This window comes from Priestia sp. JSM ZJ58, assembly GCF_044383985.1.
In the GTDB taxonomy this organism is placed as follows: Bacteria; Bacillota; Bacilli; order Bacillales; family Bacillaceae_H; genus Priestia; species Priestia zanthoxyli.
Genome location: NZ_JBISEM010000003.1, coordinates 114,379 through 158,567 on the forward strand (window position 1 = coordinate 114,379; position 44,189 = coordinate 158,567).

The window sequence follows — 44,189 nt, forward strand, 5'->3', positions numbered from 1 at the left end:
CTGCTCCCGCCATGCCTTGAATAAATCGTAAAACGATAAAAATCCAAATAGAAGGCGCAAACACGCATAACACAGAGGCAGCTGCATAGGTGATTAATGCTGCTACAAGCGGCTTTTTCCTTCCCCGGATATCACTGAATGGCCCCATTACCACTTGCCCAAATGCCAAGCCTAATAAGCAAGCTGTCAGACTGACCTGGGCTAAAGAAGCTGACGTATGCAGTTCTTTAGCAAGCGTCGGCAGCGCTGGCAAATACATATCGATTGATAACGGTCCAAATGCGCTTAGTGAACCCAAAATTAAAATAAATAAAATGCGATTTCCTCGGCTTAAAGACATTCCTTGGGAAATACTTTGCTGATTCATCTATTGTTGTCTCTCCCTTCAGCAGTTTTACAATAGTCTCATCTTAAACCCTCCAGCAACTGGATAGTCAAGACGTAATTCGAATTTGAATTTCCGTCAGCCGCTCTTCTTCATGATGAGAAATAAATGAATCTACAATTCGCCGAATTAAAAAAGGCCCTTCTGCTTTGTATCCTTCGGCTTTAATAAAGTTCAGTAACGTATCGTAATAGACTCCTGTGGTATCTCTCTTTTCTCTCATATAAATAGATGCGTAATCGCCTTCAGGTATTAACGTAACGAGTTCATGCTTAAAAGAAACATCGCTTTCGACCAATAAAAAAATGCCATCGTAATCTGTAAATTGTTGTTTTTTTGTGTTTTCTACAGATAGTATAAACCCTACTTTCCCAATCATAATCGGGGTAATATGACTGATTTTCTTTTTTAAATCACGCAGAACACTTTCAGTTCCGTCTAACGTACCTACCTCTGCTTTTACTTGCACAACCTCACGAGAAGGAAGGTGTTTGATGAACGGGGCTCCTATTTGGTTAATATGTCTCGTCTGTTCTAATTCCTTCATTCGAGTTGTTAACTGCGCATTCACTCTTTGAAGGTGACGAATTTTTTCTTTTGTTACCTTCTGATATTCCGCTAAGGTTTCAATAAATTCGTCCAAGCTGCTGTGCTCCATTTTTCTTTTAATTTCTTTTAACGGAACTCCCATCAGCTTTAAATAGACAATGATATCTAATTTCTTAAATTGTTCTAACGTATAATAACGATATCCAGTTTGCGGATCAACTTCATAAGGCTCGAACAGACCAATTTCATCATAATAGCGAAGTGTTTTAATCGGAATATCGTGCAGTCTGGCCATTTGCCCAATCGTAAATTTGTTTTGCACTATAAGTTCACCTTCTTTATGTAAAGCTGCTTGCACTTAAAGCAAGCAACACCGTAATTCTCATCATTCATTTAGTTCTTGTACAAGCTCTTCCACAATAAGATGTGCAGGCAGTTCTTTTGCCAGCGTAAATCCAGTTCCTGCCCACAAAGAAGTGTACTCTGGATTATTCATTTGTGTAGCTTTTGTTCGAATAGGCTTTGTCATGTAATGAATATGAGGGTAAGCGGATGGTGCTGATTTATCATAGGAAATAAAAAAGGCATTCACAAATCCTCTAGCACGTTTCCCTGTAAAAGCTCTTGTAACACCTGTTTCATTAAAACGCTTTTGAAGAATGCTTTCTTTATGAAGAGCACTCGCTCCGCTTTCTGGACAACAAATAAAAGCCGTACCTAACTGAGCGGCAGAAGCTCCTTCTTGTAATACACGTTTGATGTCAGACCCCGTCATCAAGCCTCCCGCAGCAATTAATGGCTTTTTAGTGATTAGACGGACTTCTTTCAGCAAATTTATAAGCGAAAAGTCCACCGAACTCTCTAAAAAAGTAGACCGATGGCCGCCGGCTTCAATTCCTTGCAAGCACAGCGCATCTGCTCCTGCTCTCAAAGCCACTTCGGCTTCTTGAGGTGTTGTAATCGTAACGAAAATATGACTTCCAATTCCCTTTAAGCTTGCTACAATCTCTCGATCCGGGCACCCAAATGTAAAGCTCACAGCAGGTACTCGATGTTTTTGAATGATGTCGAGCTTGGCACCCCATTCATCATCATCATTCTTTGGTATGCCAACTTGACACTCCAAATATCCAGCGGCTTTTGACAATTCTTTTTGATAACAATCAAGTGCATCAACTGCTACTTTTTCATTTGTCGGAACAAACAGATTTACTCCAAAAGGTTTTTTCGTAAGTGAGTGCATCTCTATAATTTCCTGCTCCAATTCACGCGCACTTTTATATCCCGCGGCTAAAAACCCTAGCCCTCCGCTATTAGATACAGCTGCAGCTAGTTTAGGCGTCGAAACTCCTCCTGCCATAGGAGCTTGTACAATTGGATACTCACATATATTTTCCACACTTATCACCTCAGCCCTTCATGCGTTCTCTCTTCATTCTACTACAACCCCAGAAAAAAAAGCCCTCCAAAAGGGCTTTTCTTCCATATATAGATTATGCTCATTTCAAAAATTGGGATCATAAATGACGCTTAGGAATGCGCACTACCTGACTATTCCCTCAAAGGTTCACCTATGCGGATGGCACTAACCCCGAAAGGGGAGTGACAGCCGCTCAGGTTTAGAAAGCCAGACCTGATTGTTTTTGGATCAGGTCTGGCTTTCTACATCAATTACTTATAGTGGAGGAATTTTACGCATACAGCTTCTGGAACCGTAACGTTAGATTGAAGAAGCGTTAGCTTTCCACTTTCTTGGTCTCTTTCAAACAGCACCAAGTTTCCTGTTTCTTGATTAGACGCCACAATAAATTGTTCGGTTGGATCTAAAACAAAATCGCGCGGCCAGTCGCCTTCAGTGCCTGTCCATTCTACGAATGTTAACTGTCCAGAATCCTGGTCTACTTTGAATGTTGCAATCGAGTTATGTCCGCGATTTCCTGCATAGACAAAGCGGCCGTCTGAAGAAATGTGGATCGCACTCCCTTGATTATTTTCTGTAAAATCAGCCGGAATTGCTAAAGTAGCTTGTTGTTGAGTAAAGCTTCCTGTGCTTTCGTCATACGTTAAAAATAAAACTTCGGAGCTGAATTCTGTCATTGCATACGCATAGCGGCCATTTGGATGGAACGTTAAATGTCTAGGGCCCGAACCAACAGATGTAGAAAGGCTGTTGACTTCCTTCAATTTATTCTCTTCCACTTCATATGTCACAATTTCATCAATACCTAGGTCCACAACGGCCACGTGCTTTTCTCCAGGAGTAAAATCGGCATAGTGTACGTGTGGTTTTCCTTTTTGTCCTTTTTTGAGGTCTGAATGAGGATGTTCCACTACGGATGCTACATATTCAATTTCTCCTGTTTCTTCATTAACAGAATACGTCTCAACGCTCCCTTTATGAAAGTTAGCAGATAAAACAAGCGTATTATCTTCATTCACTGAAACATAGCAAGGAGGCGCGCCGTCTAGCAGCTGTTTGTTTACAAACTTTAGTTGACCCGTGTTTGGATCAACCTTAAAAGCAGCTACTCCGCCTTTTTCTCCTTCTTTAATAACTGTATAAAGATGTTCGTTGTCTTTGCTTGCATTTAAGTATGTAGGGTTTTCAATTTTAGCCACGGCTTTTACTTCTACAATCTTTTTAGCCTTCGTATCTAACGTAAATGTATAGACACCTTCACTGCCTGCTTTTGTATATGTACCTGCAAATCCAATAAATTTTCCATGTTCACTCATTTTCCTATACCCCTCCTAAAGAATTGTTTCGTTTCATTTATTTTACTATATCATACCGCATTTGTTATAGAGAATGCTCCAATTCAACGTTCATTTATCAGTTTTCCCTACATGCCTATCGTCAAACCCTTCCTTTTTAAGCCTGCATCTTGCATTTTCCTACCATTGGGCGTTATGATTAAGGATGATTTTATATCGCCCCATAGCAGACGGTTCCTGTATTTCTTAGATTTTTAAATAAAGAAGAATCGACTGATGAATAGTCGACTTTCATCGCTATAACTGCTGCTCAACTTTTTTCGTAAAGTTACATCAAAAAAGGAGTGAACAACAATGATCACATTAAAAAGTGAACGCGAAATTAATTTAATGCACGAAGCAGGTAAACTATTAGCTTCTTGTCATAAAGAAATCGCTAAAATGATCAAACCAGGCATAACAACAATGCAAATTGATAAATTTGTTGAAGAGTACTTAGCAAAGCACGGAGCAACGCCGGAACAAAAAGGATACAAAGGATATCAATATGCAACGTGCGCTTCTTTAAATGATGAAATTTGCCACGGTTTCCCAACAACTAAACCGTTAAAAGACGGGGATATTGTAACCATTGATATGGTTGTAAATTTAAACGGAGGCTTAGCAGATTCCGCATGGACTCATACCGTTGGAGACATTTCAGACGAAGCACAGCGTCTAGTAGATGTTACATACGAAGCGCTTTTAAAAGGAATCGAGCAAGCACAGCCAGGAAACCGTACAGGTGACATCGGCCACGCTATTCAAAGCTATGTAGAAGGCGAAAAGTTCTCTGTCGTACGCGACTTCACAGGACATGGAATTGGAAATACCATGCACGAAGCGCCTACAATTCTTCACTACGGAAAAGCCGGCAAAGGTACACGTTTAAAAGAAGGTATGGTTATTACGATTGAGCCAATGGTAAACGCTGGTACATGGCATTCTAAAATGGATAAAAACGGTTGGACTGCTCGTACAACAGACGGTAAATTATCCGCTCAATTTGAACATACGCTTGCGATTACGAAAAACGGTCCTCTTATTTTAACAGCACATTAAAAAACAGCCCTTTTGAGGCTGTTTTCTTAATGTAGAGGAAATTTAATAACAAAAACTGTGCCGCGGGAAGAAGTAGATAATAATTTAATCTGTCCTCCGTGGCTTTCTAGAATACGTTGAGCAATGGGCAGGCCAAGACCTGTGCCACTATCCTTCGAAGTGGAAAAAGGCTGGTACAGCGACTGCTGCATATGAACCGGAATACCTTTTCCAGTATCTTCAATGTATAGACAGTAGCTATCTTCATGAACCTGCGAGTAGATTGTAATGACTCCTTCTCCATCCATGGCTTCCATACTGTTTCGAATTAAATTATGAAGAACTTGTTTGATTTGTTTTTCATCTACCTTTAATACATGCGGCTGCAATTTCACATCGAAAATAAGCTTATCTTTTTCTGTAAATTTGCTTGAGTGAGTAATCAAAGGCAATAACTCATTAATAATATCCTGCATGCTGACTTTTTTCATCACCGGAGTCCCAGGCTTTGATAACAACAGCATTTCTTCAATGATGTAATTAATCCTCTCTAGTTCTTTCATAAGCAGAGGCAGGTAAAAACGCTTTTTCTCCTCATCAGAAAGAGACTGATTCATAAGAGATATAAATCCATGAATCACGGCAAGAGGATTACGAATCTCATGAGCAGCTCCGGCTGCCACTTCTCCAACCAAGGCAAGTTTCTCAGACTGATGCATTCGCTTTTCTAATTCTTCGGTATCCGATATATCAATGAAATAAAAAATCCTTCCAATGCTTTCGTTCTTCTCATTAAACAGCTGCGTTTGAGAGGCTAAAAAGCAATAGCACGTCTCTTTCGTTCCAAATAATACTTTTTTATTTTCGTGAATTTCTCCCGAATTCAACATGCTCCAAAATTCAGTATTATATTCAGGACATTCCTTCATATACCGGCAAATATCCTTTTCATCGAGATCTAAAAACTGTTTTGCTGAGGTATTAGCAAATATACTATTTGTCTCATCTTCTATTGTGATAATTCCAACAGGCAGTGAATTTAAGATCTGCTGGCGATATGCTTTATCTTTAATGATTTTCCAAAATGAATCTTCTAAACTAACCGACATTTGATTGATAGAAGCCGAAAGCTGCTTCAGCTCGATTTGCTTTGTGTCTTGAAGAACAAGACCGTATTCTCCGTCTGCAATGTCATTCACTTTTTCAATCATTTGTTCAATTGGTTTCGTAAGGCTTGCACTCATACGATAAGAAACATAAAGAGAAGCCACAATAGCACTTACTGTTAAAATTAATAGTAAAATTAATGAATCTTTAATAATGACAGACAGTGTATCTGATAGTGTATCAAGTGAATCAACCGTCTCTTCTTTTGAACTATTAATATCTTTTTTTATCTGATGCAGATCCGGCAAATAATTTCTCTTAAGATACTCTTTTGCTCCCTCTATATCTCCGTACTTCAGCAGTCCCTGCACGTTATTAGAAATCTTGAAATCAAGCAGCTCAATTTTTTCCTTCAGTGGAATCAACGATTTTGGCACAGGCTGCTTATACTTTTCATTGTCTTCAATAACTCGTGTATCATATGATTGATATTCTTCTATCAAAGAGACAGTGGGGTTCTTTAGATTATTTTTCACAATGTATTCTTTTATGTTCAGCTGCTCTTCCCAATAAGAAAGCCACACCATTTGAGGAACATCTTCATCTTTAATTTCGTTGCTTACATGATTCATTTTATCAATGGCATGCACTAAAACTAAAGAGAACCCGCTTAACATGAATGTAATCAAAAGAAGAATCGTTAATATTTGGCTACGGAATGACATGTTGCGAAATAATTGATTCATAATCATCTCTTTCTTTTTCATAGTTACTTCGGCTGTGTAGACATTCTAACTTTCGAATATAATATTTGTTTTTCTTGTTTACTGTACATTGGTCCAAAAGGCGCAAGCTTATAAACACCATCCCGGGCATCAAGTTTGACTTCTCTAGATCGAAGGCCCTTTTTACTAAAATAGTCTTTCATAATCGCGTTGTAAGCTTGAGGAACATCATTTATCACACTTGTTAAAATAACAGGCCTCCCCATATACGCCTGATCATCTAAATATCCTATTACGTACATTTTTTGTTTTTTCGCTTCTTGAATCACTTCTTGATTATATGAATTTCCTTTAGCATAGACGATATCGACGCCTTCATCTTTTAACTCACGGAGCAGCTTTACTGCTTTTGCTCCATCGTCTCGGCTGTTTACCACTCGATAATAAAAAGCAATTGAGGAATCAGACGCTTTTAGGCCTTTTTCAAACCCTGGATTTTTTTCGCGTGCTTCAAATGCATCAATTAATCCAATTTTTTTCGTTCGTGTCTTCATGGCAGCTGCCGTGCCTGCCAGATACTCTATTTTTGTTTGATCAAATGTATATACAGTTTGGTTTTTATAACGTGAAGTACCGTGAATGGTGACGAAATGAACATGAGGATACTTAGGAGCGAGTTCTGTAAAAACGGTAGAAAATTCTCTTCCATGTCCAATTACGACTTTTGTTCCATTTTGAATAACTTTTTCAGCAGCTTCCTTCATTTTTTGGTTCGTATTTACTTCGCTAATAACTTGAGCCGAAACGGGGTACTTCTGCTCGATGTTGATTTTTCCTTTATAAGCTAGACTGCCCCAGCTTTGATCTGTCAGTACATCAGAGGTGAGAATTGCAACGCTTGTGTTTTCTACTTTTTTTGTCGTTTGCTGACTTATAATCCCTTGTGTTTTCGAAACAATAATAATTAAAAACGAAGCGACAACAATCAGGGCAAGCAATAAAATCAGCCTTAACTGTCTTGATCGTTGCATAGACCTTCTCCTTTTTGTTTAGCATACTTTCATTATATAAAAAAAGCATCTAAAAAGACTACATCTTTAACGAAATTCCAACTTTTTTCGACATTTCTTTCATATCTTACCTTTTTTAACACTTTCACTCCAAAAGAAAAAGCAGAAAACATCTGTTTTCTGCTTCGGCCTTCAATCTTCATCTTTTACGTCCATATCTTCAGGGATTGGCTCATTTAGGTATTCTTCAATTTGTTTTTTATACTTTTCCATTTGCTCTAAATGAGTGTTAAACTGCTCTTTATTTAATAAGTAGTTTTCACCATCAAATATAGCCCTTACTTTTCCTTCTTGAATCAATTTCTGTACATATTCTTCAGGAAAAGATAGATACTCTGCTGCTTCTTTTATCGTTAAATACATCCTGCTCCACCTTTTAGACGTTATAGTGTACTTCTTCTGTAGCTTTAACCATTAACTCATACTGACGCAAGCGAAGCTGGAATAATGTTAACGGATCATAGTAAGCTTCAGGATTGGCTTTCATATGACTTAATACGTCTTGATTTTCATTAATATGCGCCTGTGTTTCTTCAATCGTTTCTTTTAGAACCTCTTTTGGCTTTTCAAAGAATAGTTCAATATCAACTTCTAAATTTTTCTCAAATAAATTAAATTGCATAAAAAACTTTGCCAGCATAGATTCTGTGATATCTTGATAGTCTTGACTTTCAATGTACTTTTTATATTGATTATAAAGTAGCGTTTGATTTTGAAGAATGGAAGAAAACAGTTTTCCTGCTCCTTTTAACAAAAGCTGCGTTGGATTAACGCGAAGTAAAATATTTTCTTCATCCAGCTGAACCCGATTAGCCATACGATTAACGTCGCGGCGCCAGTCGTCCAGCACTTTAAAATCGCAGGCTAACGTTAATTTTTGCTCATTGTACATCTTATTTAATGACTCTGCTACTTCTTCAATATCTACTTGACTCGCAATCAGCTCTTCATTTGATGTAGCAATCCAGTCCTTTAAAGAAATGCGGAACTTAGGTAGAACATCTTGCTGCAAGTGCTCTTCCACGCGCATATTCATTTGTTTATTCAGTTCAATATGAACTGTACTAAAATCACTGTCTTCCTTCACTAATTCTGAAGACTTTTTGAGTAAACGAGGAATTTTATTTTTTAGCTTTTTGCTGATATCCTCTTTGATGCCATGATAAGCTGAAACAATACTACTCGCTTTTTCTTGTTCTAAGTCATCCACTCGATGCAAGAAGCCATTTAATCGCACAAGCATATCTTCGTTCCATTTAATACTTTCAATCAAATGATTTTCTGTGTGATTTCTCTTTTCCACTAAGCTCTTTAGCATATTTTGAATGAAGAACAGCAGTCTGCGCGCACGCTCTTCTACTCCAACGTCGTTTGGATCGTAATAGAAATTAGCTTTAATAAACTGAGCCAAGTCTCCGTGGTGCTGACTCGATACGTAGTGAGGCGTATAGGCTAATACATGAGCCTGCGGGAAATCCGCTCCAATGCTTGCTTCAAATTCTTTTGTAATTCGCTCAATCGTTGCTTGATTATAAAGACTGTCCATATTGTTGATGACAAAATGAACTGGCGTATTTGGCGCATATTCTTTAATCTCCAGCAATAATTCTCTTTCTTCATCAAGCAGCGATTCTTTTGCATCAAGCACAAACAGTAAACCATCTGCTAAAGGAGCATATTTAAATGCATCCTGCTCACGCGCCTCTTGTTCTGTAAAGCTTGGCGTAACAATGCATGAACAATTATGCTTATCAAGGAACGCAAAAGGTTTTTTCACTTCTACAAGCGCCTGGTGAGAAGATTGCTCCGCTCCGTCAATCGTTTCCATCGGAATGATTTCTTGATCAGCGATTTGCTGGATAGATTCTTCTTCATCATGAATGAACACAAAGGTTGTTTCATGATTTTGCGGTACCTTTTCTTCTGTAATCGATCCCACAAATGAAGACGTTGCAGCATTTGTTCCTGTAATTAATAAGTGTGTCGTATGAGCATCTAATAAAAAGTCTACCCACCATTTAAAGGTGTGCCCCACTTCTAAACCATTTTCATTAGCCCATTTAATAATGCCATGGCAAAGCTTGTAGTGATATTCAAGACCATCAATGTCGTTACGCGCCTCAAAAATTAATCTGCCTGCATTTTCGATTGTAATGGTATCAATAGTTGACGGAAACTTTTCATTCCATGAAAGCACGGCCGCAGACGGAAATAACGCACGTGACTTATTAGTAATTTTAAGCCAGTTTGTTAATACGTTCGGAATGACTTCATGTAATTCCTTTACAGAATGATCACTTTCCATTAAGTCAGTGTACGTCTCTTGATAAAGAGTTGAAATCTCTTGCCAATAATCATAGAGACCCACTTCAATATTCAAGAAAATATCATTGATGGTTTTAATCCAAGCAAGATAAGGAGGCTGACTCTTATATTGTTTCCATAAAGCTGAGACAAGCTGTTTGAAATATACTTGGTCCACTTTGTAAAATGAAATCATCACTTGATAAAAATAGTTAGGGATAAAGTTTGCTGTATATCCTTTATCTACGTAAGTCTTTAATACCGCAAACCAATTCAGCGATTCTGTTCGAATACACTCATCTACTGCAAGCTCCACTGCGCTATTAAAATCTTCTTGCTCTTCATAAAATCTTCGCGCAATCGCCGTGACGTTTGGATAATCCGGCTGAGAAGCAACCAGCTCGTTAATAACTTCATAAGCTCGTTCAATATTGTTATGGTCCGTATAAAGCGAAAACAGCTTTAGCGCTATTTCAGCTTTTAATACTTTTGAATCCGTTTCGATAGATAGGTAAAGCTCTTCAGCGAGCGTAGACAACCCCAATTCATAATGTGCGTCGGCTGTATTTTTCTTCGCCCACAGCTTAAACTCGCCATTTACATTCTCCCACTTAAAAATCGCGGATTCAAAATCTTGATTGTGGAAGTACACTTCTCCCTGAGCTAAGCGAATGAGCGATAAGTCGTACCACTCTTTTTGCTGCTCTTCGTAATAAGCGTGTCCAAGGACTTTTACAGGCGGCTGATTTTCATTTTCTTGCATAAACGTTTCGTAATATTTCTTTTTCGTTAACTGATATTCTACCGTCATATAGTCTCTCCTTTTTGATGTCAATATTTTATGTACTCTATCAAATTCCCTTTTTTATACTTTTCATACACGATATTTTCTTACTCATATTTTACGCAAAAAAAGCCTCAAGAACTACTCTTAAGGCTTTTTTTATAACTTTTATACTATAAAAATGGCTATTTATCATAAATCGGCGCTGAAATAACAAATATATTAATAGGCATCCCGTCGAAACAGCCCCATTACTTCTACCGTTTCCGTAATATTTACGAAAGCTTCAGGATCCACAGATTGAATTAACTGCTTGAGGTTTGCAAGCTCATAGCGTGAAATCACCGTCATTAATATTTTACGGTCTTCTCTTGAATAAGCTCCTTCACCGTTCATTAACGTCACACCGCGCACCAAATTCGTAAGAAGCTGCTGCTTCATTTCTTCGCCTTTTCTCGTAATAATGGTTAACGTGAGCTTAATGTGGCGAGTATGAATCGCATCCACTACTTTTCCTGTGACGAAAATCGAAAGCATCGTATATAAAGCCGCGTCCCAATTCACAAAGAAACCTGAAACAAATACGACCACGGCATTCATCGCTGATAATATAGCGCCAAGCGGAAATTCTTTTTTATGCGTAAGAAGCATCGCAATAATATCAAATCCACCTGTCGAAGCTGACTGACGAAAAACAAACCCTACGCCAATTCCAGTTAAAACTCCTCCAAAAACAGCTGACAGAATAGGATCTGTACTAACAGCTCTCAAGGGAATCACGTATAAAGCAATTGATAAAGCCACAACGGACAGCAGCGTATGTAAAACAAACCGCTTTCCTAACTTCATAAAACCAATAATTAAAAGGGGTAAATTCAACAAAAAATTCATTGTTCCCGTGCTTGCAGGCGTTAAAATTCCTATAATCATAGCAATACCGCTAATTCCGCTGCTTAGCACTTTATGGGGGATTAAAAACCAATTGTATGCAAATCCAATTAACACAGAACCCGCTATAATAGCAATTGCTCTATACATGATGTCCCTTCACCTCTTACCACAAATATAATGTTTTCATTTATTGCTTCTTTATTATAATTCCTAAAATATTGAAAACCTTAAAAAAAGTATATTCAGAAATTTGCTGTGTTGGTGGGGTGGACAAACTGCAAAATAAAACGGACATACAAGCGGATAATGCTTTTATATCAAGCTTTTGCTGCTTTTGTTATAGAAATGCTACCTTTACCTTTTCCGTACTTATTTAACCTAAAAGAGGTTGAGACATCATAATGAAATGAATGTATTTTAAAGGCGAACAACTAGTATAGATGAGCTTGTATGGAACCGCAGTTGATTTCCGTGCAAGACTTCGCTTTCCGCGGGCGGCCGCTGAGCCTCCTCGTCGCTTGCGCTCCTGCGGGGTCTCACCTATTCCGCTTTTCCCGCAGGAGTCTTCGCCTTGCCCTCCAATCAACTGCTAAAAGGAACGAAACAGACGACACTTATTTGCCCTAACAAAAAAATAAACCACGAATCAAACATGTTGATTAATGGTTCGTTTTTTACTTGGGTTAAAATACTTTTGTCCCAGTCTCTTGGTGGAAAGTTATTTTAATTTTATTCTTCTTCATATAGACCATTAATAAATTCTTCAAATGAATGGGCGACGAAAAACATACCGCTTTCAGGATTCTCGTATGCTAGTTCATGATCTATAAAAACGATAAGAGGCCGCTGAGAGTTAGAACGGTAGTCAAAACATACATGATTATCCGCTATGTCATCTCCAAATGGGCAAATACCATCAACTAGCTGGTATTTAATATCATGATACACGTTTAAAATGTAATCCTTTTTCTCCTGATTAAAACTTAGTAAGTGGTAAAAAGAACATTCTCTCTTTCCAACATTAAATCCATCAGCTGAAGGTTCTCCACCATGATACTTTGTTACACATTCAATAAAGTGGATTGGAAACAATACATCCTATACTTTTTCTACATTCAAAATGGTTTCTAAACTTACCTCTTTTTCATCCGTTTCCCACGTAATCAATTTGCTTCCTCCATTTTGCCTTATGTATATTTAGGAATCTTTTTACTCCCATTTATAATTGCTTTTATTTGTTTCTCTATAAATCTTTTAGTATATTCCGTACTGTATTAAAAATAAAAGCCAATATAAAACACCACTACCATTCCTAATGATAGTGGTGTTTCAAACAATTTTCTTATTTTAATGTAAGCACCGCCACATTCTCCACATGCGTCGTATGCGGGAACATATCAACAGGCTGAACTTCAACCGTCTCATAGCCGCCTTTTTCTAGAATAGCTAGATCACGCGCAAGAGTTGCTGGTCCGCATGAAACATAGACAACTTTTTTCGGCTTCATCTCGATGATGGTATTTAAAAGGGCTTCGTCGCATCCTTTTCGCGGCGGATCTACGACGATGACGTCCGCTTTGATGCCTTGTTTGTACCAGTTTGGAATGACGACCTCTGCTTCGCCTACTTCGAATTCAGCATTGTGAATACCGTTTAGCTCAGCGTTGCGCTTTGCATCTTCAATCGCTTCAGGGACGATTTCAACGCCATATACTTTTTTCGCTTTTTGAGCGAGAAATAACGAGATTGTTCCGATTCCACAGTAGGCGTCAATGACCGTTTCTTCTCCTGTTAAATCTGCATACTCAAGCGCTTTGTCATACAGCACTTTCGTTTGCTCAGGGTTTACTTGGTAGAATGATTTTGCTGAAATGGCAAATTTAACATCGCCGATATAGTCGTAAATATATTCTTCTCCCCAAAGTACGTTCGTTTGGTTCCCTAAAATGACGTTAGTACGCTTGCTGTTTACGTTTTGAACAATTGATTTCACGTTCGGCACGGCTTCGATAATGTCTTCTATAATACGCTTTTTGTTTGGCAACTCAGCTGTACGAGTAACAATTACAACCATAATTTCACCCGTTACAAGTCCGTAGCGCGCCATGATATGACGAAGCGAGCCTTTATGCTTTTGTTCCTGGTAAGCAGAAACCCCATGCTTTTCACAGATTGATTTGACAGCTTGAACAACATCATCATTTGCCTGCTGCTGAATCAAACAGGCATCCATGTTAATGATGTCGTGGCTTCGCTGCTGGTAAAACCCAGCGACCAAACCGCCTTCTCGCTCTGCTACGGGAACTTGAGCTTTGTTTCGATAGCGCCAAGGATCGTTCATTCCTAGCGTCGAATGTACCGGAACGTCAGGTAAATGGCCAATTCGCGCCATGACGTCTTTTACTTGCTTTTGTTTAAATTGCAGCTGTCCTTCATAGCTTACATGCTGCAGCTGACAGCCTCCGCACTGCTTGTATACCGGACAGGGTGCTTCAACACGCTGCTCACTAATTGTATGGTGCTTGATAAGCTTGCCAAACGCATAGCCTTTTTTTACTTTAATGACTTTTACTTGGCCGCTTTCGCCGGGCAGCGCATTTTGAACGAAAATAGGAAATCCGTTCACTTTCGCTACACCCGCTCCGTCATGCGTTAAATCTTCAAACGCAACATCTATATATTCATTTTTTTCTACAGGTGGTTTTAATTTTTCCATTTATCGTTACATCCTTTTAGTCATTTGAAAATGCTGAACTGATTGTACCATAAGAGCCAAAGCCAAACAAAGAAAAGCATGAAAAAAGATCGCAATTAGGCGATCTCATTTTTTTCCATCAATTCAGCTGTTGCTTTTGGAACAAAGATTTCTACATGGCGATATAAGTTTACAAATTCCCCAGGCAATAACCCGCCGTACTCGCCATCTAGATTTAACTGCATTTTATCATTTGTATGAATTTTAACACGGTTCGCTTTTGTATAAATAATATGAGGATCATTGATGTGTTCCCCTCGCAGCGCAAGTGTCGCAATTCGAATAAATTCAGCTAAATTTGCTTTCTTTAAAATAATTAAATCAAACATGCCGTCATCTAAAGAGGAATCTGGTGCCAGCTTTTCAAAACCGCCGACTGAGTTCGTTAAGGAAACAAGGAAGAACATAATCTCGCCGCCAAAGAATTTTCCGTCATACTCAATTTCAACAGATGTTGGTTTAATAGAAGGAAGCATTTCCATGCCTTTTAAATAGTAAGCTAGCTGTCCAAGCATTGTTTTTAACTTGCTTGGCACTTCATATGTTAATTCAGTTAAACGGCCGCCTCCGGCGATATTTACAAAGTAATGCGTTTCTCCATCGTTTGTTACACAGCCCAAGTCAATTGGCTTTGTTACGCCTTCTACAATGACATCAATAGCGCCTTCAATCGTACGCGGCACATTAATGGCACGAGCAAAGTCATTGGTTGTTCCAACAGGAATAATACCTAGTTGGGGACGATAGTCTTGTCCAGCGATACCGTTTACGACTTCATTGATGGTACCGTCTCCACCAGCTGCGATTACAACGTCAAAGCGACGTTCTACTGCTACTTTAGCAGCTTCTGTTGCATCACCAGCACAAGTTGTAGCATGACAAGATGTTTCGTAGCCTGCTTGCTCTAGCTTTTGCAAAACTTCCGGTAAGTTTTTCTTAAAAATTTCACGGCCCGATGTCGGGTTATAAATAATTCTCGCTCTTTTCATATTCATCATCCTAATAATGATAATTTGTCACAAATCTTTGCCTACTTTTATCAGTGAAAGAATGCCCCCTCACATTACATCATCAACAAGAGGGGGCATGAACAAACATATTATAAAGAAATTAACCTTGATATACAATATTCACGTTTGGGTTTTTATTCATACCTTCAGCGCGGTCGCCCTTACTCATAATAAATGTGAGATGGATACCCACCTCACATTTAGTTATCAAATTTAGCGTTTATTAATTTCTTCTAAAAGAATTTTATTAACCATAGGTGGGTTCGCTTGACCTTTTGAAGCTTTCATAATTTGACCAACTAAGAAGCCGATTGCACGATCCTTACCGTTTTTGAAATCTTCAATAGACTGAGGGTTTGCATCTAATGCATCTGTTACGAATTTACGTAAAGTTGCATCATCAGAAATTTGTACAAGACCTTTTTCTTTTACAATTTTCTTTGCATCTCCGCCATTTTCAATTAATTCTTTGAATACTTTTTTCGCAATTTTAGACGAAATTGTACCTTCTTGAATTAATTGAATCATACCAGCTAGACCTTCAGGTGTTAATGCTACATCTGAAAGTTCTTTTTGATTTGAGTTTAAGTAAGCAGAAACTTCACCCATTAACCAGTTAGAAGATAGTTTAGCATCTCCGCCTGCAGCAAGTGTTGCTTCAAAGAAATCAGACATTTCTTTTGTTAGCGTTAATACCATTGCATCATAAGCAGGTAAGCCAAGCTCTTCTACATAGCGCTTTTTACGAGCATCTGGAAGTTCAGGAATCGAAGCACGAACGCGTTCTTTCCACTCTTCGTCGATGTGTAATTCTAATAAGTCAGGCTCTGGGAAGTAGCGGTAGTCGTCAGATCCTTCTTTTACACGCATCAGAATTGTTTCACCCGTAGACTCATCAAAACGGCGTGTTTCCTGCTCGATTAGGCCACCAGACAATAACACTTTTTCTTGACGAATTTCTTCGTGTTCAAGACCGCGGCGCACATAGTTAAATGAGTTTAAGTTCTTTAGCTCAGCTTTTGTACCAAACTCTTCTTGTCCAACTGGACGTAAAGAAATATTGGCATCACAGCGAAGTGAACCTTCTTCCATTTTACAGTCAGATACGCCTGTATATTGAATGATTGATTTTAGTTTTTCTAAATAAGCATATGCTTCTTCAGGAGAACGCATATCTGCTTCCGATACAATCTCAATTAGAGGTGTACCTTGACGGTTGAAGTCTACTAGTGAATAGCCATCGCCTGTATGCGTTAACTTACCAGCATCTTCTTCTAAATGAAGTCGGTTGATACGAATGCGCTTCGTTTCACCTTTAACTTCTACTTCAATCCAACCGTTCTCGCCAATTGGTTTATCAAATTGAGAGATTTGATAAGCTTTTGGGTTATCCGGATAGAAATAGTTTTTACGATCAAACTTTGTATCTGTTGCGATTTCACAGTTTAGCGCAAGCGCCGCTTTCATTGCAAAATCAACTGCTTCTTTGTTTAACACAGGTAGTACGCCAGGATAACCTAAGTCAATTACACTTGTGTTAGCATTTGGAGCCGCACCAAATGCGTTTGGACTTGCTGAGAAAATTTTAGATTTTGTCTTAAGCTCAACGTGTACTTCAAGACCAATAATCGTTTCAAAGTTCATCTTTATCTCACCCCTTACAGTGCTGGTTTCGCTTTATGATGCTCAGTTGCTTGTTCGAATGCATGAGCAACACGATAGATTGTGCTTTCGTCGAAATGCTTACCGATAATTTGTAACCCTAATGGCAATCCATTTGATAAGCCGCAAGGCACAGAAATACCAGGTACTCCAGCAAGGTTTACTGGGATTGTTAAAATATCGTTTGCATACATTGTTAATGGATCATCTGTTTTCTCACCAATTTTGAATGATGGAGTTGGTGTAGTTGGTCCAATGATAACGTCATAGTTTTCAAATACAGACTCAAAGTCTTGCTTAATTAACGTACGTACTTGCTGTGCTTTTTTGTAGTAAGCATCATAATAACCAGAGCTTAACGCAAATGTCCCAAGCATGATACGGCGTTTTACTTCGTTTCCAAAGCCTTCGCTTCGAGACTGCTTGTACATTTCGATTAAGTTCTCAGCATTATCTGTACGGTATCCGTAGCGAACGCCGTCAAAACGAGATAAGTTAGCAGACGCTTCAGAAGAAGATAATAGATAATACGTAGCTAATGCGTATTTAGAGTGTGGAAGCGATACTTCTTCCCAAGTTGCGCCTAGTCCTTCTAACACTTTTAGTGCATCTAAAACAGACTGGCGAGCTTCTTCGCCCACACCTTCGCCTAAGTATTCTTTTGGAACAGCAATTTTAAGGCCTTTTACGTCACCTGTTAAAGCAGATACATAATCCGGTACATCAACATTAGCAGAAGTAGAATCCATTGGGTCTACGCCTGAAATTGCTTGAAGTAAGTATGCATTATCTTCAACAGAATTTGTGATTGGTCCGATTTGATCTAAAGAAGATGCAAATGCCACTAATCCGTAACGAGATACGCGACCATACGTTGGTTTTAATCCAACAACACCGCAATAAGCAGCTGGCTGACGAATTGAACCACCTGTATCAGAACCTAAAGAGAACGGAACTTCTCCTGCTGCTACAGCTGCAGCTGAACCACCGCTAGATCCACCCGGTACGTAATCTAAATTCCATGGGTTGCGCGTTAACTGAAGACCTGAGTTTTCAGTTGAAGAACCCATTGCGAATTCATCCATATTTAATTTACCGATTGTTACTGCTTCAGCTGCCTGCAGTTTTTGAACAACTGTTGCATCATAAATCGGATCAAAGTTTGCTAGAATTTTACTAGAGCAAGTTGTACGTAAATCTTTTGTGACAATATTATCTTTTACACCGATCGGCATACCAAATAATAGGCCAAATTCATCTTTTGTTTGTAATGCTTCATCTAGCTCTTTTGCATAAGCACGAGCGTTGTCTTCATTAAGCGCTAAGAACGCACCTACTTTATCATCTACTTCATTAATACGTTTGTATGATTCGTCTACTAAATCTTGTACACGTACTTCTTTCTTGTGTAAAAGGCTATGTAGTTCTGAAAGTTTACGATCGAATAAAGACATCGTAAAGCCTCCTTCCTTATTCTAAAATAGTTGGTACTCGAATGTAGCCATCCTTGTGGTCTGGCGCGTTTTTTACTACGTCTTCAATTGGTAAGCCTTTAGCTGGCTTATCTTCACGCATCACGTTTTTCATATCCAATACGTGAGAAGTTGGTTTTACATTTGTAGTATCTAGCTCATCTAATTGTTCTGCATATGTAATAATAGCATCTAATTGTTTTGTAAATAGTTCTGCTTCGTCATCCGTCACCGCAAGTCTCGCTAAGTTTGCAACGTGTTTTACTTGATCAACAGAAATTCTTGACATGTTCCTTCACCTCCGAATATTCGTCCCACTACAATATACTGATAATACCAAACTTCACTAGCAACAGGCAACATTTCTGAGACTAGTTCCTAAAATATTAAAAACCCCGCCAGACAAGACAGGGCTTACATTTATCACTTCTATTTTATACCAAATCTATTTCATTCAAACAACATTCCATACTTTTCCTTCGTCATAAAATATTTCTCTCTTGCATAGGTATAAAATAACCTTCTTTTTAGAAAAGATAGATAGAAAGAGAAACATGCTTTAGAAGAACACACCACCATGTTTTAATTTCACTAGTCTTTGGGAAAGTAAAGAAAACGAATAACTACTTTACCGTAAAAGAGGTGCTATAAAAATTGAATAAAATACTTATACAGTCAGTCATCCACCAGCGCCCTGTGTATCAGCAAAGCGGAAGATGGTTTGTATTAGATGAAGAATTCAAGTGGGATTTGTCCACCTTGCAAAAAGATGTTTTTGCTTGTTTAAATAAAGCCTTTCATATTCCTATCATTTTTTGTGATTCATGTGAAGCCAATAAAATTGTCTCCGCTCTTGGAGAAGAAGAAGCAGAATACCTGCAGTTTGCCTCAGGTGTTTACTGGCGAGAAGTCGGCATTATATTTATTTTTAAATTTGATGACTACCTTCCGCTTGTTGAAACCATCTTTCACGAGCTGCGTCACTATATTCAAGATCACATCCCTTATTATCAGAAAGAATTTGAGCTGGATAAAAAACGCCCGTATGAAGAGCGGACAACCGAACAAGATGCATTTGCATTTGCTGCTTATTATCTTGCTAAGTTTACGAGACAAAATTCTCACGCCATTTCTTCATAGGAGGCAATTTCATAGAATTAAAAAAAGACACTGCTTGAGCAGTGTCTTTTTTTGCTTACTCTTCGTAAATATGAACGAACGGCTTGTCTTCATCTGCTTTTCTAACAATGAGAGCTTCCGGTCCGCTTACTGAGTTAATAGAGATACTCGTTTCCATATATGAAGGGAAATGATCAAGCATTAAACCAGCAACGTACTGAGTAAATCCTACAATTTCACCTTTTCCATAAAATTGTACGGGAATATCAATCGTCATTTTTTGAAGCTGTCCATCTTTGTAATACCCTTTCCCTACTACGCTTGTAAAGTTTGGGAAGTAGTCTTCGATTTGCGCTTTAAACTCATCAAACTTCATCGCATCATCTCGGTGATCTTTTGTTGCATCTGATGATGGGAATAAATAATATTGCTCGTCTAAATTATCCCAGCTGCCAACGGCCGTATCATTTGAACCTGCATTTCCGACAGCTATAAAGTTACCCGGTGTTAAAGAGGACTTAGCACTTTGTTTGAATAATGCTACTCGAACTGGCACATTTTCTAAGCCTTTGATGTTGCGCATACGCTTAACAATTTCATCTGCCATTTGCTTTCCTTGCGCTTCAATCTCTTTATTTGTAAGCTTCACTTCACGTGCATAACCATTTTCTTCTGTATAATAATGAACAGAATTCATCGCTAAGCCGATTGTGACGCCTCCAAGTTTTACCTTGTCGTCTCCGTCTTGAATAAGGTAGTCTTGTTCAGTAATGTTCGCTAAGTACATTGGACTTGTTTCGTTACGAGTTTTCAAATCGCCTGTTTCTGTATCAATTGGGTTTAACCCATTGTTTTTAAGCTTCTTTTTCGCCGTATCATCTTTTGTTTTGCTTTGAAGATCTTTAAACTGTTTATCACTCAGCTTACGGCTTAACCATGAGCGAATAGTATCTTTATCAAGGTACTGGCCTTCTTGATACACATATTTTTTCGGAGAATAGCTATCTGTCGATAAGCGCATTAAGCCTGTTTCAAATTCTTGCGCATCCAAGCGGTTATTTAAGTTTGCTGCTACTAAGCCTCTTGCCACTCCCGCTTTAAATGGAAGAATTGTTCGGTAATAATCGTCTGAAATACTATACTTCGGAATAACTGCTTTTTCTTTCTTGTTGTTGGTTTGTTGAACAGTCTCTTTATCGTCCGAAAGGTTCGGTGCACACGCTGAAGTTACAAGCATGACCGCAAGAGAAAGTAACAATATCTTTTTCAACTACACACACCTCTTATTTATTTAATTCCGTAAGTAGCCTTGCTTCATCCCATACTTCAATTTCAAGCTCGTTAGCTTTTGTCAGTTTGGAACCAGCCTCTTCCCCTGCCACAACAAGGTCTGTCTTTTTACTTACGCTTCCTGTGACTTTACCGCCAAGTGCTTCAATTTGTGCTTTTGCCTCATTGCGAGATAGCTGTTCAAGCTTACCTGTTAATACAACGGTTTTACCAGCAAAAACAGAATCTACATTTTCTACACTTACAAGCTTGGGTCCTTTGTATGTAAGGTTTACTCCATACTCTTTTAATTCATGTATAAGTTCTTGAACCTCTTCTTGTGTAAAGTAAGCGACAATAGCATCAGCCATTTTGGCACCAATTTCATTAATTGCCACTAATTCATCATACGTTGCTTTTGTTAACTTGTCTATGGTTTCAAAGTGCTGAGCTAACGTCTTTGCAGCTTTTGCTCCAACGTGGCGAATGCCCAAACCAAAAAGCAAACGCTCAAGTGAATTTTCTTTAGAAGCTTCGATGGCCGCAATCAAATTATCCGCAGATTTCTCACCCATGCGCTCAAGCTCGATTAACTGCTGTTTTGTCAGCGTATAAATATCTGCTACATCTTTAATTAACTGTTCACGAAATAATTGTGATATAACTTTTTCACCAAGTCCATCAATGTTCATCGCATTGCGGGACACGAAATGAATAAGTCCTTCACGAATTTGAGCAGGACAGCTTGGATTAATGCAGCGAAGCGCAACTTCTCCTTCTAAACGTACCAGTTCACTTTCACATTCAGGGCAGTGAGTAGGCATCGTAAACTCTTGCTCTTCTCCCGTTCGCTTCTCTTCAATCACATTCACTACTTCAGGAATAATATCTCCTGCTTTTTTCACCACGACATAATCTCCGATGCGAATGTCCTTTTCACGAATCAAATCTTCATTGTGAAGAGACGCACGCTGTACCGTCGTACCTGCTACTTGAACCGGCTCCAAAATAGCTGTTGGCGTAATGACACCTGTCCGGCCTACCGTCAGCTCAATATTTACAAGCTTGGTTACAACTTCTTCAGCAGGAAACTTATAAGCAATAGCCCAGCGTGGACTCTTGGCCGTTGTTCCAAGCTCAGCCTGCTGATCAAATGAATCTACTTTTACAACAATGCCATCAATATCATAAGATAGTTCTGGACGTTTCGTTTGCCAGCTTTCGATATAAGCAATCACATCATCAATGGTTTCACACGTCTGTCTTTCTTTATTTGTTTTAAAGCCAAGATCATCGAGTAAATTCAAACTTTCGCTGTGAGAGTCGATTTCTAATTCTCCTGTATCAGTCATGGCATAGACAAAGATATCTAAATTACGTTTTGCCGCAATTTTAGGATCTAGCTGACGCAGTGAGCCAGCAGCTGCGTTACGGGGGTTAGCAAACGGAACTTCATCTCTTTCCATTTTTGCTTCATTAAGTGCTTCGAATGATTTCCTCGGCATAAATGCTTCTCCGCGAACTTCCATTGATAACGGTTCTTTAATTCGCAGTGGAATCGAGCGAATTGTTTTTAAGTTTTCAGTAATATTTTCACCAGTCGTACCATCTCCGCGCGTAGCACCCAGCACTAAGTATCCATCTTCATAGCGAAGAGATACAGCAAGGCCGTCAATTTTAAGTTCGCATACATAAGAAAACTCGTCTTCAACGGCTTGGCGCACTCGGCGATCAAAATCTCGAAGGTCTTCTTCATTAAATGCATTTCCTAAACTTAGCATAGACGTTTGATGCTGAACCTTCTCAAACGCATCGAGCACTTGGCCGCCGATGCGCTGAGTAGGTGAGTCAGCTGTTTTTAATTCTGGAAACGATTCTTCTATTTCAATTAACTCATTCATTAATTTATCGTATTCTGCATCTGGAACAGATGGCTGATCTAACACATAATATTCATAACCATATTGATTTAATAAGTCACGTAATTCTTGAACGCGTGATTTTGCTGTCTCAAACTCCATATTCTAGCTCCTTTTCACGATTACACTTTCGTAACCGGGGCAAATTTAGCAAGCAGTCTTTTTACACCTGTAGGACTAGGAAAAGCAATGTCTAATTCTTTTGAGTCTCCTTCTCCTTTTACACTTACAACTGTACCAATTCCCCATTTTTTATGCTCGGCCTTATCTCCAACGCTCCATCCAATCGATTCACTGCCCGTTGATACAAGCTTCGTTTTTGCCACGGCCGCTTGTCGGCGCGCTGCAAACGGCGAAGCTGAAGCCCCTGAACGACCAGCAGCAGGCTTGCGCATCGTTTCATTTAAAGATTCCACAAGCTCGCTTGGGATTTCTCCAATGAAGCGCGATTTTGGATTGACGTTTGTTTTACCAAATAGTGTACGCATTTGAGCATTTAATAAATACAATTCTTGTTCAGCACGTGTAATCCCTACGTAGGCTAAGCGTCGTTCTTCTTCCATTTCATTATCTTCGAATAACGATCGGCTATGAGGGAATACGCCTTCTTCCATACCCATTAGGAAAACAACCGGGAACTCTAGACCTTTTGCTGAGTGAAGCGTCATCAGAATCACTTGTTCGTTCTCTTCTTCTTCCTCGTCGTCAAGCTTATCGATATCAGCAACAAGCGCTAAATCGGTTAAAAATGCTACTAAGCTCTTATCTTCACTTGCTTCTTCAAACGTTTTTGTAACAGATAAAAACTCATCAATATTCTCTAAGCGACTTTGTGCTTCAATTGTTTTTTCTACTTTAAGCGCTTCACGGTACCCTGTTCTTTCTAATACTTGTTCCACAAGCTCTGTTACAGACATATAGTCTTGCATTTGAGCTAAGTTTGAAATCATGGATTGGAAATCACGAAGTGCCTTTGTTGCTTTACCCGTTAACCCCATCAATTCTACTTCATCAAGCGCTTTGAAAATAGAAATGTCATGAACGTTTCCGTAATTGGCTACTTTATCGACTGAAGTAGCTCCAACTCCGCGTTTTGGAACGTTCACAATACGAGCTAAGCTAATGTCATCATCTTGGTTGGCAATTAAGCGTAAGTACGCAAGCAAATCTTTAATCTCTTTGCGGTCGTAGAACTTAATCCCGCCGACAATCGTATAGTTAATATTGGATTTTAGCAGTACTTCCTCCATTACACGCGACTGTGCATTTGTACGATACAAAATGGCAAAATCGCTATATTTACGTTTGCCGCTGTCTACTGCTTCTTTGATTTTACGTGCTACAAACTGTGCCTCATCATGCTCACTCATTGCTTGGTAATGATAAATCTTCTGGCCTTCATCGTTTTCCGTCCATAAGTTTTTCACTTTACGATTCATATTGTTTGCAATGACGCCGTTTGCCGCAGCCAAAATCGTTTTCGTTGAACGATAATTTTGTTCAAGCAAAATGGTTTTGGCTTTTGGGTAATCTTTTTCAAATGACAAGATATTTGTAATATCAGCCCCGCGCCAGCGGTAAATAGACTGATCTGAATCCCCTACTACGCATACATTTTCAAATCGTGCGGCTAGCAAGCGAACCAGCATATATTGTGCATGGTTTGTATCTTGATACTCGTCCACATGAATATATTGAAACTTGCGCTGATAGTACGTTAACACTTCAGGAACTCGTTTAAATAACTGAATCGTTGTCATAATCAAATCATCAAAATCGAGCGCTTGGTTTTTCTTTAAACGCTTTTCATACTCTTTATAGACTTTACTTACAACTTCTTCATATGGTCCTGCTGCTGTTTTATCAAATTCTTCCGCTACTTTCAGTTCATTTTTAGCTGAACTAATGCTTCCTAATAGCGAGCGCGGATCGAATTTTTTTGGGTCGATGTTTTGATCTTTTAAAATGTTTTTAATAACGGACAGCTGATCCGTTGAATCTAAAATCGTAAAGTTGCGATTAAAGCCAATACGATCAATATCTCTTCGTAAAATACGTACGCACATCGAGTGGAACGTTGAAATCCAGATATCTTCTGCCACTCCGCCAACGATACTTGCCACACGCTCTCTCATTTCACGAGCTGCTTTGTTTGTGAAGGTAATAGCTAAAATATTCCAAGGTGCAACTTCTTTTTCCGCCATTAAAAACGCAATTCGATGCGTTAATACGCGTGTTTTCCCACTTCCTGCACCGGCCATAAGTAATAATGGTCCGTCTGTTGTTTTAACTGCCTCTTGCTGCTGAGGGTTTAATCCTGTTAATAATTTTTCACTTAAAAAATTCACGTTTTCACCGCCTGTATCGAACATATATTCTCTATTCTACTTTATTTATTTTTCACTGTGCAATATTCTTTTTTACCGCTTTTACCGTTTTTAATGCTCCCGATAAATTTGTATAAATAACATTTCCTACAATAACTGTATCAGCTAGCTCTCCCATCTCACTTGCTTGCTCTTTTGTCTCAATACCGCCGCCGTAAAATAACTTCGTCTCATTTAGCGAATTTTTCACTTCTGCCACTAATGCAGGGTCTCCATATGTTCCACTGTATTCTAGATAGAAAACGGGCAAATGAAACATGCGTTCAGCCATGCGAGCATACGCTACAACATCTTCTGCATCCAAATCGGTTTTCGCTTCCGTTAGCGCAGCTACTTTTGCTTCGGGGTTAAGTACGCAGTATCCTTCTACAAAAATTTCATCCCAGTCCATGATTTCACCGTATTCCTTCATCGCCGCATGATGTAAGTCAACAATCCACTTTGGATCCTTGCTGTTCAAAACGGTCGGAATGAAATAAGAATCAAAACCAGGCGTTACAGAGTCAATGGTTGATACTTCTAGCGCACACGGCACCGTGTAGCGGCGAATACGCATTAGCAGCTGCAGCACATTGTCTAAAGTTACTCCGTCTGATCCTCCAACAAGAACCGCATCCGTGCCGGATTCGCAAATTTTTTCTAAATCTGCATCTGAAATTTCTTTATTAGGATCTAATTTAAAGACATGTCTCCACTCTTTAATATCATACATATAGGTTCCTCCATTTCTTTACACTTAAAAGTTCGCGCTCGTCCATTTGTTCATTATAACAAAACTAAGAGGGTGAAATGAAAGGAAAACCTAACTTTTCATCACGTTTTTTGTTTTCAAAAAATATGGATAAAAGATATGGTTTTATCCTCAAATTCCGGAAGAAAACATCACAAAAAAAGCCCATTTTGCACAAGGTTATTGTTTCTCTGCATAGGATATGCTAATATATAGCTACTAAAATTCATATGATATACGCTGAAGGATCAATAGTACTTAAATCCTCTTCACAAAGCGAACTAGGGACGGTGGGAGCCTAGAGAATGGTTTAAGGAAAAGGCAATCTGGAGTATATACAGACGAAGGTGGATACATTTTGTATCAACCAGGGTGGAACCGCGGGAAAAACTCTCGTCCCTGGGCATATTGTTGATATGCCCAGGGACGAGAGTTTTTTTGTACCCGCTCTTTTTGTTTCGCTTGAATTACTACCATTTACAGGAGGAATTAGAATGTCAAAAACAATGGATCAAATCGTATCTCACGCCAAACATCGCGGCTTTGTATTTCAAGGTTCTGAAATTTACGGCGGTCTTGCAAATACATGGGATTACGGCCCGCTTGGCGTAGAATTAAAAAACAATATTAAAAAAGCATGGTGGAAAAAATTCATTCAAGAATCTCCATACAACGTTGGTTTAGACGCTGCGATTTTAATGAATCCAAAAACATGGGAAGCTTCTGGTCACTTAGGAAACTTTAATGACCCAATGATCGACTGTAAGGATTGTAAAGCTCGTCACCGTGCTGATAAATTAATTGAAGAAAAGCTTCAAGAAAAAGGCATTGAAATGATCGTAGACGGCCTTTCATTTGATGCAATGGCTGACTTAATTAAAGAACATGAAATTACATGTCCTGAGTGTGGTTCAGCTAACTTCACTGAAATTCGTCAATTTAACTTAATGTTCAAAACGCACCAAGGTGTAACTGAAACATCAACAAATGAAATTTACCTTCGTCCTGAAACAGCTCAAGGTATTTTCGTAAACTTTAAAAACGTTCAGCGCTCAATGCGTAAAAAGCTTCCATTCGGTATCGGCCAAGTGGGTAAAAGCTTCCGTAACGAAATTACACCTGGTAACTTCACATTCCGTACACGTGAATTTGAACAAATGGAGCTTGAATTCTTCTGTAAACCAGGCACTGAATTAGAATGGTTTAACTACTGGAAAGAAACATGTAACAAATGGCTTCTTTCTCTTGGCATGAAAGAAGAAAACGTTCGTCTTCGCGACCATGATGATGATGAACTTTCTCACTACAGTAATGCAACAACAGACTTTGAATACAAATTCCCATTCGGCTGGGGCGAACTATGGGGCGTAGCTTCTCGTACAGACTATGACTTAAAGCAGCATATGGAACACTCTGGAGAAGACTTCCAATACGTTGATCAAGAAACAAACGAACGCTATGTACCTTACTGCATCGAGCCTTCTTTAGGTGCTGACCGTGTAACATTGGCTTATATGATTGATGCATATGAAGAAGAAACGTTAGAAGACGGCTCATCTCGTACAGTAATGCAGCTTCACCCTGCTTTAGCACCATTTAAAGCTGCTGTATTGCCACTTTCTAAAAAGCTTTCTAACGAAGCGCGCGCTGTCTTTGAAGATTTAGCAAAACACTTTATGATTGACTACGATGATGCTGGTTCAATCGGTAAACGTTACCGTCGCCATGATGAAATCGGTACGCCTTTCTGTATTACATTCGACTTCGATTCATTAGAAGACAATCAAGTAACAATTCGTAACCGCGACACAATGGAACAAAAACGTGTAGCAATTAGCGACCTGAAAAATATCATTGAAGAAGCAACTCAATTTTAATTAAAAAAATAAGCGTATGGCTGCTTCAGCCATACGCTTTACTTTTGATTTGAATCTTCTTGAAGGCGTTCTAACACCATTTGATACGCATCGCTTCCATAATTCAAGCAGCGTTTAACACGGGAAATAGTCGCTGTGCTTGCTCCAGTTTCCGTCTCAATTTTATGGTACGTGTTGCCTTCTCTTAGCATTCTTGCTACTTCTAAGCGCTGTGCTAATGATTGAATTTCATTAACTGTACATAGGTCATCAAAAAATTGATAGCATTCTTCAATGTTTTCTAATGATAAAATCGCTTGAAATAGCTGATCTAATTCTTTTCCTCGTAGTTTGTTGATTTGCATCGTATCGAACTCCTTTATCATTGGCTTTCTTTACTAGTTGTTTCTATCTATAAAATACAGTTTCTATATTTATTTGCACATACATTCATTCTGTATGAAGACAGCCAATTTCATACAAATTTCAAATTCCTTTGATACTTTTATATTTTAACGCATTATAGACGGAAAAAGTACTTTTTTATTCATAACGTCATAAATTCCTACTGGCGTGATACGAATATAAGGCAAATGTGTAGACGAAAAGAACAGCAGTGAATAGACAGGATCATCGTGTTTGTATCCTCGCTCACCCAGCACTTTCTTGAGTTCCACCTCTCGTTTACTTAACTCTTCCATCGGCAGATTCGACATGACTCCTTTTAACGGAAGATCCAGTTCATATACTACTTTCTCACCTTCTGTAATAACAATACCGCCGCCAATTTCTTTCATACGTTTGAATGCACACATCATATCTTTTTTCGACTTTCCAATTAAAATAAAATCACCTGTATTTGAAAACGAACTCGCCATTCCCGATACATTTGTCGCAAATCCTTTTAACAGCGTATTGATGCGCCACTTGCCTTCTCGGTCCACCAGCACTAAAAAGCTTTCATCATGATCAGAGGCTAATACATCTCCGCTCACATTTAAGTAAATTGAATACGGCTCCATAATAACAGCATTTTTCATTTTGACGCCTACTGGCATTGAAAATTGAAAATCGTCCATCGTTAAATCAAAGTCTAACTTTAACGGTGAAAAACCAAACTTTTCCCAAGGAAATTCCACCGAGGCTAATGCTTGTTCTTTGCCTTCTTTTTTCATCCACTTTCCTTTTGCTAGCACAGATACCGGAGTAGGCCGCATAGGATCTTCTAAAATATTAATATTAGCCACACAGCCTGTTGCTACATGCCCATGCAAATGTTCCATGTTGTAATAGCGGGCAATATTTACAGACACCATATTATAAGCATCTAACACAGGAACTCCTTCTGAAATAGCTAATGTAATTAACATATCTGACACGCCGTTTTGGTAAAAAGAAGGCGGAGAACCGTCTGTATTCATGGTAATATGGTCAAAATAATCTACCTGCAGCTCTTTTAACTCCTGCAGCAGTTTTGGCAAATCTGGCCGAATGGAAGAGTGGCGCAAAGCAACGTCATAGCCTTGCGTTAACCGAGCAACAACATCTTCCCCTGTCATAGACTCATGATCGCTGTCTGCCCCGAGCAATTTCATTTTTGCTAAGGTAAATGCTGACGCCCCCGGGAAATGTCCTTCAATATGCTTCCTCATCCGCTTTGTCTCTTGAACCCAGTGAAGCATTAAATCATCTCCGTCTAAAAGCTTCGGCCAACTTGTCAGTTCGCCTCCTTGTAAGACAGCTTCATTTTGTAGCCAAGAAGTAATGTTTGTATGTGAGAAGATATCAGCCTCTTCATCAATTTCTGTCTGCGAATCAAATCTGCACCACCAATACAGTGACTGTGGTAACGTTTTCATTTCTTCAATCAATGAAAATGCCGTTTTTTGTTCAAGCTGTAAAGCGAGAATTAAATTATCATTAAATAAAGTGGTTGTTCCATGCTTGGCTGCATATTGGGAAAAAGTCTGGGGATTATATAACTGAAACGGGTGAACATGCGGCTCAATATACCCAGGAACCACATATTTCTCACTGCAGTCTATAATCTCTGTAGAAGCGTCTGTGTGCTTAGGCATCTCTGAGCCAACGTATACAATACGATCTTGGTAAACCCAAATATGTGCTTTTTTCCACTGCTTCATTCGAGCGTTCAAATATGTTGCATCTTTTAAGACAATAGTTGGTGCTTTTTGACCGTTTAATACTAAAAGCTGCTGTCTAATATGTTTGCTTTTCCAGCGGTATCTCTGTTCCGGCATGCTAAATTCCCCCTAATTTACTATGTATTTTTATCGTAACACATCCGTGATGTAAACGCATTCAGAAACTGTTATTAATTTTATGAATAAAGGTGATAAAACATGAAACCAAATATCGGTATTGTTAACGCATTAATTCGACTTACACTGGGCTTTACCCTTCTTTCTTGGACAACATCTCGTTTATCTCGCAGACCGTACAAAGATTCATACATCTTCTTAGGGTTAATGGGCGCTTTAAAAGTTGCAGAAGGCATCACGCGTTTTTGCCCCCTTACGTACGCATATGATTCGTGTCAAAAACACGATGAACATGAACACCATCCAAATGGAAACGAAGAAACGTATAATCCTTCATAAGGTAAAAAGGAGAGCCGGAGCTCTCCTTTTTTATTTTAAAGCTGCTTTTGCTAATGCACGATGGCCGATGTCTTTGCGATAGAAAAAGCCTTTTTCTACATCGATATGAGCCATTTGTTTGTATACTTCTTGCTGCGCTTCTTGAAGAGTTGCTCCTTTGGCACCTACTAATAGAACGCGGCCGCCGTTCGAAACGTATGTGTCGTTTTCTAAAGCCGTACCAGCGTGGAAAACAAGCGCGTCTTCACTGATCGCATCCAATCCGTTAATTGGCGCACCCTTTTGATAATCTTCTGGGTAACCCGCTGCTGCTAATACAATTCCAATAGCTGCTTCGTTATCCCATTCAATTTCTACTTTTTCTTCTTTCAAAATGCGAAGAAGCACATCGACTAAATCGCTTTTCATACGGGGCAGTACAACCTGTGTTTCAGGATCTCCAAAACGCGCATTAAATTCAATCACTTTTGGTCCTTTTTGTGTTTGAATCAGACCAGCATATAGAATTCCCGTATACTCACAGCCTTCTTCAGCTAATCCTTTAGCCATTGGAAGTAAGATGTTTTCTACAGCCTCTTGTACTTCTGCATCACTAATTTGCGGAACAGGAGAGTAAGCTCCCATGCCTCCTGTGTTCGGACCTTGATCGCCGTCAAAAGCACGCTTATGATCTTGTGCAATTACCATTGGATACACATTTGTCCCGCGTACGAATGCCATTAATGAAAATTCTTCACCATCCAAAAATTCTTCTACAACTACTTTGGCACTTGCTTCTTTAAATTTTTGGTCAACTAGAAAATCACGTAATGTATCTACAGCTTCTTCTACTGTTAAAGCAACAGTTACACCTTTACCAGCTGCTAAGCCGTCTGCTTTAATAACAATTGGAGCGCCTTGCTTTTCCACATATGCTTTTGCTTCCTCGTAAGACGTAAATGTTTCATACGCTGCGGTTGGTATATCATACTTTTTCATGAGCTCTTTTGCAAAGCTTTTGCTTCCTTCAATCATCGCTGCTTGTTTGCGCGGTCCAAAGACCGGAAGACCTTCTTGTTCGAATCGATCAACAATGCCTTCAATTAGCGGATTTTCTGGTCCAACAATTGTTAATCCAATCTTATTTTCTTTTGCAAACTGCACAAGCTCTTCTTGGCTGCTTTCATCGATTGGTACAATCGTTGCCACATCTCTCATGCCTGGGTTTCCTGGTGCTACAAACACTTCGTTAACAAGTGGACTTTTTGAAGCTTTCCATGCAATTGTATGCTCTCTTCCGCCTTTTCCAATAACTAAAACATTCACGTTCTTCACCTCATTAATGTTTAAAATGTCTTACGCCTGTAAATACCATTGCAATGCCGTATTCATCTGCTTTTGCAATTGACTCTTCATCACGAATTGATCCGCCTGGCTGAATAATAGCTGTGATTCCTGCTTTAGCTGCTGCTTCTACTGTATCGCCCATTGGGAAGAAAGCATCTGAACCTAAAGCTGAACCTTGTGCTTTTTCACCAGCTTGTTCAATTGCAATTTTTGCAGCGCCCACGCGATTCATTTGACCAGCACCTACGCCAATTGTCATGTCATCTTTTGCAAGTACAATAGCATTAGACTTAACATTTTTAACAACTTTCCATGCTAATTTTAAATCTGCCCACTCTTTTTCTGTTGGCTCGCGTTTCGTTGGAACAGTAATCGTTGCATCATCAAATCCGAATACGTCTTCATCCTGAACAAGCACGCCGCCTTTTACAGACGTTAAGAAAGCTTCTTTTTCTGCTTTTTCATCAAGCTCTATCGTTAGTAAACGAAGGTTTTTCTTAGCTGTTAATACATCTAATGCTTCTTGATCGAATGCAGGAGCAATGATAATTTCTAAGAAAATTTCTTTTAACTGAATAGCCGTTTCACGGTCGATAGGACGGTTAGCTGCTACGATGCCGCCAAAGATAGATGTAGGATCCGCTTCATATGCTTTTTGATAAGCTTGAGCAATTGTTTCACCCACACCTACACCGCAAGGATTCATATGTTTGATCGCTACGATAGCCGGCTCTTTGAATTCTTTTACGATTTGAAGAGCTGCGTTTGCATCGTTGATATTATTGTATGATAACTCTTTTCCATGCAGCTGCGTAGCTGTTGCAATAGAGCCTTTTTGTGTTAACGGCTTTTTATAAAAAGAAGCTTGTTGGTGAGGGTTTTCTCCGTATCGTAAGCCTTGAACGCGCTCATACGTTACTGTTAATTTCTCAGGAGTTGTTTCACCTGTAATGTTTGTTAAGTATTCAGCGATTAATGCATCATAAGCTGCCGTATGACGGAATACTTTTGCTGCTAATCGTTGGTTGGTTTCAAATGAAACATTGCCATCTGCTTTTAACTCTTCTACTACGGTTGCGTAATCGCTTGGATCTACTACAACTGAGACAGAACGATAGTTTTTCGCAGCTGAACGAAGCATTGTAGGTCCACCGATGTCAATATTCTCAATCGCTTCAGCAAGCGTTACATCCTCTTTTTCAATTGTCTTTTTAAATGGGTATAAGTTTACAACTACAAAGTCGATTGGCGAGATATTATGCTCTTTCATTTGAGCTTGATGCTCTTCATTATCGCGTAACGCTAATAAAGCACCGTGAACGTTAGGATGCAATGTTTTTAAACGGCCGTCTAAAATTTCTGGGAAACCAGTTACTTCAGAAATTCCGATAACGTCAATGCCATTTTCTTCTAGGGTACGCTTTGTACCGCCAGTTGAAATAATTTCTACTCCTAAGTCCTTTAATTCTTGTGCAAATGAAACAATACCTTCTTTATCAGATACGCTAATAAGCGCGCGTTTTGCTGTCATTTTGTAAACTCCTCCTGATCCGATCTCTCATTTAAAATCTTTCTTCCACTACTACTCTACCATAGTAAAGGATTAAAACTTTTTTGACAAGGTTACATCCTATTTATTTAACTGCGGCTTGTTCAAATAATTCATTCAGTACCGCGGGATAAAATTGATGTTCAATTTCATGAATACGGGCCTCAACTGTTTCTCTTGTATCGCCTTTTTCAATGCGAATAGCCTGCTGGTCAATAATTGGTCCTGTATCCATGCCTTCATCTACAAAATGCACGGTAATTCCAATCACTTTTACTCCTGCATCAAAAGCTTGACCAATAGCATCAATCCCAGGAAATGCAGGTAACAGCGAAGGGTGAATATTAACAATACGATTTTTGTATGGCTTAAGCAACGTCGAACCAACTAATCGCATATATCCTGCTAAAACAAGAAATTCTACTTTAGCTGATGTAAGCTCTGCAAGAATTGCTGCTTCATACGCTTCTTTATTTTCATAGTTTTTAGGCGAACAAACAAAGCATGGTATTCCACATGCTTTTGCTCGTTCAATTACGTATGCATCGGGTTTATTGCAAACAACAAGCGCGATATTTGCTTTTAATCGACCTGACTGAGTCGCTTCGTAGATGGATTGAAAATTACTGCCGTTTCCAGAAGCAAACACTGCAATATTTATCATGCAAACGTCCCTCCAGCAAATTCAACACCTGTTCCTTCTTTGACACGTCCGATAACAAATGCTTTTTCGCCTTCGTTTTCAATTGCTTCAATGACTTTATTCATATCTTCAGGTTCAACAGCTAAAACAAATCCGATTCCCATATTGAATACTTCGAACATTTCTTTACGGTCTAGCTTGCCTTGCTCTTCAAGGAAATCAAACACGTATGGAATTGGCCAAGAACCGTAATCGATTTCTACACCTAAACCTTCAGGAAGCATACGAGGGATATTTTCAACAAATCCGCCTCCAGTAATATGAGCCATACCTGCAATCTTAGCTGCATGTAATGCTTTTAAAACCGGCTTCACGTATATTTTTGTTGGTGTTAATAACTCAACTCCGAGCTTTTCATTAAAACCAGCGTAAGTTTCGTGAAGATTTAATCCTTGATCATCAACAATTTTACGTACAAGAGAGTAGCCGTTGCTGTGAATACCGCTAGATGAAATACCGATCAACAGCTGTCCAGCTTTAATCTCATCTCCAGTAATAATTTCTGACTTTTCTACCGCTCCTACTGTAAACCCTGCAAGATCATATTCATCTTCTTCGTATAAACCTGGCATTTCAGCTGTTTCTCCGCCAATTAACGCACAGTTAGACTGTTCACAGCCGTCTGCAATTCCTTTTACAATCGATTCAATTTTTTCAGGAACTGCTTTCCCGCAAGCAATATAATCTAAGAAGTAGAGAGGCTCTGCTCCTTGTGCTAAAACGTCGTTTACACACATGGCCACTGCATCCACACCGATTGTGTCATGCTTATCCATTTGAAAAGCAAGTTTCAATTTTGTTCCTACTCCATCTGTACCAGAAACAAGAACAGGCTCTTTTAAATTCAATGTAGATAAATCGAACATTCCGCCAAAGCCGCCGACTGTTCCCATAATACCTGCACGAGCAGTTCGTTCTACGTGCTTTTTAATACGTGAAACAGCTTCATATCCTGCTTCTAAGTCAACTCCAGCTTGTTTATATGAATATGACATGTTGTCACTCCTTTTTTACGTTAAAACTAACAAGTTACCTTTTCATGAGGGTGTACAGTATCTGGATAAATTTCAGTTGGATACTTTCCAGTAAAACATGCCATACACTGTCCGCCGTTGCCTTCATACTGTCTGCCGATTGCGTCTACTAAACCTTCGTTGCTTAAGAAAACAAGTGAATCAGCTTCAATCAATTCACGAATTTCTTCAACAGAGCGCGTAGCAGCAATTAGCTCAGAGGATGACGACGTGTCAATTCCATAAAAACATGGATTTTTAATAGGAGGTGAACTGATGCGTACATGTACTTCAGTTGCTCCTGCTTCTCGAAGCATACGAACAATGCGACGGCTTGTTGTGCCGCGAACGATAGAATCATCTACCATGACAACACGTTTACCCTCTACAATTTTACGTACAGGAGACAGCTTCATTTTTACACCTTGTTCACGCAATTCTTGTGAAGGCTGAATGAATGTACGGCCTACGTATCGATTCTTAATTAAACCTAATTCGTATGGAATCCCTGACTGTTCTGCAAAACCAATCGCTGCTGAAATACTTGAATCCGGAACGCCTGTTACAACGTCTGCTTCAATCGGTGACTCAACTGCAAGTTGTTTCCCAAGGTTTTTACGAGCAGAGTGAACATTGATTCCATCAATATTACTATCTGGTCTTGAGAAATAAATATATTCCATACTGCAAATAGCACGGTTTACGTTTAGTGTGAATCGCTCTGATTGAATACCTTCATCATTAATAATAAGTAACTCACCAGGCTCTACATCACGCTCATGAACCGCTCCAACAATATCAAACGCACATGTTTCAGAAGCTACTACATAGGCATCACCTAATCGTCCAATTGATAATGGACGCAGTCCGTGAGGATCAAGTGCAACCATCATCGTATCTTCCGTTAAAATAACGAATGCGTATGCGCCTTTAACCATGGATAAAGCATTTTTCACTTTATCTTTCATATCTTCATAGCCGCTTCGTTTAATTAAATGAGCAAGTACTTCTGTATCAGATGTTGATTGGAAAATACTCCCTTGGTTTTCCAGCTGATGCTTTAATGCATTTGCATTAACCAAGTTTCCATTATGAGCTAACGCAAGGCTTCCGCTATGAGAGCGGAAGTGAAGGGGTTGAACATTTTCAAACCCTCCGCCTCCAGCTGTTGCATAACGAACGTGTCCAATTGCTGCTTTACCGTTTAGTTGCTCTAACTCTCCGTGGCCAAATACTTCGTTAACAAGACCGACGCCTTTCATTACTGTCACTTTTTCTCCGTCTGTTACAGCAATACCAGCGCCTTCTTGTCCGCGGTGTTGCAAGCTATGCAAACCGTAATAAGCAATCTGGCTTGCATTTTCATGTCCCCATACACCGAATACGCCACATTCTTCGTTTAAGCCTTTGATTTCAGCAAGCATGGAAGCGCTCCTTTCCAAGCAGTAGTTAATTCTTCAACTGATAATTGAACAAGAACATTTTCTTGATGTTTAACAGTTAATGTTGCGTCTTCTGTTACGCGTCCTACTAATGTTGCATCTTGTACAAGCATTTCGAATTTTTCTTTATTCTCTGGTGAAACCGTTACAACAAAGCGTGATTGTGTTTCACTGAATAGCTCTGCTGTTGCTTCACCGTCTACCGTTACGTTTACGCCTAACCCGCTGCCGTTCATCACTTTTTCAGCTAGGGCTACCGCGAATCCTCCTTCTGCAATATCGTGAGCAGATTGAACTGCACCTTCACGAATTGCTTGAAGAAGCTGATCTTGACGTGTTTTTTCAACCGCTAAATCTAATTTAGGTGACTGGCCGAATACCGTACCGTTTTCTAGTACTTTTTGAAGCTCAGTACCTGCGAATTCTGCTTCAGCTTTACCAATAACATAGATTAAGTCATCTTTTTGCTTCGCATATTGAGTTGTAATATGGTTGATATCGTCGATTAGACCAACCATTCCAATAACAGGAGTTGGGTAAATTGCTTCACCTTTTGTCTCATTGTACAGAGATACGTTACCGCCGATAACCGGAGTCGATAGCTCACGGCAAGCGTCGCTCATACCGTCTGTTGCTTTTTCAATTTGCCAGAAGATTTCTGGCTTTTCAGGGTTACCGAAGTTTAAGCAGTCTGTAATCGCAAGAGGCTGTGCACCTGAACATACAAGGTTACGAGCAGCTTCTGCCACTGCGATACGGCCGCCTACTTCCGGGTCTAGGTATAAATAGCGAGAGTTACAGTCTGTTGTCATCGCTAATGCTTTATTTGTATCACGTACACGAACAACCGCCGCGTCAGATCCAGGAGATACAACTGTATTTGTACGTACTTGGTAGTCATATTGGTTGTAAACCCACTCTTTGTTTGCAATCGTAGGCTGTTTTAAAAGCGTTACTAACATATCACTGTGATTTTCAACAGTAGGAGCGTATGCTGACTGCTCTTGGAACTCACGATAGTATGCTGGTTCTTGAGATGGTTTGTGGTATACCGGTGCATCTTCTGCTAATGCATCTACAGGAACATCTGCTACTACTTCTCCGTTATGAGTTAAACGAAGGCGCTTATCGTCGGTTACGTGTCCGACTGAAACAGCTTCTAATCCGTATTTTTCAACGATTTCGACGATTTCATTTTCACGGCCTTTTTCAACAACGATGAGCATGCGCTCTTGAGATTCTGAAAGCATCATTTCATATGGTGTCATACCCGTTTCACGCTGAGGTACAAGATCAAGGTTCATTTCAATACCAGAACCTGCTTTACTTGCCATCTCTGCCGAAGAACTTGTTAAGCCCGCAGCACCCATATCTTGAATACCTACTAAAGCGTCACACTTGATAAGCTCTAAGCAAGCTTCAAGAAGAAGTTTTTCCATAAATGGATCTCCTACTTGTACAGCAGGACGTTTTTCATCTGACTGATCAGATAGCTCTTCAGAAGCAAATGTAGCGCCGTGGATACCGTCGCGTCCCGTTTTTGCTCCTACGTACATAACCGTGTTGCCAACGCCTTTAGCTTGACCTTTTTGAATATCTTCGTGGTTAATTAAACCAACACACATAGCGTTAACAAGCGGATTTCCTTCATATGAAGCTTCAAACTGAATTTCTCCACCTACTGTTGGGATTCCTACACAGTTACCGTAACCTGCGATTCCCGCTACTACTTCCTCAAACAAATGACGAACCTTTGGAGATGTTAATTCACCAAAACGTAAAGAGTTTAAAAGTGCAATCGGTCTTGCTCCCATTGAAAAGACGTCACGAATGATGCCACCTACACCAGTTGCTGCTCCTTGATAAGGTTCAATCGCTGATGGATGGTTATGACTTTCGATTTTAAATACAACGGCTTGGTTATCACCAATATCAACGATACCAGCTCCTTCACCAGGACCTTGTAATACTTTTTCACCCGTGATAGGGAATTTTTTCAGTACAGGCTTAGAGTTTTTATAGCTACAGTGCTCTGACCACATAACAGAGAATAAGCCTGTTTCTGTATAGTTAGGAGTACGACCAAGCAGTTGCTCTACATTCGCAAACTCTTCGTCTGTTAATCCCATATCTCGATATAACTTTTGTTCTTTAATTTGCTCTACATTTGGTTCAAGAAGTAACGACATTTTGTTCCCTCCACTGCTTTACGATTGATTGAAATAATTTAAGTCCGTCCGCGCTTCCTAAAAGATCGCTTACCGCTCTTTCTGGGTGAGGCATCATTCCTAATACGTTGCCTGTTTCGTTCGTAATCCCTGCAATATCTTGAAGACTTCCGTTTGGATTATCACCTGCGTATTGGAAAAGAATCTGGTTGTTTTCAATCAATTTTTGTAACGTATGTTCATCACAATAGTAGTTGCCTTCACCGTGTGCCACTGGAATAGCAATTACTTCATCTTTGCCATAAGCATTTGTAAACATTGTTTCGTTATTAGCTACTTTCAAATTCACTGTTTTACAGATGAATTTTAAGTTTTCATTACGGCGCATAGCACCTGGCAGTAATCCTGCTTCTAATAAAATTTGGAATCCATTACATACACCTAGTACTGGCTTTCCTTGGCTTGCTGCTTTTTTTACAGCATCCATTACATTTGAGAAGCGAGCGATAGCACCTGAACGAAGGTAATCTCCATATGAGAAACCACCTGGAAGCAAGATACCATCATATTGATCTAATGATTCTGTATCGTGCCAAACGTAATCTACTTCTTCACCAAGCTCATCTTTGATAGCATGATACATATCTACGTCACAGTTTGATCCTGGAAAAACAATTACAGCAAATTTCACTGTACGACAACCTCCTCAACCTCGTAACGGTAATCTTCAATTACTGTATTAACTAAAAGCTTTTCACACATTTCTTTTACGCGTTCATCTAATGAATCTGTGCTGTCGATTGTTAGCTCTAAAAATTTACCGATGCGTACTTCTTGAACTTCTTCATAAGACATACGGTGCAATGAATTTTTAACGGCTACTCCTTGAGGGTCTAATACACTTTCTCTTAATGTGACAAATACTTTTACTTTATACATGGTTGGGTTATCCTCCGATTCGCTGTAAGATTTTTTCGTATGCTTCTGTTAAACCGCCTAAGTCTCTGCGGAATACATCTTTATCTAATTTTTCGTTCGTATGAACATCCCAGAAGCGGCAAGTGTCAGGTGAAATTTCATCCGCTAAAATAATGTCGCCTTGAGAAGTACGGCCGAATTCTAATTTAAAATCCACTAAGAAAATGTCTTTATCTTTGAAAAATTTCGATAATACTTCGTTGATTTGAAGTGCTTGTGCCTTTAAACTATCAATCTCTTCTTGAGTTGCAGCCTTAAGGAAAATCGCATGTTCTGCAAGAATTAATGGATCACCAAGCGCATCATCTTTGTAGTAAAGTTCAACGATTGGCTGTTCAAAACGAATACCTTCTTCTACGCCAATTCGCTTCGCAAGGCTTCCTGCTGTAGCATTTCGTACAACGACTTCAAGCGGAACAATTTCTACTTTCTTAACCGCCTGTTCATGATCTGAAAGCTGCTTCACAAAGTGAGTTGTAATCCCTTGCTCATGTAACATTGAAAATAGTAAACTACTAATTTGATTGTTCAGCTGTGCTTTTCCGCTAATCTCTGCTTTTTTCTGACCGTTGAATGCTGTAGCTTCATTTTTATAAGCAACCCACAGTAAATCTTGCTCATCAGTAGCGTAAATTTTTTTCGCTTTTCCTTCATAAAGTAACTGTTGCTTTTCCATGCTGTCACCTCTACATACAGAATATTCAGATACACTTTCTTAGATAAAGGCAAGGACGTGCCTTGCCTTTTTTATTAAAGACCTAAACGTTCAAAAATCATATCTACATTTTTTAAATGGTGCTTATGATCGAAGCAATCTTCAATCTCTTCTGGCGATAAGTGGCGAGTAATGCGCTCTTCGCCTTCAATTAAAGAACGGAAAGGAACTTGCGTTTCCCATGCTTCCATTGCTTTTGGCTGTACTAAGTCGTATGCTTCTTCACGTACCATACCTTTGTTAATTAATGTTAAAAGTACACGCTGTGAGTAAATTAGCCCTAGTGTACGATCCATGTTGCGCTTCATGTTGTCAGGGAATACTGTTAAGTTTTTAACAATATTTGCAAAACGATTTAACATGTAATTCAAAGCAATCGTTGCATCAGGTAAGATGACACGCTCTGCCGATGAATGAGAGATGTCACGCTCATGCCAAAGCGGTACATTATCATAAGCTGTAACCATATAGCCGCGAATTAAGCGAGCAAGTCCCGTTACGTTCTCAGAACCGATTGGATTACGTTTATGAGGCATTGCAGATGAGCCTTTTTGACCTTTTGCAAAATATTCTTCAACCTCACGTGTTTCACTTTTTTGAAGACCGCGAACTTCTACTGCAAATTTCTCAATAGATGTCGCAATTAACGCTAGTACTGACATATAGTGTGCATGACGGTCACGCTGTAATGTTTGCGTAGAGATTGGTGCTGGTGAAATTCCTAACTTCTCACATACGTATTTTTCAACGAAAGGATCGATGTTAGCGAACGTTCCAACTGCTCCTGACATTTTACCGAATTCCACTTCAGCTGCAGCACGTTTTAAACGCTCTAGGTTACGCTTCATTTCTTCATACCATAATCCCATTTTCAAACCAAATGTCGTTGGCTCAGCGTGTACACCGTGCGTACGTCCCATCATAACCGTATATTTATGTTCTTGAGCTTTTTCCTTTAGTACTTCTACAAAGCGCTCTACGTCACTTAGCAAGATTTCATTAGCTTGCTTTAATAAATAAGATAGAGCTGTATCAACTACGTCAGTTGAAGTCAAACCGTAGTGTACCCACTTGCGCTCTTCACCAAGCGTTTCAGATACTGCACGAGTGAAAGCTACTACGTCATGACGCGTTTCTAGTTCAATTTCATTGATGCGGTTAATATCAAAAGATGCATTTTGACGAATTAACTTCACATCTTCTTTCGGAATATGTCCTAATTCTGACCATGCTTCGCAAGCTAGAATTTCAACTTCTAACCAAGCTTTAAATTTATTTTCTTCTGTCCAAATAGCTGCCATTTCTGGTCTTGTATAACGTTCAATCATGTTGTTACTTCCTCCGTTCTTTCCCAAATTCCTAGAGATTCGGCTTTTTCTATCGCCTCATCTATCTTATCAGCTAATACCGTGATATGTCCCATTTTTCTCTTCTCTTTTGCAACTTTTTTTCCGTACAAATGTAAGTGCATATCATCTAAACATTCGATTTTTGCCATTGTGTTCTCAATATGTTCCCCTAATAGGTTAACCATCACAGCAGGTTTTAATAAAGTCGGCTGTGCTAGGGTCCAGTTACAAATGGCTCTTACATGCTGCTGAAATTGAGAAAGATCACAAGCATTGATTGAATAATGACCTGAGTTATGAGGTCTAGGTGCCATTTCATTTATATAAAGCTGACCTTCTTCAGTTAGGAACATCTCAACTGCTAATGTACCAACTAAATCTAATCCTTTTGCTATTTCTTGCGCATATTGAAGAGCTTTCGCTTCTTGATCTGCTGTAATACGTGCCGGAACAATCGTTTGGTGCAAAATATGATGCTTATGAATGTTCTCAGCTACTGGTAAACATACCGTTTCGCCTTTTGCATTTCGGTGTACAATAACTGATACTTCTTTATCTAAGTTCATCCACTGTTCTACAATGCATTCCGACTGTGCTAATAGCTCAGCTGCTTCACGAATATTATTCTCATTTTTCACTAGAACTTGCCCTTTACCGTCATATCCGCCTCGGCAAGTTTTTACGACACATGGATAACCAATTGTTTCGACAGCTTTTAAAAGTTCTTCTTCAGTCGTAACGATTGCGTAATCAGGAACGTCTAGATTAAGCTTTGTAATCATTTCTTTTTCTAAACGACGATTTTGTGTAACGGCTAGTAAATGACTGCCTTGTGGCACGTAGCATTTTGTTTCTAGCCATTTCATCATCTCAACATCAACGTTTTCAAATTCATAGGTGATGACATCTGACACTTCAGCAAGCTGTTCAACCGCTTTTCTATCATCATAGTTGCCAATGACTTTAATATCTGCTACTTGACCGCAAGGAGAATCTTCTGTTGGTTCAAGCACTGCAATGTAATAACCCATTTCTTTAGCAGATAGTGCAATCATTCTTCCTAGCTGTCCACCGCCTACGATTCCAATTGTTTTACCAGGAGGTATAAGTAAATTAGACAAGTTGATCACTACTTTCTAACACAGATGATTTAATAGACTCTCTACGATTTTCAAGTTGATCACTTAACGTTGGATCCTGTGTTGCTAAGATTTGTGCTGCTAGCAGGCCAGCGTTCGTAGAACCAGCTTTCCCAATAGCTACTGTAGCTACCGGTACGCCGCCTGGCATTTGAACAATCGATAAAAGTGAATCTAAACCGTTTAAGTTACTTGATTTAACGGGTACTCCTATTACAGGTAAAATTGTTTTTGCGGCAATCATACCAGGTAAGTGCGCAGCACCCCCAGCGCCAGCAATAATAACTTTAATCCCTCGTTCTTTCGCTGTTTCAGCATATTCAAACATATAATCCGGCGTTCGATGTGCTGATACAACTTTCTTTTCATATTGAATATTTAATTCATCTAAAATGTCACACGCATATTTCATAGTGCTCCAGTCTGACTGACTGCCCATTACAACAGCAACTTTTACATTCATGAATAAAAGCTCCTTTTTCACGTTATAAAAAAACCTAGGGTAAGTTATGGCTCACTAAAGGAAAGCCACAACTACCCTAGGTTTCATGTATCAACATTCCTTTTGAAAAGGAATCATGTTTACCTATTTAGTAATTGTACTCTCCTCATAGTCCAATGATTTACGGTCATCGGGTAGAGACTCGTGGGCCATATTCCCACTATTATATGAGGTTTCGGATATCTCAATTGACAACTTAATAATAACAGCCAAACTAGAAAAAAGTCAACCTAAAAATCGAATGTTTACTATTTTTATCATTAAAATGTTCGTATTTAGAGACTTTTCCCTTCGAAAACAATCTGTTGCTTTACCGGAACATAGTCCTTTTTACCATTTATTTCTTTTTCTTCAAAAATAGGCTTTTCCATTCGTCGAACAGGCATATACCCATCTTTTTTCATCCGATCTAAACAACTTGCGATTGTTTCATTTTCTTGTAATTCATACAGTACTTTTTTTGATTTCTTACCCAAAATGCAGCCTCCAGTTCGAAAAAAGTTTCTTACAGCGTCAAAAAGAGCTTTTATAACAAAAATTAAATGAATCCACTATAGTGTAACATAATTTAAAAGTTAAATTCATGCTGTAATTTTTAGAAACAAAAAAGACTAGTCATTGAATGACTAGTCTTTTTATTGGCCTGGCAACGTCCTACTCTCACAGGGACAAAGTCCCAACTACCATTGGCGCTAAAGAGCTTAACTTCCGTGTTCGGTATGGGAACGGGTGTGACCTCTTCGCTATCGCCACCAGACAAGAGATTGTTCTCTCAAAACTAGATAACTGTTTGCTGAGTAAAGCTTACGCTTTTAAAAGTTTGGTTAAGTCCTCGATCGATTAGTATCAGTCAGCTACACATGTCGCCACGCTTCCACCTCTGACCTATCAACCT

Annotated in this window: 39 protein-coding genes, 1 rRNA gene and 1 riboswitch (1 of these 41 running past the window's edge); of the genes, 4 read left to right on the forward strand and 36 right to left on the reverse strand. The window is 39.2% G+C overall.

Translation table 11 applies throughout. From position 1 onward, the window contains the following. The 4 genes from ACH6EI_RS23800 to ACH6EI_RS23815 form a co-directional block, all read right to left on the reverse strand. Positions 1-367: the start of a multidrug effflux MFS transporter gene (locus ACH6EI_RS23800; RefSeq protein WP_028412507.1), read on the reverse strand. Its footprint begins 854 nt before the window's first position; the window shows 367 of its 1,221 coding nt (coding positions 1-367); its start codon is at positions 365-367; its stop codon lies off the left edge, out of view. Positions 368-434: 67 nt separating this feature from the next. Beyond that, positions 435-1,256: a MerR family transcriptional regulator gene (locus ACH6EI_RS23805; RefSeq protein ID WP_028412508.1), complete on the reverse strand. Its 822-nt coding sequence runs from the start codon at positions 1,254-1,256 to the stop codon at positions 435-437. A gap of 63 nt (positions 1,257-1,319) precedes the next feature. Continuing rightward, entirely contained in the window at positions 1,320-2,333 is a 1,014-nt protein-coding gene (locus ACH6EI_RS23810; protein WP_099330580.1) for a nitronate monooxygenase, read from the reverse strand. Between the two features lie 272 nt (positions 2,334-2,605). Beyond that, entirely contained in the window at positions 2,606-3,670 is a 1,065-nt protein-coding gene (locus ACH6EI_RS23815; protein WP_099330579.1) for a lactonase family protein, read from the reverse strand. Between the two features lie 333 nt (positions 3,671-4,003). Between ACH6EI_RS23815 and map the strand changes: the two genes are divergently transcribed. Then, positions 4,004-4,750, forward strand: a complete 747-nt coding sequence (gene map / locus ACH6EI_RS23820) for a type I methionyl aminopeptidase (protein ID WP_025752900.1) — start codon at positions 4,004-4,006, stop codon at positions 4,748-4,750. Positions 4,751-4,776: 26 nt separating this feature from the next. On the opposite strand, the gene ACH6EI_RS23825 is transcribed toward map, so the two are convergent. From ACH6EI_RS23825 to gatC, 12 genes are all read right to left on the reverse strand, one after another. Then, positions 4,777-6,582 (reverse strand): ATP-binding protein, encoded by a 1,806-nt coding sequence (locus ACH6EI_RS23825; protein WP_028412511.1) that lies wholly within the window; start codon positions 6,580-6,582, stop codon positions 4,777-4,779. Between the two features lie 23 nt (positions 6,583-6,605). Next, complete coding sequence (locus ACH6EI_RS23830; RefSeq protein WP_098999441.1) at positions 6,606-7,592, reverse strand: BMP family ABC transporter substrate-binding protein; 987 nt, start codon at positions 7,590-7,592, stop codon at positions 6,606-6,608. A gap of 171 nt (positions 7,593-7,763) precedes the next feature. After that, positions 7,764-7,994, reverse strand: a complete 231-nt coding sequence (locus ACH6EI_RS23835; protein WP_013055062.1) for a helix-turn-helix domain-containing protein — start codon at positions 7,992-7,994, stop codon at positions 7,764-7,766. 13 nt (positions 7,995-8,007) lie between these two features. Next, the gene (locus ACH6EI_RS23840) at positions 8,008-10,746 is read right to left on the reverse strand and encodes a GTPase domain-containing protein (protein WP_028412513.1); all 2,739 of its coding nucleotides are present in this window, start codon (positions 10,744-10,746) and stop codon (positions 8,008-8,010) included. Between the two features lie 195 nt (positions 10,747-10,941). Then, positions 10,942-11,757: a YitT family protein gene (locus tag ACH6EI_RS23845; protein WP_013055060.1), complete on the reverse strand. Its 816-nt coding sequence runs from the start codon at positions 11,755-11,757 to the stop codon at positions 10,942-10,944. Positions 11,758-11,983: 226 nt separating this feature from the next. Beyond that, entirely contained in the window at positions 11,984-12,196 is a 213-nt protein-coding gene (locus ACH6EI_RS23850) for a hypothetical protein (RefSeq protein ID WP_081732848.1), read from the reverse strand. A 143-nt stretch (positions 12,197-12,339) separates the two neighbouring features. Next, positions 12,340-12,702 carry an SMI1/KNR4 family protein gene (locus tag ACH6EI_RS23855; protein ID WP_099330578.1) on the reverse strand — a complete coding sequence of 121 codons (363 nt, stop codon included), beginning with the start codon at positions 12,700-12,702 and terminating at the stop codon, positions 12,340-12,342. 250 nt (positions 12,703-12,952) lie between these two features. After that, positions 12,953-14,326, reverse strand: coding sequence for a 23S rRNA (uracil(1939)-C(5))-methyltransferase RlmD (gene rlmD / locus ACH6EI_RS23860; RefSeq protein ID WP_047751760.1), 1,374 nt, complete (start codon positions 14,324-14,326; stop codon positions 12,953-12,955). Positions 14,327-14,421: 95 nt separating this feature from the next. After that, on the reverse strand, positions 14,422-15,354 hold the full coding sequence (locus tag ACH6EI_RS23865; RefSeq protein ID WP_016762783.1) for a diacylglycerol kinase: 933 nt from the start codon (positions 15,352-15,354) through the stop codon (positions 14,422-14,424). Between the two features lie 234 nt (positions 15,355-15,588). Then, positions 15,589-17,019 (reverse strand): Asp-tRNA(Asn)/Glu-tRNA(Gln) amidotransferase subunit GatB, encoded by a 1,431-nt coding sequence (gatB, locus tag ACH6EI_RS23870; protein WP_013055057.1) that lies wholly within the window; start codon positions 17,017-17,019, stop codon positions 15,589-15,591. A 14-nt stretch (positions 17,020-17,033) separates the two neighbouring features. Further along, a complete protein-coding gene (gene gatA, locus ACH6EI_RS23875; RefSeq protein ID WP_013055056.1) occupies positions 17,034-18,491 on the reverse strand; it encodes an Asp-tRNA(Asn)/Glu-tRNA(Gln) amidotransferase subunit GatA in 1,458 nt (485 codons plus the stop codon). Positions 18,492-18,507: 16 nt separating this feature from the next. Then, the gene (gene gatC / locus ACH6EI_RS23880) at positions 18,508-18,798 is read right to left on the reverse strand and encodes an Asp-tRNA(Asn)/Glu-tRNA(Gln) amidotransferase subunit GatC (protein WP_013055055.1); all 291 of its coding nucleotides are present in this window, start codon (positions 18,796-18,798) and stop codon (positions 18,508-18,510) included. Positions 18,799-19,163: 365 nt separating this feature from the next. On the opposite strand from gatC, the gene ACH6EI_RS23885 reads away from it, so the two are divergent. Then, on the forward strand, positions 19,164-19,649 hold the full coding sequence (locus ACH6EI_RS23885) for a DUF3920 family protein (protein ID WP_047751762.1): 486 nt from the start codon (positions 19,164-19,166) through the stop codon (positions 19,647-19,649). A 55-nt stretch (positions 19,650-19,704) separates the two neighbouring features. On the opposite strand, the gene ACH6EI_RS23890 is transcribed toward ACH6EI_RS23885, so the two are convergent. From ACH6EI_RS23890 to pcrB, 4 genes are read right to left on the reverse strand one after another with little or no spacing between them, the layout of a single operon-like run. Beyond that, positions 19,705-20,898, reverse strand: a complete 1,194-nt coding sequence (locus tag ACH6EI_RS23890; RefSeq protein WP_098999440.1) for a CamS family sex pheromone protein — start codon at positions 20,896-20,898, stop codon at positions 19,705-19,707. A 13-nt stretch (positions 20,899-20,911) separates the two neighbouring features. Continuing rightward, complete coding sequence (gene ligA, locus ACH6EI_RS23895; protein ID WP_028412523.1) at positions 20,912-22,918, reverse strand: NAD-dependent DNA ligase LigA; 2,007 nt, start codon at positions 22,916-22,918, stop codon at positions 20,912-20,914. A 20-nt stretch (positions 22,919-22,938) separates the two neighbouring features. Beyond that, a complete protein-coding gene (pcrA, locus tag ACH6EI_RS23900; RefSeq protein WP_028412524.1) occupies positions 22,939-25,164 on the reverse strand; it encodes a DNA helicase PcrA in 2,226 nt (741 codons plus the stop codon). Between the two features lie 52 nt (positions 25,165-25,216). Continuing rightward, a complete protein-coding gene (pcrB, locus tag ACH6EI_RS23905) occupies positions 25,217-25,915 on the reverse strand; it encodes a heptaprenylglyceryl phosphate synthase (protein WP_099330576.1) in 699 nt (232 codons plus the stop codon). 512 nt (positions 25,916-26,427) lie between these two features. Between pcrB and ACH6EI_RS23910 the strand changes: the two genes are divergently transcribed. Continuing rightward, positions 26,428-27,810 (forward strand): glycine--tRNA ligase, encoded by a 1,383-nt coding sequence (locus tag ACH6EI_RS23910; protein ID WP_028412526.1) that lies wholly within the window; start codon positions 26,428-26,430, stop codon positions 27,808-27,810. A gap of 38 nt (positions 27,811-27,848) precedes the next feature. Here ACH6EI_RS23910 and ACH6EI_RS23915 read toward each other — a convergent pair whose 3' ends face one another. Together ACH6EI_RS23915 and ACH6EI_RS23920 are read right to left on the reverse strand one after the other, a co-directional pair. Next, positions 27,849-28,154, reverse strand: coding sequence for a YerC/YecD family TrpR-related protein (locus ACH6EI_RS23915; protein WP_013055048.1), 306 nt, complete (start codon positions 28,152-28,154; stop codon positions 27,849-27,851). Between the two features lie 147 nt (positions 28,155-28,301). After that, entirely contained in the window at positions 28,302-30,050 is a 1,749-nt protein-coding gene (locus ACH6EI_RS23920; RefSeq protein WP_099330575.1) for an adenine deaminase C-terminal domain-containing protein, read from the reverse strand. A gap of 102 nt (positions 30,051-30,152) precedes the next feature. Between ACH6EI_RS23920 and ACH6EI_RS23925 the strand changes: the two genes are divergently transcribed. Then, positions 30,153-30,410 (forward strand): YgaP family membrane protein, encoded by a 258-nt coding sequence (locus tag ACH6EI_RS23925; RefSeq protein WP_016762773.1) that lies wholly within the window; start codon positions 30,153-30,155, stop codon positions 30,408-30,410. 30 nt (positions 30,411-30,440) lie between these two features. Here ACH6EI_RS23925 and purD read toward each other — a convergent pair whose 3' ends face one another. The 14 genes from purD to rrf form a co-directional block, all read right to left on the reverse strand. Continuing rightward, positions 30,441-31,715 (reverse strand): phosphoribosylamine--glycine ligase, encoded by a 1,275-nt coding sequence (gene purD / locus ACH6EI_RS23930; RefSeq protein ID WP_033580832.1) that lies wholly within the window; start codon positions 31,713-31,715, stop codon positions 30,441-30,443. Between the two features lie 13 nt (positions 31,716-31,728). After that, positions 31,729-33,267, reverse strand: coding sequence for a bifunctional phosphoribosylaminoimidazolecarboxamide formyltransferase/IMP cyclohydrolase (gene purH / locus ACH6EI_RS23935; protein ID WP_025752921.1), 1,539 nt, complete (start codon positions 33,265-33,267; stop codon positions 31,729-31,731). Positions 33,268-33,370: 103 nt separating this feature from the next. Next, a complete protein-coding gene (gene purN / locus ACH6EI_RS23940) occupies positions 33,371-33,949 on the reverse strand; it encodes a phosphoribosylglycinamide formyltransferase (RefSeq protein ID WP_014461934.1) in 579 nt (192 codons plus the stop codon). Next, positions 33,946-34,983 (reverse strand): phosphoribosylformylglycinamidine cyclo-ligase, encoded by a 1,038-nt coding sequence (gene purM, locus ACH6EI_RS23945; protein ID WP_028412529.1) that lies wholly within the window; start codon positions 34,981-34,983, stop codon positions 33,946-33,948. The genes purN and purM overlap by 4 nt, the downstream gene beginning before the upstream one ends. Positions 34,984-35,009: 26 nt before the next feature. Beyond that, positions 35,010-36,425 carry an amidophosphoribosyltransferase gene (gene purF / locus ACH6EI_RS23950; protein WP_013055041.1) on the reverse strand — a complete coding sequence of 472 codons (1,416 nt, stop codon included), beginning with the start codon at positions 36,423-36,425 and terminating at the stop codon, positions 35,010-35,012. Beyond that, a complete protein-coding gene (purL, locus tag ACH6EI_RS23955; protein ID WP_028412530.1) occupies positions 36,401-38,632 on the reverse strand; it encodes a phosphoribosylformylglycinamidine synthase subunit PurL in 2,232 nt (743 codons plus the stop codon). The genes purF and purL overlap by 25 nt, the downstream gene beginning before the upstream one ends. After that, the gene (purQ, locus tag ACH6EI_RS23960) at positions 38,616-39,302 is read right to left on the reverse strand and encodes a phosphoribosylformylglycinamidine synthase subunit PurQ (RefSeq protein WP_013055039.1); all 687 of its coding nucleotides are present in this window, start codon (positions 39,300-39,302) and stop codon (positions 38,616-38,618) included. Before purQ ends, purL begins: the two co-directional genes overlap by 17 nt. Beyond that, positions 39,299-39,550 carry a phosphoribosylformylglycinamidine synthase subunit PurS gene (gene purS / locus ACH6EI_RS23965; RefSeq protein ID WP_014461938.1) on the reverse strand — a complete coding sequence of 84 codons (252 nt, stop codon included), beginning with the start codon at positions 39,548-39,550 and terminating at the stop codon, positions 39,299-39,301. The genes purQ and purS overlap by 4 nt, the downstream gene beginning before the upstream one ends. Before the next feature lie 7 nt (positions 39,551-39,557). Then, the gene (gene purC / locus ACH6EI_RS23970; protein ID WP_099330574.1) at positions 39,558-40,265 is read right to left on the reverse strand and encodes a phosphoribosylaminoimidazolesuccinocarboxamide synthase; all 708 of its coding nucleotides are present in this window, start codon (positions 40,263-40,265) and stop codon (positions 39,558-39,560) included. Between the two features lie 74 nt (positions 40,266-40,339). Further along, the gene (gene purB, locus ACH6EI_RS23975; protein ID WP_013055036.1) at positions 40,340-41,632 is read right to left on the reverse strand and encodes an adenylosuccinate lyase; all 1,293 of its coding nucleotides are present in this window, start codon (positions 41,630-41,632) and stop codon (positions 40,340-40,342) included. Continuing rightward, positions 41,629-42,774: a 5-(carboxyamino)imidazole ribonucleotide synthase gene (purK, locus tag ACH6EI_RS23980; RefSeq protein ID WP_013081438.1), complete on the reverse strand. Its 1,146-nt coding sequence runs from the start codon at positions 42,772-42,774 to the stop codon at positions 41,629-41,631. Before purK ends, purB begins: the two co-directional genes overlap by 4 nt. After that, on the reverse strand, positions 42,767-43,255 hold the full coding sequence (gene purE / locus ACH6EI_RS23985; RefSeq protein WP_028412533.1) for a 5-(carboxyamino)imidazole ribonucleotide mutase: 489 nt from the start codon (positions 43,253-43,255) through the stop codon (positions 42,767-42,769). The genes purK and purE overlap by 8 nt, the downstream gene beginning before the upstream one ends. Positions 43,256-43,383: 128 nt before the next feature. After that, positions 43,384-43,485: riboswitch (purine riboswitch) on the reverse strand. 84 nt (positions 43,486-43,569) lie between these two features. Continuing rightward, positions 43,570-43,770, reverse strand: coding sequence for an NETI motif-containing protein (locus tag ACH6EI_RS23990; RefSeq protein WP_016762769.1), 201 nt, complete (start codon positions 43,768-43,770; stop codon positions 43,570-43,572). 165 nt (positions 43,771-43,935) lie between these two features. Next, a 5S ribosomal RNA gene (rrf, locus tag ACH6EI_RS23995) occupies positions 43,936-44,051 on the reverse strand. Between the last annotated feature and the right edge of the window lie 138 nt (positions 44,052-44,189).

Excerpts from the sequence above, each read along its gene's own strand:
- ACH6EI_RS23815 (WP_099330579.1), bottom strand. The coding sequence starts at position 3,670 with ATGAGTGAACATGGAAAATTTATTGGATTTGCAGGTACATATACAAAA.
- map (WP_025752900.1), top strand. The coding sequence starts at position 4,004 with ATGATCACATTAAAAAGTGAACGCGAAATTAATTTAATGCACGAAGCA.
- ACH6EI_RS23825 (WP_028412511.1), bottom strand. The coding sequence starts at position 6,582 with ATGAATCAATTATTTCGCAACATGTCATTCCGTAGCCAAATATTAACG.
- ACH6EI_RS23830 (WP_098999441.1), bottom strand. The coding sequence starts at position 7,592 with ATGCAACGATCAAGACAGTTAAGGCTGATTTTATTGCTTGCCCTGATT.
- ACH6EI_RS23835 (WP_013055062.1), bottom strand. The coding sequence starts at position 7,994 with ATGTATTTAACGATAAAAGAAGCAGCAGAGTATCTATCTTTTCCTGAA.
- ACH6EI_RS23840 (WP_028412513.1), bottom strand. The coding sequence starts at position 10,746 with ATGACGGTAGAATATCAGTTAACGAAAAAGAAATATTACGAAACGTTT.
- ACH6EI_RS23845 (WP_013055060.1), bottom strand. The coding sequence starts at position 11,757 with ATGTATAGAGCAATTGCTATTATAGCGGGTTCTGTGTTAATTGGATTT.
- rlmD (WP_047751760.1), bottom strand. The coding sequence starts at position 14,326 with ATGGAAAAATTAAAACCACCTGTAGAAAAAAATGAATATATAGATGTT.
- ACH6EI_RS23865 (WP_016762783.1), bottom strand. The coding sequence starts at position 15,354 with ATGAAAAGAGCGAGAATTATTTATAACCCGACATCGGGCCGTGAAATT.
- gatB (WP_013055057.1), bottom strand. The coding sequence starts at position 17,019 with ATGAACTTTGAAACGATTATTGGTCTTGAAGTACACGTTGAGCTTAAG.
- gatA (WP_013055056.1), bottom strand. The coding sequence starts at position 18,491 with ATGTCTTTATTCGATCGTAAACTTTCAGAACTACATAGCCTTTTACAC.
- gatC (WP_013055055.1), bottom strand. The coding sequence starts at position 18,798 with ATGTCAAGAATTTCTGTTGATCAAGTAAAACACGTTGCAAACTTAGCG.
- ligA (WP_028412523.1), bottom strand. The coding sequence starts at position 22,918 with ATGGAGTTTGAGACAGCAAAATCACGCGTTCAAGAATTACGTGACTTA.
- pcrB (WP_099330576.1), bottom strand. The coding sequence starts at position 25,915 with ATGTATGATATTAAAGAGTGGAGACATGTCTTTAAATTAGATCCTAAT.
- ACH6EI_RS23910 (WP_028412526.1), top strand. The coding sequence starts at position 26,428 with ATGTCAAAAACAATGGATCAAATCGTATCTCACGCCAAACATCGCGGC.
- ACH6EI_RS23915 (WP_013055048.1), bottom strand. The coding sequence starts at position 28,154 with ATGCAAATCAACAAACTACGAGGAAAAGAATTAGATCAGCTATTTCAA.
- ACH6EI_RS23920 (WP_099330575.1), bottom strand. The coding sequence starts at position 30,050 with ATGCCGGAACAGAGATACCGCTGGAAAAGCAAACATATTAGACAGCAG.
- ACH6EI_RS23925 (WP_016762773.1), top strand. The coding sequence starts at position 30,153 with ATGAAACCAAATATCGGTATTGTTAACGCATTAATTCGACTTACACTG.
- purH (WP_025752921.1), bottom strand. The coding sequence starts at position 33,267 with ATGACAGCAAAACGCGCGCTTATTAGCGTATCTGATAAAGAAGGTATT.
- purN (WP_014461934.1), bottom strand. The coding sequence starts at position 33,949 with ATGATAAATATTGCAGTGTTTGCTTCTGGAAACGGCAGTAATTTTCAA.
- purM (WP_028412529.1), bottom strand. The coding sequence starts at position 34,983 with ATGTCATATTCATATAAACAAGCTGGAGTTGACTTAGAAGCAGGATAT.
- purF (WP_013055041.1), bottom strand. The coding sequence starts at position 36,425 with ATGCTTGCTGAAATCAAAGGCTTAAACGAAGAATGTGGCGTATTCGGT.
- purL (WP_028412530.1), bottom strand. The coding sequence starts at position 38,632 with ATGTCGTTACTTCTTGAACCAAATGTAGAGCAAATTAAAGAACAAAAG.
- purS (WP_014461938.1), bottom strand. The coding sequence starts at position 39,550 with ATGTATAAAGTAAAAGTATTTGTCACATTAAGAGAAAGTGTATTAGAC.
- purC (WP_099330574.1), bottom strand. The coding sequence starts at position 40,265 with ATGGAAAAGCAACAGTTACTTTATGAAGGAAAAGCGAAAAAAATTTAC.
- purB (WP_013055036.1), bottom strand. The coding sequence starts at position 41,632 with ATGATTGAACGTTATACAAGACCAGAAATGGCAGCTATTTGGACAGAA.
- purE (WP_028412533.1), bottom strand. The coding sequence starts at position 43,255 with ATGAATGTAAAAGTTGCTGTTGTAATGGGCAGTCAGTCAGACTGGAGC.